Below are 43,033 nucleotides of genomic sequence, written 5' to 3'. Positions count from 1 at the left end.
CGTTTTTGATGATTAGTTAGTGGGAAACTTGACGCTAATTCAAGCGGTAATCTCTTAAAAAAGCGCTTCTTTAGGGGGGTTAATCTTTTAATCTTTTTTCTTTTAATCTTTTTTCTTTTAATCTTTTTTCTTTTAATCTTTTTTCTTTTAATCTTTTTTCTTTTAATCTTTTTTCTTTTAATCTTTTTTCTTTTAATCTTTTCACTGACATTTCACTGATATTCCACTCTGCTTTTTAATCTTTAAGTTTTATTTTTCTAACCTTTTTAATCTCGCTCTATCGCTTGCGCTATAATGAATTGGTATTTTTAAAAAAAGGGATAAGCATGCCAAACACCACCAACAAAGACTACACAAAATACAGCCAAAGACAGCTTTTTAACCTCATGAATAAAAAAGAACAAGAAATTGAAAAGCTAAAAAGGGATAGGGCGTATCTTGAAAAGAAAATGGCTAAAGAGCTAGAAAAAAAAGATAAAGGTTTCACTATCAAGTTAGAAGAATTGAACAAAATCTTACAAGAGATCAACAAAAGAGCTAATGATTGTTGTTTTGGGCATGAAACCCCAAACATTCAAACGCAACAAGCCATGAGAGAAGCGGATAACAAAGAAACAGATTTGTTCGTTGAGGATTTTTCTAGTTATAGTAATGAGAGAAAAAAGGCTTTAGGTGTTGAAGCTCAACCTTAAAAAATCTTTTCAAAAAGATTTTGATAAATTGCTTTTGAATGGGTTTGATGATAGTGTTTTGAAGGAAGTCATTCTAACCTTGAGAAAGAAAGAACCACTACCCCCACCATTTAAAGATCACGCTTTAAAGGGGATTTGGAAGCCTTATAGAGAATGCCACATTAAGCCTGATATTTTGCTTGTGTATTTAGTGAAAGATGATGAGCTTATTTTGTTAAGGTTAGGCAGTCATAGCGAGCTGTTTTGACTGGGCTGTTATAATGAACTTATCTTAATTTAATAAAAGGGATAAGCATGCCAAACACCACCAAAAAAGATTACACAAAATACAGCCAAAAACAGCTTTTTAATCTCATCAATCAATTAGAGCAAAAAATCAGCCAAGCTTTTGATGATAAAAGAGGTTGTTGTTTGGGGCATGAGATCCCAAACCTTGAAACGCAACAAGCCATGAGAGAAGCGTTAAATGGCGAAAATTTAGAGGTTATTGAAGATTTTTCTGCATGGGCCAATGAAATCAAAAAGGAAGTGAATGCTGAAAATTAAGCACCATATCCTTTTCAAAAAAGATTTTAAAAAACTTATTAAAAAGGGGTAGCCTTGATTAGTGCCTACATTAGCGTTAAAGTTTTGATTTAGCCCTATTTTAATATAGTTTAGCTTGCCATAGTTGGTCGTTATCCCTATCGTGTAGGGCTGGCTTGTTATCTTGGAATTGTTGGTTGAATGGTTCGCTAAAGGATAGCTTGGGCGTGTTAGTGGGGTCTAATGACCTCCACAATTCAACTTGATCAATCAGTTAGAACTTGAGGGAGGCGTTAAGTGGGGTTAATCTCACTCAAATTGATAGTTTAGATGATCTTACAAACGAGCTAAAAAAGAGAAATCAAATAGTAGAGGTTTGAAAAGGCATGTTATAGCGTTTGGTTTAAAGATTGAGATTTAAAAAAAATACGAAAGAACCTTACAAGCCTATGATGATTTAAAGCAAGAATTAGAACCATTGGGGTTTGAAAACACTCAAGGGAGCGTTTATCTAAAAGATCAATAACAAAAAAATTAGAAATGTAATTTAGATATAATGAGGTTATTATGATTGATTGAATTAAGGAGATAAGATGTTAAAAAATGTAGAAATGGGGGCTAATTTTTATAAAGAGCTTGGCAAATTAGAAAAACAATTAGCTAAATATCAAAGTAAAGTTTTAGAAATTAAAACACAAATGAAAGAGATTAAAAAGCGGTATTCTCAAGCTAAGAAAGATGAGAATTTAGCTAGTAAATATATTCCTAATGATGAACTAAAAAAAGATTTATTAGATATTGATAATCCTAATACGACTGAAAACTTTAAGCCTAAGAATGCTAGTGAAATTTGGCAATTCGCTCTTAATTCTTAGGGGCTTGAATGCTAGAAATTGAATTAAAAAAGAAATTCACTAAAGATTTAAAAAAGCATATTTTAAATCAAAAAATTGAGTTAGAAGTTTTTGACTTAGTGGTTGAAAATTTAAAGACCACGCTTTAAGTGGAACATACAAAGGCTGTAGAGAGTGCCACATTAAGCCTGATGTTTTGCTTGTGTATAGAGTGAAAGGCAATGTTTTAACTTTGGTTAGGCTTAGGCAGTCATAGCGAGTTGTTTTGTAAATCGCCCACACAACTTATAACGCTTAAATGAATCGCTCACCAACTACCCCCCCTTTTTTAGGGGTAAAATTCAGGGTTAAAACGCCGCTCACGCTTTTTTATTTTTTAAATATTCTCGTGTTTCCCGCTTTTCAAATACCCTCGTGTGCGCATTTCTTTACGCTTCAAAGCCCCTTCATAACGGCGGATTTCAACCTCTGTTTTAGGCTCGTATTTGGGCATGGGGGTGGGTTTGCCATTTTCTACAGCCACCATCGTGAAATAGCATGAATTCGTGTGCGTGATTTCACGAGTTTTAATATCTTCGCTCAAAACCTTAATCCCCACTTCGCACGAGGTGTTGCCCACATAATTGATGCTGGCTAAAAAAGTGAGCAAATTCCCTACAGGAATGGGGTATTTAAAAGTAACCCCATCCACGCTTAAAGTGACCGTTCCTTTAGCGCAATAACGAGTCGAACACACATAAGCCACTTTATCCAATAAATTCAACAATTCCCCCCCATGCATGACGTTGTTGAAATTAGCGGTTGTAGGCACGACTAAATAGCTCATCAATAATTTAGTGCGATCCGCTGTGTCTATAGTAAAATCAAAATGGCTAGAATGCGATGATTGTATTTGAGGCATTGCTTCTCCTTAATTAAAATTGGTGTTAAAAACGTTTTTTGTAAAAAACATTCCAAGAACTATATATTAGTAAAAATTAAGTAATATTAAGTGAATATTAGAGTGATTAGAAAAATAATAAGAGGGTTAGCGTTAGAGAATGGGCGTTGGAGAGAAAAAAGAAAAAAAAGAAAGCCAAAAGGTGGCGGTTATCACTGGGGCGAGTTCTGGGATTGGGTTGGAGTGTGCGTTAATGCTGTTAGATCAAGGCTATAAGGTCTATGCGCTCTCTAGGCGCGCGACTTTGTGCGTGGCGTTAAACCATGCGTTGTGCGAGAGCATTGATGTTGATGTGAGCGATTCTAACGCTTTGAAAGAAGTGTTTTTAAACATCAGCGCTAAAGAAAAATATTGCGATGTTTTGATCAATTCCGCCGGTTATGGGGTGTTTGGGAGCGTAGAAGACACGCCCATTGAAGAGGTTAAAAAACAATTTGGCGTGAATTTTTTCGCCCTTTGTGAAGTGGTGCAGTTTTGTTTGCCCTTATTAAAAAACAAGCCTTATTCTAAGATTTTTAACCTTTCTTCCATAGCGGGGCGTGTGAGCATGCTCTTTTTAGGCCATTACAGCGCGAGTAAGCATGCCTTAGAGGCTTATAGCGATGCCTTGCGTTTAGAGCTCAAACCCTTTAACGTTCAAGTGTGTTTGATTGAGCCAGGCCCGGTGAAAAGCAACTGGGAAAAAACCGCTTTTTCAGTTGAGAATTTTGAGAATGAAAACAGCCTTTATGCCTTAGAGGTGGATGCGGCTAAAACTTTTTATGCGAGCGTGTATCAAAAAGCCCTAAGCACTAAAGAAGTGGCGCAAAAAATCGTTTTTCTTAGCATGAGTCAAAAAATCAAGGCCCGTTATTTGATCGGCTTAAAAACCCAATTATTGCTAGCGTTGTATCGAATCCTCCCGAGTAGTTGGTATGATTCTTTATTTAGATTAGTTGTTCTTAAAAGGAAGCGTGATGCTTAAAACCTATCATATCGCCTTAGCTTGCGTGATTTTAGCGGTGGTGGTGCTGTTGTTTGGAGGGGAGTCCTTGAGTTTGGAAGAATGGCAAGAAGTGTGCCTGAATGTGAAAAACCACTTTTTGCACAATGAAGAGCTGAGCTCTTTAAGTGTTATTATTTTAGAAATACGATTACCACGAGTGATTTTAGCGCTCTTAGTGGGGGCGAGTTTGTCCGGGAGTGGGGTGGTGATGCAAACGATTTTTAGAAACCCCTTAGTCGATCCCTTTTTACTAGGGATTTCTAGCGGAGCGATGCTAGGCGTGGCGATGGCGATAGCGGTGGTGGAGTCTAATATTGCGATTTTAGCGTTTTTTGGGGCGATTTTGGCCAGTCTTGCTGTTTTGGCGATGAATAGGGTTTTAGGCAATTCCGTCCTTTCGTTGGTGCTTTCAGGGGTGGTGTTGAGCGCGTTTTTAAGCGCTTTAGCTGGAGCGATCAAATTCTTTGTGATCCCCCAAAAAGCGCAAGCGATTGTCGTGTGGCTTTTAGGGAGCTTGTCTTTAAGCAGTTATAAGGATTGTTTGATCGCTTTCATAGGGCTATCTTTGGGCTTTATCCCGCTTTTTTTGTTAAGGTGGCGTATTAATTTATTGAGCTTGAGCGATGCGCAAAGTTTGAGCTTGGGGATTAACCCGGTGTTATTGCGATCGCTTTGTTTGGTGTGTGTGAGCGTTGCGAGCGCTTTAGCGGTGAGCGTGTCCGGCACGATCGGCTGGATTGGGTTAGTGATCCCGCATGTGGCTAGGTTGTTTTTTGGGGCGAATTTGCAAAAACTGCTTTTAAGCTCTTTGTTAATGGGAGCGTTTTTCTTGCTTTTAGCGGATGTGGTGGCTAAAACCATTACCCCCTATGATTTACCGGTAGGCATTGCGACAAGCGTTTTAGGAGCGCCTTTTTTCTTGTGGCTTTTATTCAGGACTAGGGGGTGTGATGGTCTTAGAAGTTAAAAACCTGTCCTTTAAATATTCTCAAAAACTCATTTTAGACAAGTTGAGTTTTAGCGTGCCAAAAAACAGCATCACCAGCATTTTAGCGCCTAATGGCTCGGGTAAAACCACGCTTTTAAAATGCCTTTTAGGGCTTTTAAAGCCTTTAGAAGAAACCGAAATCAAAGCGTGTAACAAGGATATTTTACCCTTAAAGCCTTATGAAAAAGCCAAACTAATTGCTTATATCCCCCAAGTGGAATATTATGCGTTTAATTTCAGCGTGTTGGATTTTGTCTTAATGGGGAAAGCGACGCATTTGAATCTATTCGCTATGCCTAAAGCCAAGCACATTAAAGAAGCGACTAGCGTTTTAGAGCGCTTGGATTTAGAGTCCTTAAAAGATCAAGGCATTAACGATTTGTCCGGGGGTCAAAGGCAAATGGTGCTTTTAGCCAGAAGTTTGTTGCAAAGAACGCCCTTATTGTTATTAGATGAGCCTACGAGCGCGTTAGATTTAAAAAACCAAGCCCTTTTTTTTGATGCGATTAAAGATGAGATGAAAAAACGAGAATTGAGCGTTTTAGTCAATATCCATGATCCCAATTTGGTTGCCAGGCACTCCACGCATGTGGTCATGCTCAAAGATAAAAAACTTTTTTTGCAAGCTTCCACGCCAATCGCTATGACTTCACACAATTTAAGCGCGCTCTATGACACGCCCCTAGAAGCGATCTGGCATGATGATAAGCTTGTGGTGTATGCGTTGTAGGGGTTGAAAATAGGGGATTTTGAGTTATAATGTTTCGTTTATTTTTATTTTCAAGGAGTTTATATATGAAAATTAGCGCATCTGTTACCCCCCCCCCCCTCATTTCAAACTATCCCTATAATAGTAGCTTTTGACAATAATTATTGCATCCCTGCGGGTGTGAGTTTATACTCCATGCTTCTTAACGCGAAGCGAGAAAGAGATGGGGTAAAACTCTTTTATCAAATCCATTGTTTAGTGGATAATTTGAGCACTGACAATATAGAAAAATTAAAGCGAACTATAGCCCCCTTTAGCGCATTTTCTGGTATTGAATTTTGTGATATTTCAAAGAATGACGCTTACCCTTTTAAATTGGCTTCTCAACTTTTCTTAAGACTCAATCCTTTCGCTAAAAAGCGTTTTTCTAAAATGATTTTATGCCGTTTGTTGCTAGCGAGTATTTTTTCTCAATATGAAAAAATAATCATGTTTGATGTGGATACCTTGTTCGTGGGCGATATTAGCGAGAGCTTTTTTATCCCTATGAATGGAGCGTATTTTGGAGCGACCAAAGAAAATCTCTCATTGATTGGCATTCATAGCGCTAATGATTTGTTTGTATCTCGGCTTAATTGGTCTAGGGGAATGGGTGTCAAACTCAATCATAAAAGCCTGAGCTTTCAAGAAGTGGAAATTTTATATGAAAACCCTTTTAATGCAGGTTTTATGCTGGTCAATTTGGCGTTGTGGAGAGAGAGTCATTTGGAAGAAAAGCTGATTGATTTTTTTAAAACAAGAGATGAAGGGCTGTTGTTGCCAGAGCAAGATTTATTTGTGCTTGTTTGTCAAGGGCGTATTTTAGAAATGCCTTGCAAGTATAATGTCCATCCACGCATGGTTGGGACGAGAATGATACCTAAAAAATCTGATGCTTGCATGTTGCATTTTTATGCTGATGAAAAGCCTTGGAAGCATTTTGGCTACCCGTATTCTAAAGAATGGCACCAAGTCGCTTTTAAAACTTCTTTTGATTCTTTGGTTTTTGAGGATTTAGTGGGTAAAATTGAAACTTTTACTGAACTCAATAATCACAACAAAAAGAGTTTTTTTGAATTTTTAAACACCAGGCTGAATAAAAAATTTCTTATACAATACATTTTGTTTAAGATTTTTAAAAAGCTAGAGTCTTTTTGTTTGCGTTAGCGGAGTTTGTTAGCGGAGTTCATGTAAAACTCCCTAATAACCCCATGCCAAAAGCATGGGTTTTAGAATGGTATTAGAAACTATACCTCATTCCTAAATTGGAAGCGAAATGGCCTATATTGGAAATCAAATTGTGCAAATAAACAACGCCCAAATTCAAAAACACTTCTTTAGCCAATTGCAATTCCCCACCCATCATCGCTCTTGCATAGGTGCTTAAAGGACTGCGAGCGGCATTGATTTTAAAGGTGTTTAAAGATGCTACATCATTCGATCCAAAGTGAGCGAACTCTTGTAAAACTCCCGCATGCAAATAGAAGTATGAAGTGTCCCCATAATAATAACGTGCTTCCACATTGGCGTTAGCGTTGAATAAATGCTGACTGCTCGCGCCATTTTTTAAAGCCACTTGTGATTGGCTGTTGCTTTTAAAGTTGGTTGAACCAAAATGGTTATAGCTCACGCCCACGCTTGGTTTTAATACTAAAGCGTTCCTAAAAAACGCAAAGTCATAACCATAGCTCGCTCTTGCTGTGGCGCTATAGGCTAAGTAATTATAGCTTTGATTCAAATCTTGCAATAGAGCGCTTTTGAAATTCAAGCTTGATTGATCGCTCCCTAGCGCCCCTTGAGCTTCAAAGTCAAATTCATGCTGGTTAGCAAAAATACGGCTATACACGCCAAAATTAGTGTTATTGGCCCCAGAGTTAAGAGAGTTCGCTTGATTACTAAAAGAGCTATAACCATAGCTTCCAAAACCGCCCACAATGGCTTCCACATTCCCATTAAGGTAAGCGTCTACGCCGGCGCTTGTGCCATATAATGAAGCGTTAGAGCCATTATTCAAGCTCGCTCCCCCAATAGCGTTAGCCCAAACATTGGTGGGTTTTTCATATTTAGGGGCAAATTGATACAACACTTCTGCCGCGCTCTCTAAAGAAGCGAATCTTTGGCCTTTTAAAGCTTGTAAGCGTTGAGCGAACGAGTTAATATTGTTGGTGTGTCTCCTGGAGAGATTGACTAAACGAGAATTTAAAATCATCGCATTGCTCAAGCTCAAGGTTTGTAAGCCGCTTTGTTTATGCTCTAAACTGGCTATGTTGTTTAAAGTGGTAGTGGCCGCATTCAATTGCTTGGTGATTTCACCGGTGCTTGTGTTATCAATCATTTGTCTGGCGTAACCCGCATCATGGCTATCAATCAATAAGGTTTGTAAGAGATCCCTGCCTTGCGCGCCTGAATGAGTATAAAGCGTGTCAATATCCTTAGAGCGGTTAGCTAATTCAAACACGCTTTCAATGGTGCCAAAATCATGCTGATTGATAGCGACTAAATTAGGAGTGGCGCTGTGAGCGAAAGGAGCGTTCTTCACGAGAGCGTAGTTAGCAGAACGCGCATTATTAGTGGTGTTTGTGGGTAAGTTGGTGGTATTGCCACCATTCTCAGTAGGCGTAGAATTGCCTAAATAATACACCGAAATTTTAGAGCCGTTAGCCGTTTTACTGATGCCTATATTTTTCCATGCCTTACCGATAAGATACTTGTAATTGTCAGGGTTGTTCACCATGCTTTGATTGCCGATAGCCATACCGCATGCTTTAATGTCATCAGTATTTCGCACCACACAAGTATCCATGCGGTTATTGTTGTTATAAAGGGCTAGGCGCTCTTTGAATTGCTCTTCTAGATTAACATTACTAATGCCATTGGTACCTGTAGAAACATTGCCATAACCAATGATTTTCGCTTTCAATAAAACATGCTCTGTATTTTTAATGAGATCTTGAGCGCTGTTAATCTTGATGAGCGGTTTGTAAAATCCGGTCGCACTGTCTATATCATTATTAAACATCATAGCTGCTGCATTGCCTACGCTTAAGGTTGCCACTTTCCCACCTCGGACCAGATAGTTGATAGTGCCTTGATTGTTGATAAAATCCCCCTGAATGGTTAAATTTGAAAATTGACTATAGTCCATGACCGCATTTTGACCCAGGGTTAGATTATTAAACATGAGCTTTGATGTGCCCCAAGGGTTTTCTGGGGTTGAAGAAGCGAATTTTTTGGTGATTTCAACATTTTTAATATTCCTAGCGTCAAAATAATTCCAAGGGCTATAGTAAAACTCATCTATAACCAATTTTTCGCCGCCTTTAAATTTAACACCCCCAGAAAAGATTGACCTAGTGCCAGTTTCCAAACGCACGGTATTGATGCGCGATTGACTGCCTATATCTTCGCTAAAATGAGTGTATTCCCCCACACTCACCCCATTGGTCTTAACCAACAATTCATTAATGTTGAAGTTTTTAACGGCCACATTAGTGGAAGCCGTAATGAGCTTGTTGATATTGACCTTACCTGTAACACCACTAAAATCTAAGGTGTTGAAACCACCATTACCCGTATCAATACCTTTAAAATTAGCTGTATGAGCATCCACCTTTAAATTCACAAATCTTCCCAAACTAATATCGTTATTAAAAGTGGCTGTGCCGTTTTTGGTATCCGTACCAGCCTTAAACTCAAAATTCGCGTTTGATCCTGCCAAAGCATAACCACCCACTTGATTATTCACTCTTAAAGGCCCATCAACGGTGATATTCCCGGTTAGATTTTCCACTAAAAGAGAGCGCCCGCTCGCTTGATTGGACAGATTGACACCGCCTTTGCCGATATGCAAATGAGCCGCATTGGTGGTAAGAGAAGCTTTATACCCTCCCACTTTAATCGTGCCATCAGCGTTAGTGTTGATGCGGTTGATATTGACAACCGTGTCTTTGCCACCCGCAAAAGGCCCATCAATGACTTGCGTGGGTTGAATTTCTGTTTTTTGCGCACTATTGGGTGGGTTAATGACCTGAGTGTTACTATTGTTTTGAGCGCTGTTTTGTTGGTTGTTGTTAGCATTATTTTGCGTGGTGTTACTAGGTTTATCCTTAGGTTTATCCTTATAACCGCCTTCTGGAGGGGCGATAATGTTTAGCCCCGCACTTTGCCACAAATCCAGTGTGCCAATATGAGTCTTGTTACTAGCGATAATGCCTGCTTGAGCGGCGTTGTGATCGCCCACAGTGAGATGGTTAAAATCCACTTCCCCTGTTACTTTTGAAGTGTTTATCGTGCTGTATGAAGGGGCCAGATACGCTCCCACATATTGCAAACGGCCCATCCACACATTACCCATTAATTTAACGCTGTTTGAAGCCAAATTGAGCGTGGCGCCATCATAAAGAGAAATTTCAGCGTTTTTACTGCTAGTGATCCCTTCTGAAGCTTGCAAAGTCAAAACCGTAGAGCTGGCTTTCCTCCCGGCTCCAGAACCCACACGATTATTGATTTCTACAAAATTATCAATTGAAATATTTTTAGCGTTGAAATCCACTCTCGTGGTGCGATCAGCACTATCCTTAAAGCTTGTGAAAGAATTGCCATTGAATTGGCCCAAGCGCAAAGTGGCTTTTTGCATATTCACGTCTAAATCCCCACCAGTAAAGTTTCTAAGCCCTGAGAGGTTATAAGTCCCTACAGCGTCTTTCATATCCACTTCAAGCTTGTTCTGTTGCCCGCCTTTGACCCAATAATGCGTAGCGGCATTCCCCCAGTCCCAACCTCCATCAATCTTACTGGATAAAAGGGATTGGTATAAGTCGTATTCCTTGTTAGGGAATTCATTAAAGCCTTTTCCTGCTTGAATGCGCCAAACTTTATCGGGTTTGTCTGGGGTTTTATTCGCTTCTTCGGCTTGTTTGAGTCCCCAACTAAGAAGCCCTGAGACCGTTCCTACAGCGGTGCCTGTAGCGATACCCCCAACAATGGCTGGAATGATCACGGTCGTGAAAAAGGCGGCATGACTCTCTTGCGGTATGGCACTAATCAACGCTCCTGCTAAAACAAGAGAAACTAAAGGGCGATTCATTTTGCGGTGTGTTTGTTGTATTTCCATTTTCTTCCTTTCTTTTTGTAAAACGATTTTTGCACAAAGGGTGCGACTTTAGACTAGAAAATTTCTGTTGCACTTACGATTAAGGTTATAAATATGTAGTATCTATAACCAATGTTAAACTTTTATCAAATTAAGGTAAATAAACATAAAACTTAACAAGATTAAAAAGCAATATTGCTAGAATTTGTGGCTAGAATGTGTAAATAGGTAAAATTTGAAAAGCTTAAAAAAGCTTCTCCCAAATCGTGCCTTGTGGGGTGTCCATCAAAGCGATTTTTTGTTGTAAAAGCTCTTCTCTGATGCTATCGGCTTTTAAAAAATCTTTTTGTTCTTTGGCGCGTTTCCTTTCTTCTATTTTGCTTTCAATTTCTTGTTTTTCACTTTCGCTCACGCCCAATTGGAAATACGCGTTAGGGTCTTTAAAACCGATGCCAAGCAGTTCTTCTATGAATTTCAAATTCGCTAAAATTTCGCCTTTCAAAGCCTTGTTTTTAGGGTTTTGATCCAGTTTTTCATTCGTAGAAGAAAGCATGCTTTCTAAAACGCTCAACGCTTTAGAAACGTTTAAATCATCTTGCATGCATTCTAACATTTCTTTTTTAAAGTTTGGATTTATTCCTCCCAAAGTCCCTAAAACGCGCTGTTTCAAACGATAGATTTTATCCAAGCGTTTTTTACTCATTAACAAGTCTTCTTCATTGAAATTCAAAACAGAGCGATAATGCACCCCCAATAAATAATTGCGTAAAATCTCGCCATCATAGTTTTTGAGGGCGTCTTTTATGAAAAAGCTATTCCCTAAACTTTTAGACATTTTTTCGTTATTGATATTCACAAAGCCGTTATGCATCCAGTATTTAGCGATCTCCACGCCAAAGGCGCAACGGGTTTGGCACGCTTCATTTTCATGGTGGGGGAATAACAAATCCGCTCCGCCTGCATGAATATCAATTTGATAAGGGGCGTTAGCGAGCGCTAAAGTTTCAAAAACCATGCTAGAGCATTCTATATGCCAACCAGGGCGCCCTTTGCCTAAAGGGCTATCAAAGCCCACATCATTATCCCCCTTATAGCTTTTCCATAACACAAAATCCTGCTCAAGCCGTTTTTCTTGCACCAAACCAATACGGCCAAATTCCACGCTGCTATTATGCATGCTCAAAGAGCCGTAATCTTTATCCTTGCTCGTGTCTAAATAAATATCCCCATTAGAGACCTGATAAGCGAAATTTTTTTCTAAAAGCGTTTCAATCATGCCCACCATAGCGTCTAAATACTCGCTCGCTTTAGGCTCTAGGCTGGGTTGTTTCACATTCAAAGCGTTCAAATCCCTCGTGTAAGATTCAATATAAATACTGCTTAATTCTTGAATGCTTTTGTTTTCTTTTAGGGCTTTGTTGATGATTTTATCATCAATATCCGTGAAATTCCTTACTAGCATCACTTCATAGCCGCTCAATTCAAGCGTGCGCCTTAATAAATCAAAGGCAATCGCGCTCCTGGCATGCCCTAAGTGAGCGTCATCATACACCGTAGGCCCGCACACATAAATATTCGCCTTTTTTTCAACTAAAGGCTCAAAAGGGACTTTTTGCTTTAATTTGGTATCATAAATGAACATTTAAAAACCTTGAAAATAATAAAATAAATATAAATGTGTAACCCACGATTTGAACGCTAAGAGTAATAAGATTTCCACGCAAGCGAGGAAAAGGATTACAAGCCATGATTTTAAATTCTTGATTATACCCAAGAATGATTGAAAGCCAAACGCTTTTATCGTTAAAACAAATAAAAATAACCCGCTCAAACTATTCGCTAACGCTAAGCCTAAAACCCCTAACAAAGGCATTAAACTCAAAGAAGCCACCAAACCTAAAAAAAGCGAAATTAAAGAGATTTTAGCCGCTTTTTTTTGCTCTAACTTCGCATAAAGCCACAAAGAAAAGAGTTTGGTTAGCCCAAAAGGGAGCAAGCCTAAAAGATAGAGCGAAAAGACTTGCGAAGTGATTAAGGTGTCTTTAGGGCTAAACTGCCCCCTTTCAAATAAAAGCTCGGTGATTTCTTGACTTAGCATGATCCCCCCAATGCTGCAAAGAAGCAAAACCCCCACCAAGAAAAACCACGCCTTTTGCAAGCGTTGTAAGACTAAATCCTGCTGATTGTTTTTAAGCGCGATCGCAATGCTGGGGAAAAGAGCTGTGGAGATAGCGATAGCAAATAAGGCTAAGGGGAGCTGGAAGACTCTGTTAGCGTAATACAAATAAGACACGCTCCCGCTCGCTAAAAAAGAGGCTATCGTGGTGTCTAAAAAAGAAGCGATCTGAGTGCTGGAATTGCCTAAAACGCTGGGGAAGAATTGCTTGAAAAACGCTTTTAGATCCCTTTTAGCCCTTTTAGAGCGGTATTCTTTTTTGAGTGCGTTTTTGGTCTTAAAGCTCAACAACCCCTTAAATAATAAATTCAATAAGCCTAATTTTATTAAAGGATAAAAATGCAATAAAATTTGAGCCACGCCCCCTAAAAGCACGCCATAGCTCAAATAATACAACGCTTCTAAATGCGTTTTTTCTTTAGAAATAAAAAGGGCTGAAATCATGCATAAATTGAGTAAGCTTGCGCTATAAGCGCTGGCAAAAAAGCTGTGTTTGTATTGCAAGAGTGCGCCTAAAAAAGTGGTGATAAACACCAATAAAAGATACCAAAAATTGATCGCTACAATAGGGGCGCATAGTTTGAGCGTTTCTTCATCAAAGCCGTAAGCTAGGAGTTTAGCTAGCCATAAGGGATTGAGAGCCACCAACAAGCACCACATGAATAAAACGCCACAAAAAATAAGCCCCACCAAACCCGCAAAACTCCCCTTAATGGAACTTCGTATGAAGCTTGGTAAAAAGCTTTGAGAAAAAGATCCCTCCGCAAAAATACGCCTGAATAGATTAGGCAATTTGAAAGCCACAAAGAAAATATCGCTATACACCCCAGCCCCTAGAATATTGGCCATCATCAAATCCCGTAAAAAGCCAAAAATCCTAGAGCATAAAATCCCTAAGCTGTTGGTTAAAAATATTTTTTTTAGCATATCAGTCGCAGTTATTACCTAATTTTCAGTGTTTTTTTGTTAGCATATTCCTTTTTCTAAATCTTTATAATACCATTTAAGGATTAAAAAATGAGCTTGGAGCGTTTTGCCCCTATAAAAGTTGAGCGGTGCAAAGACATTCAAAAAGAATTAAAAAAAGCGGCCGCTGAAAATAAATTACAAACAGAAGATCTGTGGTTTGAGATTTTAAAAACTTCTATTTTTATCAAAAACAGCGCTAAAGACGATTTTAGCGAGGCTTTTGGTGGGGAATTGCAGCAATTAGAAGAAGAGGAATACTATGAAAAAAAAGAGCTAACCCTCTATCAAACCCACGACATTAAAATCAAATCAAACGCTTACAAACGCTTTTTTGAAGTGGAGGTGGATGAAGATTTAAGCAAAATAGAAATTATTTTAGACGAGTGTTTTATTGTCCTAGACACTGAAGAGCATTACCAAGAAATGTTTGCGTATATTAAAGAGCGTTTAGCCTTTCAAGGCGTGGTGTTTCGCCACCTTTCACAAATGTATGAAAATTTAAAAACAGAATTGAGAAAATATCAAAAAGAAGCCCAAAATAAGCGCTTTATTTTATACGCTTCTTTAACCTTTATCCCTAATGTAGAAGAACAATCCCATTTTTTATTAGGAGAAGAATACTTTCCAACCCATACCATTTTTTTAAGCGATCAAGAAGAATCGTTTGTTAAAGAAAATTACTATATCGCTAAAGAAAACCAAAAAGTCGCTTGCGTGAATTGCCCCAAACAAGGCAGAGACGGCCGCAACCTTAAAGGCCTTTATGTTGAATTGCCTAAAGTTGCCCATTCGCCCACCCCCATAGGGCATGACAAAAACGCTTTTGAAGAAAGAGAAGAAAATAACGCTTTAGTGTATTACTCCAAAGCCTTACAAGGGGTTAAAATGGAAAAAGGGCGTTTGGTTTCTAAGCAAAATTTTATCTTTAAAAACGGGATCAAATCCATTGAAGTGCCTAATCTTTTAGGGGGAGTGGAGAGCGGGTTAGTTTTAGAGATTCAAGCTAAAGATGAATTGAGCGATGCGATTGATTCTAACCTCATTTTAGAAGCGAGCGCGATTAACATTAAGGGCAATGTGGGCAAGAATGTGATATTAGTGGCTAAAGAAATCACTATAGAGGGGCAAATCCACCCTGAAAGCTATGTCTATGCCAATAAAGCGCGCATCACTAACCATAAGGGCGTGTGCTACGCTAAAGAGTTTGAGTGCAAGTATTTAGAGCGCGCTAAAGTGTATGCCAATAGCGTTAAAGTGGAAGCGAGCGCAGGGAGCGTGGTCTATGCGAAAGAAATCGCTTTAGAAAAGCTCAAAAGCGATAACAAGCTGTATTTTTCCAAGCAATGTTTGATTGATGAGGTGGATGGCAATGGCAACCGCTTTATTTTTTACGCTTTTGGGGGGCGAGAAAACCAAGAAGAATTGAAGATCGCTAAACAAAAACTCAATGCGTTAGGGGTAAAATCTAAAAAAATCATCGCTCAGCACCAGTCCTTAAACCATTTAGTCAAAAACCATCAAGCCATCATGGAGAAGCTTAAAAACGCCACTGAAGAAATCAAACGCTCTTTAATGCAACAAGAAAGCGTGAAAGACGCTTATAGCGAGTTTATGTTTGCTTTGAAGCGTTTGAAAATCCTAAAAGCTCAAATGCTAGAATTGCAAAAAATCAATAACGAATGTTACGCTAAACTCATCAGCATAGAAAACAGCTTCCAGCATGCAAGCATTACGACTAAAAACCCTTTCAAGCAAGAAAATATCGTGATTTATCATCGCAATTACCCTAAAGTGAGCAACTTGAGCGCTATGTTAAGCCATAATGAAAGCGTGAACGTGATCTATGAAGATCATAAAATCAAAAAAATCCCTAAAAGCGCTATAAAAGGCTAGAGCAAGAGATAAAAAGGGATAAAAATGATAGTGGGTTTGATAGGGGTTGTGGAAAAAATCTCCGCTTTAGAAGCGCATATAGAAGTGCAAGGGGTTGTTTATGGGGTGCAAGTTTCTATGCGAACGGCTGCTTTGCTTCAAGCGGGCCAAAAAGCGCGTTTGAAGATCTTACAAGTGATCAAAGAAGACGCGCATCTTTTATATGGGTTTTTAGAAGAGAGCGAAAAAATCCTTTTTGAAAGGCTTTTGAAAATCAATGGGGTAGGGGGGCGTATCGCTTTAGCCATTCTTTCAAGCTTTTCACCGAACGAATTTGAAAACATTATCGCCACTAAAGAAGTCAAAAGACTCCAGCAAGTCCCAGGCATAGGGAAAAAGCTCGCCGATAAGATCATGGTGGATTTGATTGGCTTTTTCATTCAAGATGAAAACAGACCCGCGCGCAACGAAGTCTTTTTAGCTTTAGAGAGTTTGGGCTTTAAAAGCACCGAAATCAATCCAGTTTTAAAAACCCTAAAACCCAATATCAGCATAGAAGCAGCGATTAAAGAAGCCTTACAACAACTGCACTCTTAAAAAAAGTTTTTTAGTATCCGCTCGCTAAAAACCTAGTAAGAGACTTGAGCGCCAAAAACGCTAAATTTTCAAACAACACGCTTAAAATCATTGAAGAGCTTACTAACGGCGTCAAACAAGCGAGTGAAGAAATCAAAGAGAAAGCCACTAAATACGAAAAAGCCTTACAAGAATTACAAAAGATTGATGAAAGCAAGCTGACTAAAGCGAACAATTAGCGAGCGAACAAGAATTTTTAAAAGCTAAAGAGCAAGAATTAAAACGCAAAGAAGCGTTAAAAAAGAAATTAGAACACGAGCGAGACTAGGACTTCATAATAAGTGGGTAGTAAGCAGTTATGAAATCTATAATAGCGAGAGTGAGTCACCGTTCCTCCTTATGACTCAATTACAAGGGGTAGGTTTGGGAACCCCTAAACTCACAGAACCTAATCCTAACACAAACGCGCTTAAAACGCAAGAGCCTTTAAGCCCCTTAGAACAAGCCAACGCAAAAAAGTATGAATTAATACTAAAAACGAAGCATAAAACGAAATTATAAGGATAGTGTAGCCCATAGAAAAACATTAGCAAAATCTCAGAATAGCAATTAAACATCAGTTATGAGCTGAGTGCTAGACATATTTGATAAAGCTAATGCATTTTGAAACTTTAACATAAAAAATTAAACACAAGGAGTAAGGAATGAAAAGCATTAAAAAGCCTCACCTTGACCATACACAAGCCCTTGCGTCTTATGTGTCAGGGTCTATTGGCACACTTAAAGTGTTTTTAGTATGGGTTAGAAAATATTTTCTAACCCATGCCTTGATAATATTAGCACAAAAACATTAAACAATAGAAACAGTGGATTAGTTTTAAAAACAATGTATAAATTAAAGTCTTAAGAATAATACGAAAAGCGTTACAAGACACCAAACCCTCTAAGGGGCAACCATAGGTTGAGTTCCTATATCGATGTCTTTAGAAATGCTACCACAAAAACCCCAACAAAGTCAAATAACGACCTAAATCTTTTCAAGGAGAACGCAAGGAGAATGAATGAAAACAAAAAATGATGTTAAAGCAGAGATTGACAAGGCGGACATTATCCACTCTTTCATTCCGCAGGATAGCTGAAAATGCTAAAAAGCAATGAGTGGGATACCATTGAAACTATAAGACAAAAGCTTTAATAAGTCAAGGGAGTTAAGAAATGAAAACGAGCGAAAGCTATAACCAAATTATAGAAGAAGCGAGAATAATAATGGATAAGGCCGAATGATTAAAGAGTGAGCGGGTTATACGAAGTTTAAAAAAAGTAGGAAATCTTAGAGAGCAAGCTAAGTTTATAGACCCTAGCTTAATTACAAAAGATGGAGAGCGTTTAGCTTCTTCTTTAAACTCTAATAACCCCAATCCTACCACAAAAAAATAAGCAAGAAGTAACGAACTACCCGAGCTTACCCAGTGAGTATGAGAAAAACAAGCCTAAAAACCCCTTTAAAAATTTTGGCTTTGTCCTAATTAGACGCCAATAATTGAGCTTTTAAAAAATGATTTTTTAAACTCTATAAAAATGAAATAACCCTTTTTAGGGTTTAGTTTAAAGCCCAGTTGGTTTTAGTGAGACTTTCTCTGATTGAAAACAGCTTGTCTTTGACTTCGTTACTGCTCAATTTCCTCACTTTATCAGAATTGTATTTCAAATCCTGGCTAAGAAGAGACAGCCTGTTAGACAAATCGGCAATATCCACCCTTAACCCCTCATCTCTGGCTAATTTGAGCGCGGGGATTAGATCCGTATCTTTTGAAAATATCAAAATCCTATCAGCTATTTTTTTAAAGGCTATTCTTTGAATGTCAAGACCCATGAGCATATCCACCTGCTTTTGCTCTAATAACGCCCTATAACTCCCATCAAACTCCACTCTTATTGCGTTTAACTTAGTCCTCCCTAACCTCAATTCCACTTGATCCAATGAAGCCAGATCGTGTTGGAAATTTTCCACATCGCTATAAATCTTCTCCCACTTAGTCGCTTCACTGCTTTGTAAGATTTCTTCAATGTCGCTGCTGGTGAAGATTTTCATTTCTGTTCCCGGATTTTTTTCATTTTGGAGGGTGTCGTTCCTTTTATCCCATAACGCATGTTCAAAATCAAAGGGCGGGGTGGTATAAAAGTAAATGCGACTGATCCATTCATCATCTAGTAAAAAAGCTCTGATAGTAACGATCACATCTAAAGCGATATTATAATTAACGCATTTTGTTTGTTTAATATCGCGCCTGAAATTCTCCCAATCCACCAGTATGATTGTGTTTGCTTTCATTTATTGCTCCCTTATTTATGTGCTAAATTTTTTAAAAATTCTTAATGCAATCTTGTATTTTTGCGCCAACAAGAAACATGGATATAATAATAGCGTTTTTTAAACCTTGCAATTAAATAATAGGAATGATTGATGCGTATTTTAGGAATAGACCCAGGCAGCAGGAAATGCGGGTATGCTATCATTTCTCACGCTTCCAACAAGCTTTCTTTAATCACGGCCGGGTTCATTAATATCACCACGACACGCTTGCAAGAGCAAATTTTAGATTTGATAGAAGCCTTAGATTGCTTATTGGATCGTTACGAAGTTAATGAAGTAGCGATTGAAGATATTTTCTTTGCGTATAACCCTAAAAGCGTGATCAAGCTTGCGCAATTCAGGGGGGCGTTGTCCTTAAAGATTTTAGAAAGGATCGGTAATTTTAGCGAATACACGCCCTTACAAGTCAAAAAAGCCCTAACCGGTAACGGGAAAGCCGCTAAAGAGCAAGTGGCCTTTATGGTCAAACGCTTGCTTAACATCACAAGCGAAATCAAGCCTTTGGATATTAGCGATGCGATAGCCGTTGCTATCACGCATGCGCAACGCTTAAAGCCCCACTAATCACCATTTATAAGCCACTTCAAAACGCGCGTTAAAACCAGGCTCTGCGATCGCTCTTTTAATAGCGTCAGTGCCTGGCATATCCGGACTCATGACATAGGGGCTTGTTTGATCCACATAGAATTTGTTGAAAACGTTATTAAACACGGCTGAAAGCAACAAACCCTTCCAGCGGCTTTTGGTTTTAGGGCTCCAATTGATATAAAAGTTACTCACGCCATAGCCCGGTTTATGCATATGCACCAACCCTAATTGGGATCCGCATTTGGCTAAATCGGTAGGGGTTTTGGGTTTTTCAGCCGTCCCGTAATCAGGCAAGTAAATATCAAACCCGCAATAATCTAAACCGGTAACAAAACGGCTAAGCCAAGCGAGATTGATCCCTGTTTTGGGGATGGTGTAATCCAATTTAATGATAAAAACATTACCGGTACTTGCGGCAAGCTCATAGCTGTCCGCCATTAAATACCCCCTAGTGGTGGGCCAAGTGCGCGAGATCCCCACGTTCAAACTCACGCCCTTGTATCTGAAAGTCCCACCCACTTCATAGCCATAAATGCGAATCGCTTGACTCAAATTGGTTACAATCAAATTTTGCGCGTATTGGGAGATGAAATTATCTAAGGCTTGATAGAACGCCGCAGCCCTCCCGCTAAAATACTGGCTTGAATAGTCAATATTAAATTCAGCGTTAGAGCCCACTTCAGGCTTGATGTTTTTAGCGTATCGTAAATCGTTTTGGCGCATGTACACGCCATCTCCTGGCATCACCCCCCTTGTAACTTGAGAATAAGTGATTTTTAAAGATAAAGGCTCAATGGGGCTGATCACAAGAGCCGCGCTAGGGCTAAAGCCTTGAGTGTAGCGGTGGTTCCAATCTTTATCATAAAGCGTGTAGGCGTCCCACCTTACCCCGGCTCCAAAAGTGATGATTTTATGAGGCGAGTAATTCGCTTGCACATAGCCTCCATAAATATTCCCATTGGCTTTCCCTCTTTGGCATAGCGTAGGGTCATTGGGGTTATTGTCTACAAGACTGCAAGCGATTTGTTTTTGCCCTTTATCATCAGTATAGACTTGATTAGGCCTGTATAATTCTGATTTGGGGATACGAGCGTCAAAAACGCTTAAATTTTGGTAGTTGAATCCGTATTCAAAAAGGCTGTCTGTGGCTTCATCAATCACATGCGCGACTTTAAGGTTTAAGCCGGTGTTGTTTAAAAACAGATTTCTAGGCTGTGAGCTTGGTTTATCGACATCAGAAAAGCTTGGGGTGCAATACCCGCCTTCAACGCATGGGTAATTTTCTCTTTCCCATGCGCTCGCTAAAGAAGTGGGGAATTTAGCATAAACGCCATTAGGATCAAATAAAGGATCAAACTGAGCGTTCCTGATGCTTGTATAAAGGGTAAAATCTAATCGTGGGTCGCCAAAAGAATTTCCCGCTTCCCTTTTGTATTGTAATGAAAGATTGTTAGCGCTATTAATAGAGTGATACAAATACCTTGTGAAACTATCTAACACATTAGGACACCCTTGAGCGCCATCAGGGCTAAAGGGGGCTTCACAAGGATAGGCTAACCCTATAGCGTTACTCCTTAAAGGGCGTGTAGCGTTATCTCGTGTCATGTTCCAGCTAAAAGTGAGCGTGTCTCTGTCGCTCAAATAGCCATTCATTTTAATCAAAGCGTTGTTTTGCTCGCTAGGGGTTCCTGGCTCTTTATCGGCTTGTGTGGGTTTGAAAAGGTTTTTCATCGCTGTGGCACCGCTTCTATAATAGAAGATGTTTTGGTGCGTGTAGTAAGCGATAATATCAAAATGCGCGCTTTGATAGGCCGATCTAAAAGTCTCTCTGTCCCCAAAATTGGTATAAAAACTCACCGCCCCACTAGCCGCATAATTTTTCCCCCTAGGGATAAAATCAGCCGCTCCTTTAGTCTCCATTTTAATCACTCCCGCAATCGCTCCTGGCCCCGCGCTCGCATTCGCCGCGCCTTTGGTAACTTCCACGCTTTTGAGCATGCCAGGGTCAATCACGGTGTTGCCTTGGTGGTGGTAGATATTGCCATTTTGTGCGGCTCCATCCACCGTAACTCTTAAAAGCCTGTCTTCAATGCCTCTCACATAGATTTTCTGCCCCATCACGCTCCCTCCGCCCACATTCACATCAGGGTTAGTCCTAAACAGGTCTTTGACTTCATTGCTTTGTCGTTGATCCAATTCTTTAGAAGTAACCTTAAACTCATTATTGTAAGTGAAAATCCTTTTGGCTTGGGTGGTAACCTTATTTAAAGTGCGTTCCTCACTATAGCAAGTCTCAGTGAGTAGGGGTAAACATAAAGCGTATCTAAGCTTTGGGTATGATCTTAAAAACATCCAACAACTCTCCTTAAATTTAAAAATTCAAAAAATAAAAATCAAAAAAAAACAAAATCCGCTAAAACATTGAGATAGAATAGCATGATAATTATTATTAAAACTAGATTAAAAATAAAATTTTGTTTTTAATCTTTCTTATTTTCATTAATTGTTACGAATAGAAATACTTAAGGGGGTTTTTTATTCTTAAAAAAAAGATTTTTTAAGGAAATTGAATCTCGTTAGTCTTTGTATAACAAATTATGTAATAATCACCACAAGTAATTGGCCTAGTGTCGGATTACGAAGATTTAAGATCAAATAAAGGAAAAAAGATGGTTAATAAAGATGTGAAACAAACCACTGCTTTTGGCGCTCCCGTTTGGGATGACAACAATGTGATTACGGCCGGCCCTAGAGGTCCTGTTTTATTACAAAGCACTTGGTTTTTGGAAAAATTAGCGGCGTTTGACAGAGAAAGGATCCCTGAAAGGGTCGTGCATGCTAAAGGAAGCGGGGCTTATGGCACTTTCACTGTGACTAAAGACATCACTAAATACACTAAAGCGAAAATTTTCTCTAAAGTGGGCAAAAAAACCGAATGCTTTTTCAGGTTTTCTACTGTGGCTGGTGAAAGAGGCAGCGCGGATGCGGTAAGAGACCCTAGAGGTTTTGCGATGAAGTATTACACTGAAGAAGGTAACTGGGATTTAGTAGGGAACAACACGCCTGTTTTCTTTATCCGTGATGCGATCAAATTCCCTGATTTCATCCACACTCAAAAACGAGATCCTCAAACCAATTTGCCTAACCACGACATGGTATGGGATTTTTGGAGTAATGTTCCTGAAAGCTTATACCAAGTAACATGGGTTATGAGCGATAGAGGGATCCCTAAATCTTTCCGCCACATGGATGGTTTTGGCAGCCACACTTTCAGTCTTATCAACGCTAAAGGCGAACGCTTTTGGGTGAAATTCCACTTTGAAACCATGCAAGGCGTTAAGCACTTGACTAACGAAGAAGCCGCAGAAATCAGAAAGCATGATCCTGATTCCAATCAAAGGGATTTGTTCAATGCGATCGCTAGAGGGGATTTCCCAAAATGGAAATTAAGCATTCAAGTGATGCCAGAAGAGGATGCTAAGAAGTATCGATTCCATCCGTTTGATGTTACTAAAATCTGGTATCTCCAAGATTATCCGTTAATGGAAGTGGGCATCGTAGAGTTGAATAAAAATCCTGAAAACTATTTCGCAGAAGTGGAGCAAGCGGCATTCAGTCCGGCTAATGTCGTTCCTGGAATTGGCTATAGCCCTGATAGGATGTTACAAGGGCGCTTGTTCTCTTATGGGGATACACACCGCTACCGCTTAGGGGTTAATTATCCTCAAATACCGGTTAATAAACCAAGATGTCCGTTCCACTCTTCTAGCAGAGATGGTTACATGCAAAATGGGTACTACGGCTCTTTACAAAACTATACGCCTAGCTCATTGCCTGGCTATAAAGAAGATAAGAGCGCTAGGGATCCTAAGTTCAACTTAGCTCATATTGAGAAAGAGTTTGAAGTGTGGAATTGGGATTACAGAGCTGAGGATAGCGATTACTACACCCAACCAGGTGATTACTACCGCTCATTGCCAGCTGATGAAAAAGAAAGGTTGCATGACACTATTGGAGAGTCTTTAGCTCATGTTACCCATAAGGAAATTGTGGATAAACAATTGGAGCATTTCAAGAAAGCTGACCCCAAATACGCTGAGGGAGTTAAAAAAGCTCTTGAAAAACACCAAAAAATGATGAAAGACATGCATGGAAAAGACATGCACCACACAAAAAAGAAAAAGTAACCCTTTTCTTTGAGCGTTCTTATTTTTTAGGAACGCTTTGTCTTTCACAATTTAGGTTTTTGGATACTCATCAATCCTTTGGTGGTGTGTCCTACTTTTTCATTCATTCAACGAATTTAGAAATTACAATAAAGAGTTATAGTTATGAAACGAAGGGATTTTATTAAAACGACTGCTTTAGGCGCTACAGGTGCTGTTTTAGGAGCACAGATTTTGCAGGCAGAAGAAAGCAAAGGGAGTGTTGCAAAATATAAAATAGAAGCTCAATACAGCATTGATTTTGATTCTGCAGAGCACACTTCACTTTTCATTCCCATGCCGAGTGTTGTAGCGAGCAATGTGTATTTACAAGGCAATCATGCCAGCTATAAAAGCATGCTCAATTTTGGAGTGCCTTATTTGCAAGTGGAATTTTTAAAAAGTGCTCAAAAAAAACGAGTCCATTTGTCGTATGAGATCGCTAGCTATCAATTGAATGAGCGTTTGTTTGATGCGAGCGATTTTGTAGCAATGGGGCGTTATGAAAGAGACGATGCGAGCGTGGCTAATATTGCCAACCAGCTCAAGGGAACAACCCCTAAAGAAAGCGTTCGTAATTTTTATGCGTTCATCAAGCATGACATGCCTAGAAGACAAAAGGCTTTAGAGGGTAAAGAAAATCTACCTAAACGTGAGAGTTTGCCCTGGTTTGCAACCATTTCAAAAGAGAGCATGTTTGTGTCCTTATGCCATGCGTGCGGGATTAAAAGCGCTGAAGTGCAAGGCTTGAAATTGGCTCAAAACAGCGTGGTGAAAAACGCTTCTAGAGTGGAAGTGTATTTGAAAGATTCCTTGTTAGCGTTTGATTTTCAAAATAATCACAAGGAAGTCTTTATCCCGTTGAACCGCCATAAAGACATGCAATTAGATACTGCATTGTTGGCGACTTTTGGCGATGCTTTTGCCCTTGTGGATGGTAGGGATTTAGGCAATTATGAGAGCAAACTTTTTGAAAAAAGAGTGTCCTATACGATTGTCTAAAGGTATGAAATCTAGGAATATTCCTTGATGGCGGGCTTTCCTTTTTAGGAGGGTTTGCAAAAAGGATTTGAAAGGGTTGTCTTATGCGAGAATTTTTTAAGAAACTTGGCACAGAATACGCTTCCAAGCTGTTTTTGGTTTATTGGCTTAGATGGATGTTGAGCGCGTTAGTGATGCTGCCTTTTATGGAGGTTTTTTATTATTTCAATTTTCCGTTGTGGCTCAATCTTTTCTTAGGGCAAACCATTGGAGCGGTGATTTTTTTCAAGTTGGATAAGTTGATTTTTTCTAAAAAATAATTTTTACAAGCTTAAAAACCACTGAGCTTTTCTTATTTTTTTAAGCTTTTTGTATTTTCCTAAGCTTTTTTAAGGAATTCAGATTTTAAAGACAGGCTCTGCCTTTCCACTTTACAATCCACATTGTGATCGCTATTGACAAGCTTGATATTTTTGATTTTGGTGCCTTTTTTAAGCACCAAAGATGAGCCTTTAACTTTTAAATCCTTAATGAGAATGACCGAGTCCCCATTTTGTAAAAGATTATTGTGGCAATCTTTAACGATCAATTCTTCATCATTAACTTCATTTTCATTCCATTCATACAAACAGCTAGGGCAAATTAGTTGTGCACCATCATGGTAGGTGTAAGCGTCGTTGCATTTAGGGCATGGGGGTAAATCTTGCATGATAATCATCCTTATTGTGGTATCAGTGTGATGATATTACCTAAATCAAGGTTATAAAACGCTTTATTTTGATAAGCACCAACCCCCTAAGATCGCATGGTGAAAAATTATCGCCTGCTTAGTGCAAGCTATTTAATTTTTTAAAAAATTCTTTTAGCTTTTTTAATGTTATCAATTTAATTTTTTTCTAGTTATCATTCAAAAAATCTCTTTTTAAAAATAGGTTACTAAATGTTACTAATAAGTTAAAATTCATTAAAATAATCATAATGATTAAAGATTTTAACCACTATTGTAGAAAAATAACAAGAGAGTTTGTAAAAACTCTCATTAAAAACAAGGAGCAAAAAAGATGAAAAAAGCGGGCTTTCTTTTTTTAGCGGTGGTAGCTATCGCTGTTATGAGTTTAAACGCTAAAGATCCAAATGTGTTGCGTAAGATTGTTTTTGAGAAATGTTTGCCCAATTATGAGAAAAATCAAAATCCTTCGCCATGCATAGAAGTCAAACCCGATGCCGGCTATGTGGTTTTAAAAGATATTAACGGCCCGTTGCAATATTTGTTGATGCCAACGACTCACATTAGCGGTATTGAAAGCCCTTTGTTGCTTGATCCTTCTACGCCTAACTTTTTTTACTTATCCTGGCAAGCGCGCGATTTTATGAGTAAAAAATACGGCAAACCCATTCCTGATTATGCGATCTCTTTGACGATCAACTCTAAAAAAGGGCGATCGCAAAACCATTTTCACATCCATATTTCTTGCATTAGCCTTGATGTGCGCAAACAGCTGGATAATAATCTAAAAAAAATCAACAGCCGTTGGTCGCCATTACCGGGCGGTTTGAACGGGCATAAATATTTGGCGCGTCGGGTAACAGAGAGCGAATTAGCGCAAAAAAGCCCGTTCATCATGCTTAATAAAGAAGTGTCTAACGCGCACAAACGCATGGGGGACTATGGCTTAGCGGTGGTGCAACAAAGCGATAATTCCTTTGTTTTGCTAGCAACACAATTTAACCCATTGACTTTAAATCGCGCTTCAGCCGAAGAAATTCAAGATCATGAATGCGCGATTTTGCACTAAAGCGAGTTAAACTCTAAATTTGAGCGATAAGTTTTAAAAAGCGTTATGGGGGGTGGTGTTGCAAAACCCCCTATTTATTTGTGAATTTGACCGATCTTTTTGATTAACAAAACTTTAAAATCCGCAACCAATTATTTTAAAAAGCTATTTAGGAACGACTTTTGCTTTATTTGGCATAGATTGAATTTCTTTACATTAAAGGATAACCATGCTTAGGTCTTTATGGTCTGGTGTCAATGGGATGCAAGCCCACCAAATCGCTTTGGATATTGAGAGTAATAATATTGCGAACGTGAATACCACTGGTTTTAAGTATTCTAGGGCTTCTTTTGTGGATATGCTCTCTCAAGTCAAGCTCATCGCTACCGCGCCCTATAAAAACGGGTTGGCAGGGCAGAATGACTTTTCTGTGGGGCTTGGAGTAGGCGTGGATGCGACGACTAAAATCTTTTCACAAGGCAATATCCAAAACACAGATGTCAAAACCGATCTAGCGATTCAGGGCGATGGCTTTTTTATCATTAGCCCTGATAGGGGGATCACGCGCAATTTCACTAGAGATGGGGAGTTTCTTTTTGACTCGCAAGGGAGTTTGGTTACCACCGGCGGGCTTGTGGTGCAAGGGTGGGTGAGAAACGGGAGCGATACCGGCAATAAAGGGAGCGATACGGACGCTTTAAAAGTGGATAACACCGGTCCTTTAGAAAACATTAGAATTGATCCTGGAATGGTGATGCCAGCTAGAGCGAGTAACCGCATTTCTATGAGGGCGAATTTAAACGCTGGAAGGCATGCGGATCAAACAGCGGCGATATTCGCTTTAGATTCTTCAGCCAAAACCCCTTCAGATGGCATTAATCCGGTGTATGATTCAGGCACGAATCTAGCTCAAGTCGCCGAAGACATGGGATCTTTATACAATGAAGATGGCGACGCTCTTTTATTGAATGAAAACCAAGGGATTTGGGTGAGTTATAAGAGTGCCAAAATGGTCAAAGACATCCTCCCTTCCGCAGAAAACAGCACGCTTGAGTTGAATGGGGTTAAGATTTCTTTCACGAACGATTCGGCGGTGAGCAGGACTTCAAGCTTAGTAGCGGCTAAAAATGCGATCAATGCGGTCAAAAGCCAAACGGGCATTGAAGCTTATTTGGACGGCAAGCAATTGCGTTTGGAAAACACCAACGAATTAGACGGCGATGAAAAGCTTAAAAACATTGTGGTCACTCAAGCCGGGACCGGGGCGTTCGCTAACTTTTTAGACGGCGATAAAGATGTAACGGCTTTTAAATACAGTTATACGCATTCTATCAGCCCTAATGCGGATATTGGGCAGTTTAGGACCACTGAAGACTTGCGCGCCTTAATCCAGCATGACGCTAATATCGTAAAAGATCCTAGTTTAGCGGACAATTACCAAGATTCAGCCGCTTCTATAGGGGTTACAATCAACCAATACGGCATGTTTGAAATCAATAATAAAGACAATAAAAATGTCATTAAAGAAAACCTCAATATCTTTGTGAGCGGGTATTCTTCAGACAGCGTAACGAACAATGTTTTGTTTAAAAACGCGATGAAAGGGCTTAATACCGCTTCTTTGATTGAAGGAGGAGCGTCAGCGAGCAGTTCTAAATTCACCCACGCTACCCATGCGACAAGCATTGATGTGATAGACAGCTTAGGCACCAAACACGCCATGCGCATTGAGTTTTATAGGAGTGGGGGAGCGGAATGGAATTTTAGAGTGATCGTGCCTGAGCCTGGGGAATTAGTAGGGGGGTCAGCGGCTAGGCCTAACGTGTTTGAAGGAGGCCGTTTGCGCTTCAATAACGACGGATCGCTTGCAGGCATGAACCCGCCTCTTTTGCAATTTGACCCTAAAAATGGCGCTGATGCCCCCCAACGCATCAATTTAGCCTTTGGTTCCTCAGGGAGTTTTGATGGGCTAACGAGCGTGGATAAGATCTCTGAAACTTATGCGATTGAGCAAAACGGCTATCAAGCGGGCGATTTGATGGATGTTCGTTTTGATTCAGACGGGGTGCTTTTAGGAGCGTTCAGTAATGGCAGGACTTTAGCGCTCGCTCAAGTGGCTTTAGCGAATTTCGCTAACGATGCGGGCTTACAGGCTTTGGGTGGGAATGTCTTTTCTCAAACCGGAAACTCTGGGCAAGCCTTAATCGGCGCGGCTAATACGGGGCGTAGGGGTTCAATTTCAGGATCTAAACTGGAGTCTAGTAATGTGGATTTGAGCCGGAGTTTAACGAATTTGATTGTGGTTCAAAGGGGGTTTCAAGCGAACTCTAAAGCGGTAACCACTTCCGATCAAATCCTTAATACCCTATTGAATCTTAAGCAATAAACTAAAGGATTACTCTAATACAATATAATAGGGGCTAATTTAAAGATTAAGGTTTAGTATGCATGAATACTCGGTCGTTTCTTCTTTAATCGCTCTTTGCGAAGAGCATGCGAAGAAAAATCAAGCCCATAAGATTGAAAGAGTCGTGGTCGGTATTGGCGAAAGAAGCGCTATGGATAAGAGCTTGTTTGTGAGCGCGTTTGAGACTTTTAGAGAAGAATCTTTGGTGTGTAAAGACGCTATTTTAGACATTGTAGATGAAAAGGTTGAATTAGAGTGTAAGGATTGTTCGCATGTTTTTAAGCCTAACGCCCTAGATTATGGGGTGTGCGAAAAATGCCACAGCAAGAATGTCATTATCACTCAAGGCAATGAAATGCGTTTGTTGTCTTTAGAAATGTTAGCGGAATAAAAACCGATGCAAGAAGAATTGAACGCTTACCAGCAAGAAATTAAAGACACTAGAGAAGTTTTAAAAAAAATCCGTTTGGAATTGAAGCAAGTCCAAGAAATCTTGCGTAAGAAAAAGAGCGTTTTAAAAGGTTTGAAGCAAGAAATCTATCAAAAAAAATTAGAAAAAGAAAATTCCCGCTCAAACAAAGAAACACAAAACACAGGAGAAGAATGGATTTTCCCTAAAGCCCTTGAAGAAGTGGAGGTTTTCACTAGTGATAATCAGGTTATCATGGCAAAACCAAGCAAGCGCGTGTTTGGTGAGGGGATTTACTTGCAATACCGCAGCGTTTTGCGCGAAAACAGGCTTTTAAAAAACCATCTCTCTAAAAAAGATTTTGAAAATTCGTTGCTCAAAATTGAATTGAGGGATTTACATAAAGAAATCAAGCTCTATCAAGTCCAAAACCTTTTGAAAGACAAATAATGCCCACGATTTTAGTGAGCGCTTTAGAAGCGAGCTCTAATATTCATTTAGAGGAGTTACGGCGCAATTTGCCTAAAGATTATCGTTTCATTGGCGTGTTTGAAGGGAAAAACGCACTCTATAGCCCTAGGGAATTTTCTGTCATGGGTTTTAGAGATGTGATAGGCCGTTTGGGGTTTTTACTCAAAGCCCATAAAGAAATGGTCCAATTAGCCAAACAAGCGGATATGGTGCTTTTAATGGATTCTTCTTCTTTCAATATCCCCCTAGCCAAAAAAATCAAAAAACAAAATCCGTATAAAAAAATCATGTATTATATTTTACCGCAAGTTTGGGCATGGAAAAAATGGCGCGCTAAAAGCCTTGAAAAATACTGCGATTTTTTGGGAGCGATTTTGCCTTTTGAAGTGAGTTATTACCAAAAAAAAGCCCAATATGTGGGACACCCTTTATTAGATGAGATTAAATATTATAAAAAAGATATTAAGGGCGAAACTCTGGTGTTTATGCCAGGAAGCCGAAAAAGCGAAATCGCTAAAATGTTCCCTTTGTTTGTCAAAGTGGCTCAAATTTTAGAACAAAATGAAGGGTTTAAAAGGCGTGTGTTAGTGGTGCCGAGTTTCTTTAAGGGGTTGGATTTGAAAGCTCTTTATGGAGAAGACATTCAATTATTTGAAATTTCTTATGATGCACATAAAAGTTTGTTTGAAGCGGAGTTTGCGTTCATTTGCAGCGGCACAGCGACTTTAGAGGCCGCTTTGATTGGCACGCCTTTTGTGTTAGCGTATAGGGCTAAAACGATGGATTTTTTGATCGCTAGAATGTTGGTCAATTTGCATTACATAGGTTTAGCGAATATCTTTTATAACGCCTTAAATGATGAAACTCCAGGGCTTGGGGAGAGCCAATTACATCCAGAATTGATCCAGCATTTTTTGAGCGTAGAGGGTTTGTTAAAAGCGTATAAAGAAATGGACAGAGAACGCTATTTTAAAGAAAGTTTGAGATTAAGGGAATATTTAAAACATGGGAGCGCGAGAAAAGTCGCCGAAGAGATGGCTTTTTTGCTGAATTTAACTTAATTTTTACTATAATCTCTACTGAATAAGCTTAGGAGATTAAATGAATAAAGAACCTATGAGTATGCATGGATACAATAAGATTTGCACGGAATTGAAGCAATTAAAAGAGGTGGAACGGCCTAATATCGTGAAAGAAATTGATATTGCTAGAGGGCATGGGGATTTGAAAGAAAACGCTGAATACCATGCCGCTAAAGAAAAACAACGCTTCATTGAAGCGAGGATCGTGGATTTAAGCGAAATTGTCGCTAACGCTCAAGTGATTGATCCGAGCGCTTTAGCCCATAATAAAGTGAGTTTTGGCAGCACGATTAAAATCCTTAATTTAGACAACGATAAAGAGTTTTCTTACACGATAGTAGGGAGCGTGGAGAGCGATCCGGCTAAAGGGTTGATCTCTTTTGGTTCGCCGATCGCTAAGAGCTTGATAGGTAAGAGCAAGGGCGATGCGGTGAGCATTCAATTGCCTAATGGCGAAAGCGATTTTGAAATTTTAGACATTTATTATAAAGAGATTTGTTTTGATGAAAATTAAAATCCAAAAAATCCACCCAAACGCCCTTATCCCTAAATACCAAACCGAGGGTTCTTCAGGCTTTGATTTGCACGCTGTAGAAGAAGTAACGATCAAACCTCATAGCGTGGGGTTGGTGAAAATAGGGATTTGTTTGTCTTTAGAAGCGGGGTATGAATTGCAAGTGCGCACCCGTAGCGGTTTGGCTTTGAATCATCAGGTGATGGTGTTGAATTCTCCTGGCACGGTGGATAATGATTATAGGGGCGAAATTAAGGTCATTTTAGCGAATTTAAGCGATAAAGATTTTAAAGTTCAAGTAGGGGATAGGATCGCTCAAGGAGTGGTTCAAAAAACTTATAAAGCCGAATTTATAGAATGCGAACAATTAGATGAAACTTCAAGGGGTAGCGGAGGGTTTGGCAGCACAGGAGTGAGCAAGGCATGAGTATTAAGGAAAATTTAGAGCAAGTTAAAAACGAATTCAAAAGCGATGAAAAGCTTTTAGAAGGAGCGTTTAGATTAGAAAAGTTTTTCAAACGCTACAAGTGGGTGTTGTTGTTTATCGTGGTGGCTTTTATCGCTTATTTAGGGGATACGAAATTGCAAGATTATAAGCATGAGCAAACGAGGGAGCGGATTACTCAAATTTATAATGAAGTGCTAGAGAGTCCTAATAATATAGCTTTGCAAAAAAGATTGAAAGAAGTCGCCCCAGAGTTGTATGATTTGTATCAGTTCGCCAGAGCGAGTGAAAGAAACGATGCAAACGAGTTTAAAAAACTTTCGCAATCTTCTAATGAAATCGTTAAAACTTTTGCACAATATTCTTACGCATCGCTCTCTAGAGATAAAAACCTACTTGAAAAAAGCCCCATTCTTAAAGAAATGAGCGCTTTACAAGAAGTGAACTTGTTGTATGAAGAAAATTCTAAAGACGCAATCAAAAAAGCGCATCAAAGTTTATCCACTATCCCTCTAAGTTCTTCACTCTATGCTATAATCTCTGTTTTAAAACACTATGGAATGTTAGAAGATATTCAGCAAAACCCTTCCAAACCAACTAATCTAAAGAAAGAAACCATTCAAGGAACGCATTGATTTGATGAATAAACCATTTTTAATCTCACTCATAGCCCTAATTGTCTTTAGCGGCTGTAACATGAAAAAATACTTCAAACCCGCTAAACACCAAGTTAAAGGCGAAGCGTATTTCCCTAACCATTTGCAAGAGAGTATCGTTTCGTCCAATCGTTATGGAGCCATTTTGAAAAATGGGGCGGTTATAGGCGATAAAGGTTTAACGCAGCTAAGAATCGGTAAGAATTTCAATTACGAAAGCAGTTTTTTAAATGAGAGTCAGGGGTTTTTCATCCTTGCGCAAGATTGTTTGAACAAGATTGATAAAAAAACAAGCAAAAGAAAGGTGGCTAAGACTGAAGAAACGGAATTGAAATTAAAGGGCGTTGAAGCGGAAGTCCAAGATAAAGTCTGTCATCAAGTGGAATTGATTAGCAATAACCCTAACGCCAGCCAACAATCTATCATCATTCCTTTGGAAACTTTTGCCTTGAGCGCAAGCGTTAAAGGGAATCTTTTAGCGGTGGTGTTAGCGGACAATTCAGCGAATTTATACGACATCACTTCTCAAAAATTGCTTTTTAGCGAAAAAGGTTCCCCAAGCACCACGATCAATTCTTTAATGGCGATGCCTATTTTTATGGATACGGTCGTGGTGTTCCCCATGCTAGATGGGCGCTTGTTGGTCGTGGATTATGTGCATGGAAACCCTACGCCTATTAGAAACATTGTTATCAGCAGCGATAAGTTTTTTAACAATATCACCTACCTTATTGTAGATGGCAATAACATGATCGCTTCTACAGGGAAAAGGATACTCTCAGTCGTGAGCGGTCAAGAGTTCAACTATGATGGGGATATTGTGGATTTGCTCTATGATAAGGGGACTTTATATGTGCTGACTTTAGACGGGCAGATTTTGCAAATGGATAAGAGTTTGAGGGAATTAAACAGCGTGAAACTGCCCTTTGCTTCGCTCAATACCATTGTATTAAACCATAATAAATTGTATTCTTTAGAAAAGCGTGGGTATGTGATAGAGGTGGATTTGAATGATTTTGATTCGTATAATGTCTATAAAACGCCAACTATAGGCAGTTTTAAGTTTTTTTCATCTAATCGTTTGGATAAAGGGGTGTTTTATGATAAAAATCGGGTGTATTACGATCGCTACTATTTAGATTATAACGATTTTAAACCAAAACTTTATCCCCATGCTGCTGAATTCAAACCATCTCAAAAAGGCGAAAAAGGGAACGCTCCTATTTATTTGCAAGAAAGGCATAAAGCTAAAGAAAAGCCTTTAGAGGAAAACAAAGTTAAGCCAAGAAATAGCGGGTTTGAAGAAGAAGTTAAAACCAGAAGGCGCGAGCCTATTAAGGATCAAAATAAAGCTATCCAAAAAGGCATAAAAGAAAATCAAGAAAACAAAAACGCTCCTGCTTCAAAAGAGAGTAACGAAAAAGGCGCAAAAAACGCTCCTATTTCAAAAGAGGATAACGCTTTTAAAGAAGCGCCAAAACTCAGCCCTAAAGAAGAAAAACGCCGCTTGAAAGAAGAAAAGAAAAAAGCCAAAGCCGAACAAAGGGCGAGGGAATTTGAACAAAGAGCGAGAGAACATCAAGAAAGAGATGAAAAAGAGCTTGAAGAAAGAAGAAAAGCTTTAGAAATGAATAAGAAGTAGGCCTATGCCAGCTAGGCAATCTTTTAAGGATTTAAAAGACTTGATTTTATGCGATATAGGTAATACGCGTATCCATTTCGCGCAAAACTACCAGCTCTTTTCAAGCGCTAAAGAAGATTTAAAGCGTTTGGGTATTCAAAAGGAAATTTTTTACGTTAGCGTGAATGAAGAAAATGAAAAAGCCCTTTTGAATTGTTACCCTAACGCTAAAAATATTGCAGGGTTTTTTCATTTAGAAACCGACTATATAGGGCTTGGGATAGACCGGCAAATGGCGTGTTTAGCGGTGGCTAATGGGGTTATAGTGGATGCGGGGAGCGCGATTACGATTGATTTAGTCAAAGAGGGCAAGCATTTAGGAGGGTGTATTTTACCCGGTTTGGCCCAATACACCCATGCGTATAAAAAAAGCGCTAAAATCTTAGAGCAACCTTTCAAGGCCTTAGATTCTTTAGAAGTTTTACCTAAAAACACCAGAGACGCTGTGAATTACGGCATGATTTTGAGTATCATCTCTTGTATCCAGCATTTAGCCAAAGATCAAAAAATCTATCTTTGTGGGGGCGATGCGAAATATTTGAGCGCGTTTTTACCTCATTCTGTTTGCAAGGAGCGTTTGGTTTTTGACGGGATGGAAATCGCTCTTAAAAAAGCAGGGATACTAGAATGCAAATGATGCAGAATTTGAGTTTTTTGGGCATGTTTTTAGCCGCTTTGAGCATGTCTTTAGGGCATTGTGTGGGCATGTGTGGGGGGATTGTGAGCGCGTTTAGTCAAATAAGGTTTTCTAAAGTTACAAGCTTTTCCTACCAGATCGCTTGCCATGCCCTCTATAATGTGGGGAGGATCAGCACCTACATGCTTTTAGGGGCTATAACGGCAGGTTTAGGGCATAGTCTTAGCGTGAGCATGGGTTTTAGGGGCGTTTTATTGATGAGCATGGGGATTGTTTTAATCCTTTTAGCGCTCTTAGGAGCTAAAGCGGAAAAATTAAGCTTTTCCATTCCTTTCATTTCTTTTTTGATGAAAAAAACCTTGCAATCTCAAAACATTCTGGGGCTGTATTTCTTGGGCGTGTTGAACGGGTTTTTGCCTTGCATGATGGTGTATTCGTTTTTAGCGAGCGTGATTCTCAGTCATAGCGCGTTTATGGGAGCGATGCTAGGCCTTTCTTTTGGGCTTGGCACTAGCGTGCCGTTGTTTTTAATGGGGATTTTTTTAAGCAAAATTTCTACCTCTTACAGGAAATTTTTCAATCTTTTGTCTAAAGGCTTAATGGGGGTTTTTGGGCTTTATGTCCTTTATATGGGGATCATGCTCATTAACCATCAAGTACCTCATGCGATGCATCATCAAAGTGGCACGATGCTCCATCAAAATAACGCCACACCACACCAAGAGAGCCACCATGACCACTAACAAAGCCCTTTTTTTGGACAGAGACGGCATTATCAATATTGATAAAGGCTATGTGAGCCAAAAAGAAGATTTTGAGTTTCAAAAAGGGATTTTTGAATTGCTAAAGCATGCGAAAACTTTAGGTTACAAATTGCTTTTAATTACCAACCAATCCGGGATCAACCGGGGCTATTACACCCTTAAAGATTTTGAAAACCTCACCGAATACCTCCAAGAAAGCTTGCTCAAAGAATTAGGTTTTAATTTGGATGGCGTCTATTTTTGCAGGCACGCCCCAGAAGAAAATTGCGCTTGCAGGAAGCCAAAGCCCTTTTTGATTTTACAAGCCGCTAAAGAGCATCAAATTTGCTTGGATCAATCTTTTATGATAGGCGATAAAGAGAGCGACATGTTAGCCGGCTTGAACGCTAAAGTTAAAAATAACCTTTTATTGACTACAAATTTTTTAAAAACTCCTCATTCTTGGATACAATGTAAAAATCTTAAAGAGATGATTGATTGGATTAAATAAGGATAAATCATGCGTTATATTGATGATGGATTAGAAAATCAAACGATTTTAATCACCGGTGGGGCTGGTTTTGTGGGCAGTAATTTGGCCTTTTATTTTCAAGAGAACCACCCTAAAGCTAAAGTGGTAATTTTGGATAAATTCCGCAGTAACACGCTCTCTAGTAATAACCGCCCGAGTTCTTTAGGGCATTTTAAGAATTTGATCGGTTTTAAGGGTGAGGTGATCATCGCTGATATTAACAACCCCTTAGATTTAAGGCGTTTAGAAAAGTTGCATTTTGATTATTTGTTCCACCAAGCGGCTGTCTCTGATACGACCATGCTCAATCAAGAATTAGTGATGAAAACCAATTATCAGGCTTTTTTAAACCTTTTAGAAATCGCTCGATCAAAAAAAGCTAAAGTGATTTACGCTTCTTCAGCGGGCGTTTATGGCAACACCAAAGCCCCCAATGTGGTAGGATCAAATGAAAGCCCTGAAAATGTTTATGGCTTTTCCAAGCTTTGCATGGACGAATTTGTTCTCTCTCATTCAAGCGATAGCATTCAAGTGGGCTTAAGGTATTTCAATGTCTATGGGCCTAGGGAATTTTATAAAGAAAAAACCGCTTCCATGGTTTTGCAACTCGCTTTAAGTGCGATGGCGTTTAAGGAAGTCAAGCTTTTTGAATTTGGCGAGCAGTTAAGGGATTTTGTCTATATTGAAGATGTGATCCAAGCGAATGTGAAAGCGATGAAAGCTCAAAAAAGCAGGGTTTATAATGTGGGTTATTCGCAAGCCAGAAGCTATAATGAAATCGTTAGCATTTTAAAAGAGCATTTAGGGGATTTTAAAGTGAGCTATATTAAAAACCCTTATGCTTTTTTCCAAAAGCACACCCAAGCGCACATTGAACCCACTATTTTGGATTTAGATTACACCCCTTTATACGATTTAGAAAGCGGCATTAAAGATTATTTGCCCCATATCCATGCGATTTTTAAAGGACAGCACGCATGAAAAAAATCCTAGTCGTAGGCGATCTGATCGCTGATTATTATTTGTGGGGGAAGAGCGAACGCCTTTCGCCTGAAGCCCCTGTGCCTGTTTTAGAAGTCCAGAGGGAGAGCAAGAATTTAGGCGGAGCGGCCAATGTGGCTAATAACCTTATCTCTTTAAAAGCTAAAGTTTTTTTATGTGGGGTCGTGGGCGATGATTTAGAGGGCAAGCATTTCATTAGCGCTTTGAAAACAAGAGGGATTGACACTTCAGGTATTTTGATAGATAAAACCCGTTGCACCACGCTTAAGACGCGCATCATCGCGCAAAACCAGCAAATCGCGCGCGTGGATAAGGAAATCAAAGACCCCTTAAACGCTGATTTAAGAAAAAAACTTTTAGATTTTTTCACAGAAAAAATCCAAGAAATAGATGGCGTGATCCTTTCAGATTACAATAAGGGCGTGTTGGATTTTGAACTCACTCAAACAATGATCGCTCTAGCCAACCAACACCACAAGCTAATTTTATGCGACCCTAAAGGGAAAGATTATAGCAAATATTCTCATGCGAGTTTGATCACGCCTAATCGCGCGGAATTAGAGCATGCGCTCCATTTGAAGTTAGACAGCCATGCGAATTTATCAAAAGCGCTCCAAATCTTAAAAGAAACTTATCATATCGCCATGCCTTTAGTAACTTTGAGCGAACAAGGCATCGCTTTTTTAGAAAAAGGCGAGTTAGTCAATTGCCCCACTATCGCTAAAGAGGTTTATGATGTAACCGGGGCAGGCGATACGGTGATAGCGTCTTTAACGCTCTCTTTATTAGAATCGATGAGCCTAAAAGAAGCTTGCGAGTTTGCCAATGCGGCTGCGGCAGTGGTGGTGGGTAAAATGGGGAGCGCGTTAGCGAGTTTGGAAGAAATCGCTTTGATTTTGAACCAAACGCACCCTAAAATCCTCCCTTTAGAAAAGCTGTTAGAAACTTTAGAACACAACCAGCAAAAAATCGTTTTCACCAATGGCTGTTTTGATCTCCTCCATAAAGGGCATGCGAGTTATTTGCAAAAGGCTAAAGCTTTAGGGGATATTCTCATTGTGGGGTTAAATAGCGACGCTTCCATCAAAAGGCTTAAGGGGGATAAACGCCCCATAGTGAGCGAAAAAGACAGAGCGTTTCTTTTAGCGAGTTTGTCTTGCGTGGATTATGTTGTGGTGTTTGAAGAAGACACGCCAATTAAATTAATTCAAGCCCTAAAGCCTGATATTTTAGTCAAGGGAGCGGACTATCTCAATAAAGAAGTCATAGGGAGCGAGTTTGCTAAAGAAACCCATTTGATGGAGTTTGGAGAAGGTTATTCCACAAGCGCTATCATAGAAAAAATTAAAAGGACATGCAATGATTAATGATTTGATTCAAAAAGAATTTTTAGCCCATAAGGAAGCGTTAGAAAAAAGCTTAGAAAGTTTGCAAGAAGCGTTAATCCAAAGCGTTCATCTTTTGATAGAAACTTTAGAAAATCAAGGGAAAATCCTTATTTGCGGTAACGGGGGGAGCGCGAGCGACGCGCAGCATTTTGCCGCTGAATTGACCGGGCGCTATAAACTAGAAAGGAAAGGCTTGAGTGCGATAAGTTTAAGCACGGATACCTCAGCCCTCACCGCCATTGCGAACGATTATGGTTATGAAGAAGTGTTTGCTAGACAAGTGGAAGCGCTAGGGAATAAAGAAGATACTTTAATAGGGATTTCTACAAGCGGTAATTCCAAAAATGTCCTGAAAGCTTATGAAAAAGCCAAAGGTTTAGGGATGAAAACGCTTAGCTTAGCAGGGCGTGATGGGGGGAAAATGAAGCCTTTAAGCGATATAGCGTTGATCGTCCCTAGCGATGATACCCCACGAATCCAAGAAATGCACATTCTTATGATCCATATTTTATGCGATTGCATTGAAAGGCATTTCGCTCGTAAAAATTAGCTTTATTGTTTCATTGATCTTTTTTAGATTGTGTCCCCATTGAAAATTGAATTTTTCACAATCACGTAATCCACTTTTCGGATCGCTTCAAGGTCTCTCCCGCCTGCATAGGAGATTGAAGATTGCAAATCTTGATGCATTTCAATCAGCGTGTCTTTTAACGATCCTTTATGTTGGATCCAAATTTTCTTACCTTCAACATTTTTCTTTTCACCTTTTTGAAACTCCGATGCCGAACCGAAATATTCTTTATATGCGATACCATTTTCTATTTTTGTTTCTCCAGATGATTCTTCATGCCCTGCAAAAAGCGAGCCAATCATCACCATTGTCGCGCCAAAGCGTATGGATTTTGCAATATCCCCATGCGTGCGAATACCGCCATCTGCAATAATCGGCTTTCTTGCTGCTTTAGCGCACCACCTAAGAGCCGCTAGTTGCCAGCCACCCGTGCCAAAGCCTGTTTTGATTTTAGTGATACACACTTTTCCAGGCCCGATGCCGACTTTTGTAGCGTCAGCACCGGCGTTCTCTAATTCACGAACCGCTTCTGGCGTGCCTATGTTCCCGGCAATCACAAAAGTTTCGGGCAAACGCACTTTGATGCGTTGGATCATTTCAATGACAGAATTTGAATGGCCATGCGCAATATCGATCGTGATGTAGTCTGGCGCTAATCCTTGCTTGGCTAACTCTTCTACAAAAAGACATTCTTCTTTTTTCACCCCAACGCTGATCGAACTAATTAATTGGCGTTCTTTCATCTTTTTGACAAACGGGATTCTTGCCGCTCCATTAAAGCGGTGCATGATATAGAAATAGCCATTTTCTGCCAGAAATTCTGCGATCGATTCGTTGATGATTGTTTGCATGTTGGCTGGGACTATGGGCATTTTAAACGCATGTTTGCCTAGAATAACGGTCGTATCGCACTCTGAACGGCTATTCACGATGCATTTATTAGGAATGAGTTGGACATCTTCGTAATCAAATACTTTCAATGACATGATCCTTTTTTTGCTTTAAAACATTATTTTTACCTTAAATTGAATAAAAAATCAAGAGGAAATGATATAGGCTCGATCAAATTTTGGGCGTCAAAGGCCTTATGAATAACCATAATGAGCAAGGGTTACAATATTGCAAAGAAAACGCTACAATAAACTTTCTATAATCTAATCCCAAAAATAAGGAGATCATAAGATGCTGCAAACCATCAACTTAACGCAACGCTATGCGACTAAAAAATTGTTTGAAAACGTGAATATCAAGCTGGATAAAAACAAACGCTACGGGCTGATTGGGGCTAATGGTGCAGGGAAGTCCACTTTTTTAAAGATTTTAAGCAAGAGCATTGATTGCAGCAGTGGGGAAGTCATCATCACAAGCGGCATGAAAATGGGGGTTTTAGGGCAGGATCAATACGCTTTTGAAGATTTGAGCCTTAAAGATGCGGTTTTGATAGGCAATAAGCGTTTGTATGACGCTATCAAAGAAAAAGAGCGCTTATACACCGAAGGCGATTTGAGCGATGATAAAGTGAATGCCAGATTAGGGGAGTTAGAAACCATTTGCGTGGAAGAAGATCCCATGTATGAATGCGAAGTGGCGATTGAAAAAATCCTAGAAGATTTAGGCATTCCTAGCTCTAAACACAACGATTTGATGAAAACCTTGCCAAGCAGCGATAAATTTAAAATCCTTCTCGCTCAAGTCTTGTTCCCTAAACCGGATATTTTGCTGTTAGATGAGCCTACGAACAACCTGGATTTAAACGCCATTGAGTGGCTAGAAAACAACCTCAAACGCCATGAAGGCACGATGGTAGTCATTAGCCATGACAGGCATTTTTTAAATGCGGTATGCACGCATATTTTGGATTTGGATTTTCACAGCGTGCGCGAATTTAGCGGGAATTATGACGATTGGTATATCGCTTCCACTCTGATCGCTAAACAGCAAGAGGCCGAACGCAATAAAAAACTCAAAGAAAAAGAAGAGCTGGAAAAATTTATCGCGCGTTTTAGCGCTAACGCTTCTAAAGCCAGGCAAGCCACCAGCCGCCAAAAACAACTGGATAAATTAGACATTCAAAGTTTAGCAATATCCAGCAGGAGAGACCCTAGCATTATTTTTAAACCCAAACGCACCATTGGGAATGAAGCCTTAGAATGCGAAAACGTCTCTAAAAGTTATGACGGGCAAATGGTTTTAAATCAAGTGAGCTTGAAAGTGATGCCTAAAGATAAAATCGCTCTTATAGGGCCAAATGGCGTGGGTAAATCCACGCTTTGTAAAATTTTAGTAGAAGAGTTAAAGCCGGATAAGGGCGTGGTGAAATGGGGAGCGACGGTTTCAAAAGGGTATTTTCCTCAAAACGTGAGCGAAGAAATTAGCGGGGAAGAGACCTTGTATCAATGGCTCTTTAATTTCAATAAAAAGATTGAAAGCGCAGAGGTGAGAAACGCTTTAGGGAGGATGCTTTTTAATGGCGAAGAGCAAGAAAAGTGCGTGAACGCTTTGAGTGGGGGCGAAAAGCATAGAATGGTTTTATCCAAGCTCATGCTAGAGGGGGGGAATTTTTTAGTCTTAGATGAGCCAACCAACCATTTGGATTTAGAAGCGATTATCGCTTTAGGCGAAGCGCTCTTTAAATTTGATGGGGCAGTGATTTGCATAAGCCATGACAGAGAGCTCATTGATGCGTATGCTAATAGGATTATTGAATTAGTCCCAAGCCCTAAAGGCGCTTCAATCATTGATTTTAAAGGCAGTTATGAAGAGTATTTAGCGAGTAAAAAATGAAACCGCAAGACATTGAAATCGTTCAAAGCGTTTTAGAAATTACAGGGCCTATTAAGGTTACTGAGATTTATGATAAAGCCAAAGAGCTTTTTGAAAAAGGCGAGATTACAAACATGTTTGATTATGGGGGTAAAACTCCAGATAGAAGCGTTAGTGCCTTTATTTATACAGCTTTAAACAAAGGCGAAGAGTTGCCTTTTTTGAAAGCGCAAGAAAAGCCGGTTTTAATCGCTTTAAAAGACGCGGCTAAAGAGCCGGTTTTAAACATTGAAAAAATAAGCGCTCCAAACGCTAAAATCGCGCATAATAAAATCATGCATGAAAGGGATTTGCACCCCTTTTTAACTTACATGGCTATTCATAATGAAAATTTGAAATGCTACACGAAAACCATTTTTCATGAAGAGAGTTCAAAATCGCCAAAAGGCATGGACAGGTGGCTTTATCCGGACATGGTGGGGGTTAGGTTTTTGCATGCTGAATTGTCTAATGAAAATTTAATCGCTTTTTCTAAGAAATTTGACACTTTACCCGTTAAGTTGGTGAGCTTTGAATTGAAAAAAGAAATCAGCGTGAATAATTGCAGGGAGTGTTATTTTCAAGCGATTTCTAACAGCTCTAATGAGGGGTATTTAGTGGGTCGTCATATTGATACGCACAATCCCCAACTCATGGATTTATTGAAGCGTTTGCATGCGAGTTTTGGGATTGGCGTGATTGATTTAAGAACTGATGAGAATAAAAGCGCTATTTTATTGAACGCTAAATACAAAGAAAAAATTGATTACACCGTGGCTTCAGAGCTTAGTGCGAAAAATGAAAAATTCAACGGTTTTTTAAAGAGCGTTGTGGATTATGACCCAAATTACCCACAACGCTATAAAGATGAATTTGATGAGGTTAAAAAGAAAGAGGAGTTATACCCTAACCCATCGCTTTCTTTTTAAAAAATGAGGTTTTAAAAAACGCTTTAAGCGTTTTTATAAAAAATAGCAAAGAGCTTGATTTTAATCAAGCGATAGCTTATTGAAAAAGCGGTCTTGGGGGTTAGGGGGTTTCTTAAGGGGGTTAAGGGGGTATTATCGCAAAATACCCCCTATCCCCTTAAGAGAATGAGTTTTATCAAAAAATAGAATTCTAAAAATTTTAGTTGTCAGTGTTTGGTTAAATAAAGCCTTTATTGATCATAAGGGCGTTTCAAAAACCCCAAATAAAGCGCTAAAGAGCAGCACGACCAAGCAATCCCTAACAAAAACCCTCCTAAAACATCGCTAGGGTAATGCACCCCTAAATAAACCCTATCATACGCCATTAAAAAAATCCAAAAAAGTAAAACCACAGCAATAATCGTTTTAATGCGAGCATTTGCGT

The 43,033-nt window shown here is 39.4% G+C and carries 40 protein-coding genes and 5 pseudogenes (1 of these 45 running past the window's edge); 35 read left to right on the top strand and 10 right to left on the bottom strand.

Going from position 1 to position 43,033, the window contains the following annotated elements; all coding sequences use genetic code 11:
- Positions 1-79 precede the first annotated feature (79 nt).
- Positions 80-211, bottom strand: a complete 132-nt coding sequence (locus H7N69_RS08010; protein ID WP_000114135.1) for a hypothetical protein — start codon at positions 209-211, stop codon at positions 80-82.
- 115 nt (positions 212-326) lie between these two features.
- On the opposite strand from H7N69_RS08010, the gene H7N69_RS04320 reads away from it, so the two are divergent.
- The 5 genes and pseudogenes from H7N69_RS04320 to H7N69_RS04300 all read left to right on the top strand — a co-directional run bounded on the left by H7N69_RS04320 (position 327) and on the right by H7N69_RS04300 (position 2,373).
- A complete protein-coding gene (locus H7N69_RS04320) occupies positions 327-692 on the top strand; it encodes a hypothetical protein (RefSeq protein WP_001134152.1) in 366 nt (121 codons plus the stop codon).
- On the top strand, positions 673-939 hold the full coding sequence (locus H7N69_RS04315; protein WP_025446048.1) for an HP0894 family type II toxin-antitoxin system mRNA interferase toxin: 267 nt from the start codon (positions 673-675) through the stop codon (positions 937-939). Before H7N69_RS04320 ends, H7N69_RS04315 begins: the two co-directional genes overlap by 20 nt.
- 47 nt (positions 940-986) lie before the next feature.
- A complete protein-coding gene (locus H7N69_RS04310; protein ID WP_001134098.1) occupies positions 987-1,238 on the top strand; it encodes a hypothetical protein in 252 nt (83 codons plus the stop codon).
- A 572-nt stretch (positions 1,239-1,810) separates the two neighbouring features.
- A complete protein-coding gene (locus tag H7N69_RS04305; RefSeq protein ID WP_000917071.1) occupies positions 1,811-2,092 on the top strand; it encodes a jhp0828 family protein in 282 nt (93 codons plus the stop codon).
- Positions 2,093-2,100: 8 nt separating this feature from the next.
- A pseudogene (locus H7N69_RS04300) lies at positions 2,101-2,373 on the top strand (type II toxin-antitoxin system YafQ family toxin).
- Between the two features lie 74 nt (positions 2,374-2,447).
- Here H7N69_RS04300 and H7N69_RS04295 read toward each other — a convergent pair.
- On the bottom strand, positions 2,448-2,972 hold the full coding sequence (locus H7N69_RS04295; protein WP_001135624.1) for an acyl-CoA thioesterase: 525 nt from the start codon (positions 2,970-2,972) through the stop codon (positions 2,448-2,450).
- Between the two features lie 139 nt (positions 2,973-3,111).
- Between H7N69_RS04295 and H7N69_RS04290 the strand changes: the two genes are divergently transcribed.
- The 4 genes and pseudogenes from H7N69_RS04290 (at position 3,112) to H7N69_RS04275 (ending at position 6,899) form a co-directional block, all read left to right on the top strand.
- Positions 3,112-3,975, top strand: coding sequence for an SDR family oxidoreductase (locus tag H7N69_RS04290; RefSeq protein ID WP_187884904.1), 864 nt, complete (start codon positions 3,112-3,114; stop codon positions 3,973-3,975).
- Complete coding sequence (locus H7N69_RS04285; protein ID WP_187884903.1) at positions 3,968-4,963, top strand: FecCD family ABC transporter permease; 996 nt, start codon at positions 3,968-3,970, stop codon at positions 4,961-4,963. The genes H7N69_RS04290 and H7N69_RS04285 overlap by 8 nt, the downstream gene beginning before the upstream one ends.
- Positions 4,947-5,714, top strand: a complete 768-nt coding sequence (locus H7N69_RS04280) for an ABC transporter ATP-binding protein (RefSeq protein WP_000242348.1) — start codon at positions 4,947-4,949, stop codon at positions 5,712-5,714. Before H7N69_RS04285 ends, H7N69_RS04280 begins: the two co-directional genes overlap by 17 nt.
- A gap of 65 nt (positions 5,715-5,779) precedes the next feature.
- A pseudogene (locus H7N69_RS04275) lies at positions 5,780-6,899 on the top strand (glycosyltransferase family 8 protein).
- 73 nt (positions 6,900-6,972) lie between these two features.
- Here H7N69_RS04275 and H7N69_RS04270 read toward each other — a convergent pair.
- From H7N69_RS04270 to murJ, 3 genes are all read right to left on the bottom strand, one after another.
- Positions 6,973-10,845, bottom strand: a complete 3,873-nt coding sequence (locus tag H7N69_RS04270) for a vacuolating cyotoxin family protein (RefSeq protein ID WP_187884902.1) — start codon at positions 10,843-10,845, stop codon at positions 6,973-6,975.
- Between the two features lie 223 nt (positions 10,846-11,068).
- Positions 11,069-12,466, bottom strand: a complete 1,398-nt coding sequence (gene cysS / locus H7N69_RS04265) for a cysteine--tRNA ligase (protein WP_187884901.1) — start codon at positions 12,464-12,466, stop codon at positions 11,069-11,071.
- Positions 12,467-13,927 carry a murein biosynthesis integral membrane protein MurJ gene (gene murJ, locus H7N69_RS04260; RefSeq protein WP_187884900.1) on the bottom strand — a complete coding sequence of 487 codons (1,461 nt, stop codon included), beginning with the start codon at positions 13,925-13,927 and terminating at the stop codon, positions 12,467-12,469.
- A gap of 90 nt (positions 13,928-14,017) precedes the next feature.
- On the opposite strand from murJ, the gene H7N69_RS04255 reads away from it, so the two are divergent.
- The 5 genes and pseudogenes from H7N69_RS04255 (at position 14,018) to H7N69_RS04235 (ending at position 17,324) form a co-directional block, all read left to right on the top strand.
- Positions 14,018-15,862, top strand: coding sequence for a hypothetical protein (locus H7N69_RS04255; protein ID WP_187884899.1), 1,845 nt, complete (start codon positions 14,018-14,020; stop codon positions 15,860-15,862).
- A 24-nt stretch (positions 15,863-15,886) separates the two neighbouring features.
- Positions 15,887-16,438, top strand: coding sequence for a Holliday junction branch migration protein RuvA (ruvA, locus tag H7N69_RS04250; RefSeq protein WP_187884898.1), 552 nt, complete (start codon positions 15,887-15,889; stop codon positions 16,436-16,438).
- 23 nt (positions 16,439-16,461) lie between these two features.
- Positions 16,462-16,644: pseudogene (locus H7N69_RS04245) on the top strand (DUF3519 domain-containing protein); the annotation flags it as partial.
- A 172-nt stretch (positions 16,645-16,816) separates the two neighbouring features.
- Positions 16,817-16,978, top strand: a complete 162-nt coding sequence (locus H7N69_RS08205) for a hypothetical protein (RefSeq protein WP_001916091.1) — start codon at positions 16,817-16,819, stop codon at positions 16,976-16,978.
- Between the two features lie 143 nt (positions 16,979-17,121).
- Positions 17,122-17,324: pseudogene (locus tag H7N69_RS04235) on the top strand (hypothetical protein).
- 693 nt (positions 17,325-18,017) lie between these two features.
- On the opposite strand, the gene H7N69_RS04230 reads toward H7N69_RS04235, so the two are convergent.
- Positions 18,018-18,749, bottom strand: a complete 732-nt coding sequence (locus H7N69_RS04230) for an NYN domain-containing protein (protein WP_000646777.1) — start codon at positions 18,747-18,749, stop codon at positions 18,018-18,020.
- A gap of 132 nt (positions 18,750-18,881) precedes the next feature.
- Between H7N69_RS04230 and ruvC the strand changes: the two genes are divergently transcribed.
- Positions 18,882-19,355, top strand: a complete 474-nt coding sequence (gene ruvC, locus H7N69_RS04225; RefSeq protein ID WP_001221149.1) for a crossover junction endodeoxyribonuclease RuvC — start codon at positions 18,882-18,884, stop codon at positions 19,353-19,355.
- Here ruvC and H7N69_RS04220 read toward each other — a convergent pair whose 3' ends face one another.
- Entirely contained in the window at positions 19,356-21,731 is a 2,376-nt protein-coding gene (locus H7N69_RS04220) for a TonB-dependent receptor (RefSeq protein ID WP_000479912.1), read from the bottom strand.
- 317 nt (positions 21,732-22,048) lie between these two features.
- On the opposite strand from H7N69_RS04220, the gene H7N69_RS04215 reads away from it, so the two are divergent.
- From H7N69_RS04215 to H7N69_RS04205, 3 genes are all read left to right on the top strand, one after another.
- Positions 22,049-23,566 (top strand): catalase, encoded by a 1,518-nt coding sequence (locus H7N69_RS04215; protein WP_000247343.1) that lies wholly within the window; start codon positions 22,049-22,051, stop codon positions 23,564-23,566.
- Between the two features lie 144 nt (positions 23,567-23,710).
- The gene (locus H7N69_RS04210) at positions 23,711-24,586 is read left to right on the top strand and encodes a twin-arginine translocation signal domain-containing protein (RefSeq protein WP_156549254.1); all 876 of its coding nucleotides are present in this window, start codon (positions 23,711-23,713) and stop codon (positions 24,584-24,586) included.
- Positions 24,587-24,669: 83 nt separating this feature from the next.
- Entirely contained in the window at positions 24,670-24,885 is a 216-nt protein-coding gene (locus H7N69_RS04205; protein WP_001206523.1) for a hypothetical protein, read from the top strand.
- 59 nt (positions 24,886-24,944) lie between these two features.
- On the opposite strand, the gene H7N69_RS04200 is transcribed toward H7N69_RS04205, so the two are convergent.
- On the bottom strand, positions 24,945-25,274 hold the full coding sequence (locus tag H7N69_RS04200; RefSeq protein WP_149236101.1) for a zinc ribbon domain-containing protein YjdM: 330 nt from the start codon (positions 25,272-25,274) through the stop codon (positions 24,945-24,947).
- A 269-nt stretch (positions 25,275-25,543) separates the two neighbouring features.
- Here H7N69_RS04200 and cdh point away from each other — a divergent pair.
- From cdh to gmhA, 15 genes and pseudogenes are all read left to right on the top strand, one after another.
- Positions 25,544-26,361, top strand: a pseudogene (gene cdh, locus H7N69_RS04195) (CDP-diacylglycerol diphosphatase).
- A gap of 208 nt (positions 26,362-26,569) precedes the next feature.
- Complete coding sequence (flgE, locus tag H7N69_RS04190; protein ID WP_000946404.1) at positions 26,570-28,726, top strand: flagellar hook protein FlgE; 2,157 nt, start codon at positions 26,570-26,572, stop codon at positions 28,724-28,726.
- A gap of 58 nt (positions 28,727-28,784) precedes the next feature.
- Positions 28,785-29,138, top strand: coding sequence for a hydrogenase/urease nickel incorporation protein HypA (gene hypA, locus H7N69_RS04185; RefSeq protein WP_000545280.1), 354 nt, complete (start codon positions 28,785-28,787; stop codon positions 29,136-29,138).
- A 6-nt stretch (positions 29,139-29,144) separates the two neighbouring features.
- Positions 29,145-29,606: a nickel-binding protein Mua gene (mua, locus tag H7N69_RS04180; RefSeq protein ID WP_187884897.1), complete on the top strand. Its 462-nt coding sequence runs from the start codon at positions 29,145-29,147 to the stop codon at positions 29,604-29,606.
- Positions 29,606-30,688, top strand: coding sequence for a lipid-A-disaccharide synthase (gene lpxB, locus H7N69_RS04175; protein ID WP_187884896.1), 1,083 nt, complete (start codon positions 29,606-29,608; stop codon positions 30,686-30,688). Before mua ends, lpxB begins: the two co-directional genes overlap by 1 nt.
- 40 nt (positions 30,689-30,728) lie before the next feature.
- Entirely contained in the window at positions 30,729-31,223 is a 495-nt protein-coding gene (gene greA, locus H7N69_RS04170) for a transcription elongation factor GreA (RefSeq protein ID WP_033588594.1), read from the top strand.
- Positions 31,213-31,650, top strand: a complete 438-nt coding sequence (gene dut, locus H7N69_RS04165; RefSeq protein ID WP_001922571.1) for a dUTP diphosphatase — start codon at positions 31,213-31,215, stop codon at positions 31,648-31,650. The genes greA and dut overlap by 11 nt, the downstream gene beginning before the upstream one ends.
- Positions 31,647-32,303: a hypothetical protein gene (locus tag H7N69_RS04160; protein ID WP_000022978.1), complete on the top strand. Its 657-nt coding sequence runs from the start codon at positions 31,647-31,649 to the stop codon at positions 32,301-32,303. Before dut ends, H7N69_RS04160 begins: the two co-directional genes overlap by 4 nt.
- A 4-nt stretch (positions 32,304-32,307) precedes the next feature.
- Entirely contained in the window at positions 32,308-33,966 is a 1,659-nt protein-coding gene (gene pgbB / locus H7N69_RS04155) for a plasminogen-binding protein PgbB (protein ID WP_187884895.1), read from the top strand.
- A 4-nt stretch (positions 33,967-33,970) separates the two neighbouring features.
- Entirely contained in the window at positions 33,971-34,642 is a 672-nt protein-coding gene (locus tag H7N69_RS04150) for a type III pantothenate kinase (protein ID WP_001111537.1), read from the top strand.
- On the top strand, positions 34,633-35,385 hold the full coding sequence (locus tag H7N69_RS04145) for a sulfite exporter TauE/SafE family protein (protein WP_187884894.1): 753 nt from the start codon (positions 34,633-34,635) through the stop codon (positions 35,383-35,385). The genes H7N69_RS04150 and H7N69_RS04145 overlap by 10 nt, the downstream gene beginning before the upstream one ends.
- Positions 35,375-35,896 carry a D-glycero-beta-D-manno-heptose 1,7-bisphosphate 7-phosphatase gene (gene gmhB, locus H7N69_RS04140; RefSeq protein WP_033592668.1) on the top strand — a complete coding sequence of 174 codons (522 nt, stop codon included), beginning with the start codon at positions 35,375-35,377 and terminating at the stop codon, positions 35,894-35,896. Before H7N69_RS04145 ends, gmhB begins: the two co-directional genes overlap by 11 nt.
- A 9-nt stretch (positions 35,897-35,905) precedes the next feature.
- Positions 35,906-36,898, top strand: coding sequence for an ADP-glyceromanno-heptose 6-epimerase (gene rfaD, locus H7N69_RS04135; protein ID WP_187884893.1), 993 nt, complete (start codon positions 35,906-35,908; stop codon positions 36,896-36,898).
- Positions 36,895-38,286 carry a D-glycero-beta-D-manno-heptose-7-phosphate kinase gene (rfaE1, locus tag H7N69_RS04130; RefSeq protein WP_187884892.1) on the top strand — a complete coding sequence of 464 codons (1,392 nt, stop codon included), beginning with the start codon at positions 36,895-36,897 and terminating at the stop codon, positions 38,284-38,286. The genes rfaD and rfaE1 overlap by 4 nt, the downstream gene beginning before the upstream one ends.
- Positions 38,279-38,857, top strand: a complete 579-nt coding sequence (gene gmhA / locus H7N69_RS04125; protein ID WP_187884891.1) for a D-sedoheptulose 7-phosphate isomerase — start codon at positions 38,279-38,281, stop codon at positions 38,855-38,857. The genes rfaE1 and gmhA overlap by 8 nt, the downstream gene beginning before the upstream one ends.
- A 23-nt stretch (positions 38,858-38,880) precedes the next feature.
- Here the strand turns inward: gmhA and H7N69_RS04120 are convergent, their stop codons facing one another.
- Entirely contained in the window at positions 38,881-39,858 is a 978-nt protein-coding gene (locus H7N69_RS04120) for a GMP reductase (protein WP_187884890.1), read from the bottom strand.
- 202 nt (positions 39,859-40,060) lie between these two features.
- Here H7N69_RS04120 and H7N69_RS04115 point away from each other — a divergent pair, with 202 nt between their 5' ends.
- Entirely contained in the window at positions 40,061-41,662 is a 1,602-nt protein-coding gene (locus tag H7N69_RS04115) for an ABC-F family ATP-binding cassette domain-containing protein (protein WP_187884889.1), read from the top strand.
- Complete coding sequence (locus tag H7N69_RS04110) at positions 41,659-42,609, top strand: COG2958 family protein (protein ID WP_187884888.1); 951 nt, start codon at positions 41,659-41,661, stop codon at positions 42,607-42,609. The genes H7N69_RS04115 and H7N69_RS04110 overlap by 4 nt, the downstream gene beginning before the upstream one ends.
- Positions 42,610-42,839: 230 nt before the next feature.
- Here the strand turns inward: H7N69_RS04110 and H7N69_RS04105 are convergent, their stop codons facing one another.
- Positions 42,840-43,033, bottom strand: the end of a protein-coding gene (locus tag H7N69_RS04105; RefSeq protein WP_187884887.1) for a phosphatase PAP2 family protein. It continues 490 nt past the right edge of the window; the window shows 194 of its 684 coding nt (coding positions 491-684); its start codon lies beyond the right edge, outside the window; it ends in the stop codon at positions 42,840-42,842.

Source organism: Helicobacter pylori, from assembly GCF_014497725.1.
Taxonomy (GTDB): domain Bacteria; phylum Campylobacterota; class Campylobacteria; order Campylobacterales; family Helicobacteraceae; genus Helicobacter; species Helicobacter pylori_DE.
Note: the sequence above shows the minus strand (reverse complement) of the source record. Positions and strands in the feature narration are given on the sequence as shown.

Coding starts and splice junctions, on each gene's coding strand:
- H7N69_RS08205 (WP_001916091.1), top strand. CDS start 16,817: ATGACTCAATTACAAGGGGTAGGTTTGGGAACCCCTAAACTCACAGAA.
- H7N69_RS04305 (WP_000917071.1), top strand. CDS start 1,811: ATGTTAAAAAATGTAGAAATGGGGGCTAATTTTTATAAAGAGCTTGGC.
- H7N69_RS04270 (WP_187884902.1), bottom strand. CDS start 10,845: ATGGAAATACAACAAACACACCGCAAAATGAATCGCCCTTTAGTTTCT.
- H7N69_RS04255 (WP_187884899.1), top strand. CDS start 14,018: ATGAGCTTGGAGCGTTTTGCCCCTATAAAAGTTGAGCGGTGCAAAGAC.
- H7N69_RS04215 (WP_000247343.1), top strand. CDS start 22,049: ATGGTTAATAAAGATGTGAAACAAACCACTGCTTTTGGCGCTCCCGTT.
- H7N69_RS04295 (WP_001135624.1), bottom strand. CDS start 2,972: ATGCCTCAAATACAATCATCGCATTCTAGCCATTTTGATTTTACTATA.
- ruvC (WP_001221149.1), top strand. CDS start 18,882: ATGCGTATTTTAGGAATAGACCCAGGCAGCAGGAAATGCGGGTATGCT.
- rfaE1 (WP_187884892.1), top strand. CDS start 36,895: ATGAAAAAAATCCTAGTCGTAGGCGATCTGATCGCTGATTATTATTTG.
- gmhB (WP_033592668.1), top strand. CDS start 35,375: ATGACCACTAACAAAGCCCTTTTTTTGGACAGAGACGGCATTATCAAT.
- H7N69_RS04115 (WP_187884889.1), top strand. CDS start 40,061: ATGCTGCAAACCATCAACTTAACGCAACGCTATGCGACTAAAAAATTG.
- ruvA (WP_187884898.1), top strand. CDS start 15,887: ATGATAGTGGGTTTGATAGGGGTTGTGGAAAAAATCTCCGCTTTAGAA.
- gmhA (WP_187884891.1), top strand. CDS start 38,279: ATGATTAATGATTTGATTCAAAAAGAATTTTTAGCCCATAAGGAAGCG.
- H7N69_RS04110 (WP_187884888.1), top strand. CDS start 41,659: ATGAAACCGCAAGACATTGAAATCGTTCAAAGCGTTTTAGAAATTACA.
- hypA (WP_000545280.1), top strand. CDS start 28,785: ATGCATGAATACTCGGTCGTTTCTTCTTTAATCGCTCTTTGCGAAGAG.
- H7N69_RS04310 (WP_001134098.1), top strand. CDS start 987: ATGCCAAACACCACCAAAAAAGATTACACAAAATACAGCCAAAAACAG.
- rfaD (WP_187884893.1), top strand. CDS start 35,906: ATGCGTTATATTGATGATGGATTAGAAAATCAAACGATTTTAATCACC.
- H7N69_RS04150 (WP_001111537.1), top strand. CDS start 33,971: ATGCCAGCTAGGCAATCTTTTAAGGATTTAAAAGACTTGATTTTATGC.
- H7N69_RS08010 (WP_000114135.1), bottom strand. CDS start 211: ATGTCAGTGAAAAGATTAAAAGAAAAAAGATTAAAAGAAAAAAGATTA.
- H7N69_RS04230 (WP_000646777.1), bottom strand. CDS start 18,749: ATGAAAGCAAACACAATCATACTGGTGGATTGGGAGAATTTCAGGCGC.
- H7N69_RS04210 (WP_156549254.1), top strand. CDS start 23,711: ATGAAACGAAGGGATTTTATTAAAACGACTGCTTTAGGCGCTACAGGT.
- cysS (WP_187884901.1), bottom strand. CDS start 12,466: ATGTTCATTTATGATACCAAATTAAAGCAAAAAGTCCCTTTTGAGCCT.
- dut (WP_001922571.1), top strand. CDS start 31,213: ATGAAAATTAAAATCCAAAAAATCCACCCAAACGCCCTTATCCCTAAA.
- H7N69_RS04160 (WP_000022978.1), top strand. CDS start 31,647: ATGAGTATTAAGGAAAATTTAGAGCAAGTTAAAAACGAATTCAAAAGC.
- H7N69_RS04200 (WP_149236101.1), bottom strand. CDS start 25,274: ATGCAAGATTTACCCCCATGCCCTAAATGCAACGACGCTTACACCTAC.
- pgbB (WP_187884895.1), top strand. CDS start 32,308: ATGAATAAACCATTTTTAATCTCACTCATAGCCCTAATTGTCTTTAGC.
- flgE (WP_000946404.1), top strand. CDS start 26,570: ATGCTTAGGTCTTTATGGTCTGGTGTCAATGGGATGCAAGCCCACCAA.
- H7N69_RS04220 (WP_000479912.1), bottom strand. CDS start 21,731: ATGTTTTTAAGATCATACCCAAAGCTTAGATACGCTTTATGTTTACCC.
- H7N69_RS04320 (WP_001134152.1), top strand. CDS start 327: ATGCCAAACACCACCAACAAAGACTACACAAAATACAGCCAAAGACAG.
- H7N69_RS04145 (WP_187884894.1), top strand. CDS start 34,633: ATGCAAATGATGCAGAATTTGAGTTTTTTGGGCATGTTTTTAGCCGCT.
- greA (WP_033588594.1), top strand. CDS start 30,729: ATGAATAAAGAACCTATGAGTATGCATGGATACAATAAGATTTGCACG.
- H7N69_RS04205 (WP_001206523.1), top strand. CDS start 24,670: ATGCGAGAATTTTTTAAGAAACTTGGCACAGAATACGCTTCCAAGCTG.
- murJ (WP_187884900.1), bottom strand. CDS start 13,927: ATGCTAAAAAAAATATTTTTAACCAACAGCTTAGGGATTTTATGCTCT.
- lpxB (WP_187884896.1), top strand. CDS start 29,606: ATGCCCACGATTTTAGTGAGCGCTTTAGAAGCGAGCTCTAATATTCAT.
- H7N69_RS04280 (WP_000242348.1), top strand. CDS start 4,947: ATGGTCTTAGAAGTTAAAAACCTGTCCTTTAAATATTCTCAAAAACTC.
- H7N69_RS04285 (WP_187884903.1), top strand. CDS start 3,968: ATGCTTAAAACCTATCATATCGCCTTAGCTTGCGTGATTTTAGCGGTG.
- mua (WP_187884897.1), top strand. CDS start 29,145: ATGCAAGAAGAATTGAACGCTTACCAGCAAGAAATTAAAGACACTAGA.
- H7N69_RS04290 (WP_187884904.1), top strand. CDS start 3,112: ATGGGCGTTGGAGAGAAAAAAGAAAAAAAAGAAAGCCAAAAGGTGGCG.